The sequence below is a fragment of the Pseudorhodoplanes sinuspersici genome (genome assembly GCF_002119765.1).
GTDB classification, from domain to species: Bacteria; Pseudomonadota; Alphaproteobacteria; order Rhizobiales; family Xanthobacteraceae; genus Pseudorhodoplanes; species Pseudorhodoplanes sinuspersici.
Window position 1 is genome coordinate 5,038,625 of sequence record NZ_CP021112.1, and the last position, 53,327, is coordinate 5,091,951.

The window sequence follows — 53,327 nt, forward strand, 5'->3', positions numbered from 1 at the left end:
CGGCCCTGGACCCCGCCCGTGGCAGGCACAGTGACGCACTGCGATTTCTTAAATTTGTAAGCGCTCATGCGCTTTCCCCCGATGAACGGATGAATTCTCAAACGCGGGACGCAACAGAACGCTACAAACACAAGAAATTCGCTGGCCCCGGCTGTTAACCGGGGCCAGATTCGCTCAACATCTCCGGTGCCAACTCGGAAGATGAGGAACAAAGATGCTGAATGGCCTGCTCGACAAGTGCGAGATCGTGATTGTCTGCCCGCAGTGCAGCGAGCAACTCGTCAAGTCCATCGGATGGCTTCGCAACCAGGGTCAGTTCGCCTGCGATTGCGGCGCCGCGTTCGATACGAATCAGCTTGCGGCCGATATCAGGAAGGTTGAGAAGTCGGTCGAGGATTTCGGGACGAAGGTCGGCAAGCTTCGGCATTAAGCTCAAAAGCTCAGCACACGCCGCGCTGATCTGTTCACTATTCAAGCGAATGTGGGTGACAAGCGTCGCCATTATAGGATCTCCTCGAGCTGGAGACCGTCGTCGCAGGCCTCGCTCACACCGAGCGCTTCGACCGGCCTGAACCGTGATGACCGGAAGAAACCGGACTGCGATGGCGCTTTGGCGCCGATCACGCGAACACCATAGGCGCCGAACTCATCGACGAAATCGTTCAGCGCGGTGATGATGTATTCGCGACCGAGCACGAGCCCGGTCGGATCGTCACCATGCATTGGCGCCGCATCGATACACTCGGCAGGAAATCCGATGCGGAGCGTCATGCGAGGCTCCTCCGGAAACCTGCCGGCGGCGTCAGTCCGCTATCCAGGGAGCGATCTTTAAGGCCATCGCCTCGCAGGCCCGCGCGCCGCTGACTCCGCATGAGATCAATAGTCGGGCGATGGAAGTCCGGATCGGTTTGAACCAGGAGGCTTTCGAGCCGTTCGATCCTGATCCTGAGTTCCGATAGTTCATTGCGCGCTGCCTCTCGTCGTTTTTTCTCTAACGCAGACGCAACACACTCGACTTCCTCATCCGAAACTGTTCGGGCCTTGCCATACCAAAGGTCAAAGGTCCGCCAATAAGCGAGGCCGGCCCGGCGCGCAGCACGCTGAATAACGACTGCGATCTTTTCACCGCGGTCGACAGGCTCGGAAAGTTCACGGAGAGCTGTAGCAATATCGGTCATTTGCGACCTCCCATCATTTTTGGGAGGCCCCACCGATATTGGGAGAGCGCTCCCAATGCGTTCGATGCATGGTTTTCACATGAACGCACGGACACAACAAAACGCCTTGGTGAATTCTGATCTGCGGACGGCCGCCTCCAAGGTCCGCGGAGCGCGCGGGCAATCATCGAGTCCCGTGTGGATTGCCCGCGCGCAGCAATTGAAGAGCCGGTCAGATGGCCGGTAAAATGGAAGTGAGCCACTGTCGGCCCCCATTCAACGCGTTGTGCAACGCGACCTGTGGGCTCGCCACAGGTTGGACGGCCAGGGTTAAGCCTGGCTGCGTTGAACTGCGGAGGCACGAGCCATGCGCAAGCGTGGCCCGGGACCAAAGCACCAGCATGTTCGCAAGTATGCGCGCTGGGTCGATGGAAAGCGCAAGCGAGTGGGCGACCACAAGCGCGGCGCAGATCCTGAACCGGTTCGCAAGAAGAGCGAAGATCAACTGGACTTTGGTTTCTGAAGGGTCTCACACACCCGACAGACCGACAGTGGCTCACCAACTCAACGCAACCAAACACTGACAACGCCAGCGCATCCGCGCATGACGAAGGAGAACGATTGAATGGCGAAGAAAGCGAAGTCGAAGAACACGAACGGAGCGCATGTCTGCCGTTTGCGCGTGCTGCGCGGACGCAAAGCACCGCACGGTCCGAACGGTTCGCGAATAAAGATTGAATTGGATTTGGATCAGCGATCTTCGCTTGGCGTCGCTGCACAAATCCTTCGGCTGTCGCGCTGATCTCCGCTACAACCTTTGCGATTTTGTTGCGGAACGTTGATGCACCGCAATTACAACCGCGCTGTTCGTGGATCACCAAATGATTGAAAAACGCCACCGGTAAATGGGTTAATGAAAATCTTTTTGTCGCCTTATTGCGTATTGCCAGTTGTGATCGGTAGCATTCTCCCTTCGAGGACCACTCAAATTTGGGGGAAATGCTGGAATGGGAATGGTTGTGAAGTTTCCGCGTCATACCCGCACCTCTGCGGGCTCAGGACGCAAGAAAGCGTCCATCGGGACAACGCCGCCCGAGAACTCACTCAAGCGTTTGGCCAAACCAAGAGAGGCTTCCTTACGACCAGCAAAAATATTGCGAAGATGCGATTCCGAGCAGCCACCAGCGGTCGCCATATCGGCAACCGTTTTGCCGTTTTCATCCGCCCAGCGAAGCATGGGATGCGATTCAGTCATGCCGCAAACTATTTCCACTAGAAATGATTTGCGTCAACCTGAAATATTTCTGTTGGAAATAGTTCGTCAGAACAGAGGCTTAGTACCATGCCTCATGGGGAAAACGACAGACGACGAGAACCGTGAAATCTTTTTGGGTGGATGGCTAAAGCTGTTCGGCCTGAAAACCGTGCGGGCAGCCGAGATCGCTGGATGCTCCCAATCGTACATTTCGAATATTTCCGGCGGCCGCCGCAGCGACGTTAATGCTTTGTATTTGCTGCGGCTTTCTGATCGGCTTGGCGTAACCGTAAATGACTTCTTTGTCCCCCCTCCGTCGGAATCCGACCCGACATCGTTCATCGATATCTCTGCGAAGGCGCGAGAATCAGTCATCAAACGGTGGCAGCAAATAAGAGAACACGAGTCGGAGAAGCCAGCTAAAAAACGTGCTGGCGCAAGACGATAGTTTCTGACAGAAATAATTTGTTGACCTAATATAATTTCTGTGAGAAATAGTCTCGGACAGTTTTCCGAGGCTATTTCGAAAATGCTTTCAACCGCCGCTATTTACGCCCGCGTTTCCCGTGAAAGCAGCGCCCCGGCGGCAGAGCCGCTCTTCGTCAGTGGCGCGATCCGGATTCCGGACTCGTTGGTGTTACACCCAGGGCCTGAGACAGAGCTGTCACCAGACTTCGTAAGTTTGGGATCGTGGCCTGCAACGGAAGAAGAGCGCCGCCTGGCAGCTCAAACGTCAATCGCGCCAGCCCTCGATCTGGAAATAGGTCCATCGAGCACTTGTCGAACGATATTGAGCTGGTCAGCGCCAGAGGCTTCCCCGTCTTCTCTACGGCCAAGCTTTGCGCGGCGATGGCTGCAAGCAATAGTCGCAAGACTTCGACTGTGGGGAGCGTGATATGCACGTCCTCACCGCCCCGCTTCAGGACAATGACAATTCGTTTTCCGTCGGCGCTTGTGTCGCCGGCATAGACCTCGTCGAAATTCAGTACATCCGCCATGGGATCACGCTAGCGCCTGGTCTTGGGCGCTGCGGTCGCCGACGCAGCTGCGATGGCGGCCACGGCAATAAGCTCCTTCATTCCACACTCCCCGCTCGTGCAATCTCGACACTATACCGCCTTTCAGAGGAGCGCGTGAATCCCATGTTCACGTCAGCAATGGTCCGCAGACTACATGTCTGCTCGTGGGGGCGCCGATGAGCGCCCAAGCCCTCATCCTGGTGTCCGCAGGCGCCCTTGCCGCCGCCTTCCTCAAGATTGCCTTCGACGGCTGGCGCCAGCAGCGCCAAGCGCGGGCCGATCTGGCCTGGTTCTTTGACGGCGGAAGCTTCGACGTCCCGCCGAGCGTGCGAGGCCGGCCATGACCCAGCATCTCCTCTATTCGGTTTATCTCAGCGCGATCTTCTTTTTGGGCCTTCGTGCGGGGATGATCTATCGCGCCGAACGCGCACAGTTTCTGGCGACCTCAGTATTGCGTACCGGGTCGCCCCATCAGCGGCAGGCATGGGAGCGAACCTCCCAGGCGGACCTGCCTGCCGCTGCAATCTTTTCATCAGCAGCGGAGGGACCTCATGACCCAGTAAGTCGGAACGGAACCAACCGGGAGCCGGCAGCCTGTTTCACACCAACCCAATTTGAAGAACTGCACGACTTGGCCGCGCGCAAATGCGCGGCCGCTTCCCGCGAGGACTGACGTTATGAGCGAGACGGTGACACTTGAACGCCCCAGGCCAATCACGCTCACGCATGCGATGAAAATCGCTGCCGCGGAGAAGATGGCCGATCAGTTGATCAAGGGCCATTTGCTAGAGGAAATCGAACGCGCCGACGCCGTGCGGAGCATCGCGAACCACGGCACCCTCTATGGGGACGGTTACCGGCTGATGAAGAACCTTGAAGATTATGATGGCTGGGAAGGCGACTTCCGCATGGCCGAAGAATTCGAAGCCTTCTCGCTCTTCGCGCAAGACGAAATGAAGGCCGCAGAGAAGGCATGGTTTGAAGAAACCCAGCCGCAGCCGAAGCTGAAAAAAGGTGACCGCATTCAGCTGCGGCGGGGCGAGACCGGCGTCATTGACGGCATTTATGAGTATGGCGTTGCGCAATACACCGTCGCGATTGATGGCGACCCGCAAGCGCTGCCACCGACCAATTCAAGACGCATTGTCCGCTTCGAAGACGCGGTTCTTTGCCTTGCTGATGGGGAGAATGCGTGATGGACGACATTACATTGGCCGACGACGCCAAGGCGGAAAATCAGAAGCAACAGCTTGTCGCCCGCATCAAGCGATCGAGCAAGTATTACGGTCAGACAGCGCCGGGTGAATGGTTCGATGTCAAGGTCGTCGGCTGGGATCGCGCCTATCCACTGCGCGGCAACCACAACAACTATCGCATGTCCGACGTCGCCTTCGGCATCCGCGACAATGACGGCCTCATCGTCGAGCTTAAATCATGACCAGCAAGAAACCCGAACGCCTCGGCGACGCTCCAATTGAAGAGCGATTCCGCGAGCTCATGGTGGGCGCCGCGAAAGGTCTTGATGATGTATTCAATGGAGAAGACCGCAGCCAGGACCACAAGGTCGGCTTCGTGCTGCTGGTCTTTCCTTTCGACAGCACGGACGGCCGCTGCAACTACATCTCGAATGGCGCCGATCGCAAAGACATCGTCGTGATGATGAAGGAGCAGATCAAGCGGTTCGAAGGTCAGCCCGAGATGAAGGGGACCGCATGATGGGCACTGAAAAGAGAGCGTTCTTTGACGTCATCCAGACCGCGTTGGATTTTCAGGATAGTCGTGAGACGAAATATCGCGCACCTGAATTCGAAACAGCCAGGCCATTGCTTCCGCGAGACTGGCCGACTTATGGCGAACTGCGGGAGATCGGTAGCCTTGTCGCCGCGCTTCAGCGCATTGCCAAGCTTCGCTACGCCGAGCACACAAACGAGCCCTTCGATGAGGCGCTCGATATCGCCGATCAGACCTTGGCGAAGATCGGAAAGCCGATCGTTCGGCCGTACGACGCTCAATTCAATATCAGTGACGATGGCATCGTCACCGCCACCGCCGCATGGAAGCGGGACAACGAAGCCACGATCTGCCGATTGCTGCTGACCAGCGTCCGCGTCTCGGATCAGGACGTCTTCAAGTGGCGTGACGATCAGGTCCGCGAGGCCGATTGTTGGGCGCTTGCCGTGCATTTCAGCGCCTCCGACAACGACGACATCAAGGTCCCGCCGAAACCGACGTTTCTACCGGACTACGAGCCCTTCACGGCGATCATTCCGGAGGGAGCGTGATGACGCATTCAGGAGGCAAGCACCATACGAATGTTGGTGATCGCGGGCAGCGATACGAGGTGCGCGCGACGGGCTATCCGACGGACGGAAAAAACGTCGTCGGCTGGGCAGAGAATTACGATGATGCCGACAAGCTTGCGGGAGGCATCCGGAAGGCGCCAGGCTGCACCGCAACAGAGATTTGGGACAGGCAGGAGAACAGGCGGGCCATTCGGCCTTTACGTGCAACATACAATCCGGACGCCCCTTACGTTGTCGACCGTCACGATGAAGAGGATGGCGGAATCCACTATGAGATTTTCGACAAGCGTCCGGACACCTATCGCCGCCTGTGCACGATCTCCGACGAATTCAGTCTCTCGCGCGGTCAAGCGAAGAAAGATGCCGAGATGATCGTGCGCGCGCTCAACGGCATGCATGCATCGGTCGACGCCGCGATTGATTTGATCCGTGAAGATTATTGCTGGCTGATCGGGAAAGGAAGGCTTCGGAGCGAGGAGCCGTTGTACGGCATCCAGATCCTGCAGCCTGGCACCAACAAGGTGCTCGCTGAAGCGGAGCATGAAGAAATTGTTGAGTGTATTCGCGCTGCGGTTGCCAAGGCTGATGCGGCGCAATCCGCTAATGGGGAGTGAGCACATGTTTCACACCTATGGTGAAATCGCCGCCGCGCATCCCACAGGCAAGACACGGGTCCGAGTCGGGTGGTTTGGCCGGCTCATCCTGCAGGTGCAAATCAAGCATCCAAACCCGAATTATCCGAAGCCGCCGCGGCCTGGCCCATACGACCCGTGGGCGAACGGCGCCTATTACTTTTGGCGTGATGCCACGCTTGCCGACCTGCAGTGCGTGGGCTTCGAGGGCCATCCGAGGGCTGTAGCATGACTATCATCCACCTTTGCTGCATCTGCGGCGATGACGCCGAGGATAAGCCGAACGATGCCGGCGACTTCCTGTGTATGGACCACATGGAGGACTGGCGGCAAAGCCTCAAGGAAATGTGCGAATTCAACGAGACGAAGCCGATCGAGACTGACGAGCACGGCCGCAACGTTGCCGCCATGCGCCGCGCGAGGGCGCTGTGATGGGCGCCCTGCTCAAGCCCAAGGAAGCAGCCAAAGAACTGGGGGTGTGCCTCCAGGTGCTGCTTCACCACGTCCAGCATGACGGTCTACCCTACATCCTTGTCGGCTCGGGCCGACAGCGCAAGGCCCGGCGGTTCGATCCGGCCGACCTTGCGGCCTTCAAGGAGGAACGGAAAAGGATAGCGGCATGTCCGTCTACAAACGAAAATCAGATGGGAAGTGGGTCTACGACTTCTGGCGCAAGGGTGTTCGATTTTGCAAGCCGATTGAAAATTGTGGGTCGAAGCGCGCCGCCGAAGTCGTCGAGCGAGAAAAGAAAGCTGAGACGGCCCAGCAACTCGCGGCCACCCGTGAAAGCCGCCCCGGCGCCATGACCCTCTCCGTCGCCTTCGACCGGTTTTGGTCCGAGGTCGGCGACCATTACACCGGCACCTATCGCAAAACGGTCTGGACGTCGCTGGCCTGGCTGCTGGAAGAGCTTGGCTCCAGCACCATGATCCGCAACGTCGGCCCCTCCAAGATATCCGACGCGATCGCGCGGCGGCGCGGCCAGGACGTGAAGCCGGCAACGGTGAACCGCACCGTCACCGAGATCCTGCGGCGCATTTTCATCCGCGCCAAGAAGCGGTGGCAGCAGGATGTGCAGGACATCGACTGGGCCGACATGATGCTCGACGAGCCGAAAGAGCGCGTCCGCGAGCTTCGGGACCACGAAGAGGCGGCCGTCTTCAAGAACATGCGGAAGGACTACCTGCCGATCTTTGCCTTCTATCTGGCTTACGGCGTCCGCCTGAGTGAGGCCGTCGGCCTGCGCTGGCGCGACATCGACTGGACAGCCAAGACGATTTCCATCCTTGGCAAAGGCGACAAGGTACGGGTCATTCCCCTCACCTCCGAAGGCATCGCCATCCTTGCGCCGCTGCAAGGCCACCATGCCGAATTCGTCTTCACCTATGTCGGCGACCGCACCCGAAAGAACCCACGATCCGGCAAGACGATTGCCAAAGGGCAGCGATACCCGATGACCGTATCCGGGGTGAAATCCACGTGGCGGCGCTACGGCGGCTCAGAGGCGGGCCTGGTGGATTTCAGGCTGCATGACATCCGCCACACCACGGCAACGCGCCTGCTGCGTGAAACAGGCAATCTGCGGCTGGTGCAAAAACTGCTCGGGCATGAGGAGATCAGCACCACCACCAAGTATGCTCACGCGAGCGATGAAGACCTGCGCGCCGGACTGGAATCCGTCAAAAAGTCCCGCTCCAATTCCCAGAAGCGGAAATTTAAGGTCGCAAAATGATCGGCGCGCCAACATCTTACGACAAAGCCGCCAAGGTGCTTTGGGAGCAGAGGGTCGCAGGTTCGAATCCTGCTGCCCCGACCAACACCTCTTCTAAAAATTGCAGAATGCCCCTCCCCAGCCTCAGCGCTGAGAGGATTGTTGCGAGCGCTTGAGGTTATCAATGGCGGCCTTGACCAAAGTTGCGCTGGTGTCATTCAGCACGGCGATGTCGTCGACCGCATATTGAAGATAGGCAATAAGCATCTTCCGATTGGGTGAGGGTCGAGACGCAGTCTTCTTTTTCGAGTTCTTCTGGCGTCTCATACTGCTTCCTGCCAATTTTCAACGATACTGAGGGCCGACTTGGAGAGCCCTTTCCAGGTGAGTGAAGAGTAGGTGACCGACCGTTGCCGGCAGGTCTCCCGCCAAGCCGCGTCAGTGACGTCGATCGAAACGCCGATGCAACTCATTCCGTTGATGTCGACTGGCACACCGAGCGGTCTCGGATTCCAACCCATGGCCATGAACCGCGGAAGCCACCAGGTCTCCATGACAATCGTGAACTTCCTCAGCCCCACAATCAGCGCAAATTCCATCGTGCCGGCCATGATGATGGATTCGACTTTCGGCTCTACATGGCTTCCGCGACGATCACGCACAACAAAGACACGAGAGAGTTCGCAAGTATCCGGCTGACGAATGATGGGGCGGAGCGACAGTTGCGGGAAGAGATCGCTCATTAAGGTCGGCCCGGTTGTGGACACCAAACGATGTGAACCGACGACCCTGCTGCCTTCAAGCGCCATGAGATAAATGGTGTCCCGCCGATCGAACTGATCAATTTCGCGGCCGTCCGGGCGCGCGAGCTCAGTCCATCCCCGTTCCTCGACATAAATCTCGTGACGAATACGAAAATAATCCTCCAGCACATCCGTGTAGATATGCCGGTTTGCGGCACAAATGACATGCAATTCGACCATCGGTGTCCCCTTGACCGCGCTCCAGGCGGCGTAAGGGGACGATGCCGCTTCGTCGGCACCTGCCGTATTGTCAGAACTGACAATTGATCGATTCTAGGACGTTTTCGAGCGCAGTGAGGACAGGTTCGCGTGAAGAAAACGCGTCAAAAAAAGCTCACGTCAAACAACGACTAGAGAGTGATTTCGCCGGCGCGCAGCGCATTGACGATCGTTGAGGTGCGGTTCACCGCATTCAGCTTGCGCGCAGCGCTCTGCATATGCGCATGAGCCGTGCGTTCGCTGATATTGAGGATCATGCCGATCTCCCAATCGGTTTTTCCGGCTTTGGCCCACAACAAGACCTCTCGTTCACGCACGGTTAACACGCGATTTTCCGGCAGAAGCGGTGGGCGAAGCAGACTGCGTACGCGATGATGCGTATAAAGCGCCATCAGATGTAAGGCGGGGCGCGTACCACGATCGAGGTCGGGGCGCTCGCCCGCAAAGCTGACTGCGGCACCCGATCCATCGCCATAGTGGATCGGCACGCAAAACCCCTTCACCATTCCGAAATCGCAGGCCCGCTCCATAACGTCTTTCGCCGGTTTATCGTCGTTGGCAAAAGGTGCGTCGCACCAGTCGAATGGCTCTACGGTGCGCAGACAGTGGCGCTCGACCGGATCGTGTTTTGCGAGATTTTCCTTCAGATACAGTTCGGACCAGCCGCGGGGCCAACCGTCAGCAATCATGCGGTTGGAAAAAGTGGTTTGCGCGTCGGGAAGTCCGCACATGACATACGCACGGAATCCCGCCTGTCCGACGGCTTGGGAAAAGAGCCTCAGCGCTTCAGAACTGGTTTGCGCGAATTCGACCGCCTCGACGAATTCAAGCGCACGAATACCCCAATGGTTGCTGCCACGCATGCGTCACCAGTCCGTCCCGGCAACATGTTATAGAATATTTTACTGTAGGATGTAAAACAGAAGTCTTACAACCGGATTGCGCGCTGGCCTCTGAATGCCTAATCCCTAATGCGCGTCAAAATACCGGAGATTCCCTGGTCGGTTTTGCAAGCTGTGGGGTTTGGCGAGAACATCAGCAATATTTGGCGGACAATCCGCATCCAAAAACGCACATAGCTCAGCAATTTGGCCACCGCTTTCGGCAAGCTGCGCGTGATCGGTTTGAAACAGTTTCATGACTGGCGCCGCTCTTACGGCACGATCAAAATTCTCCATTTGTTGTCGGGCAACAGTGGGATCTCTTTCAGGCCACCCTCCGGATTGAAGAATAAGGTCGATGTCACGCGTCAGCAGAATAATCGCGTATCATCAAATACCTGCTCGATAAATTGCAGGCATCCATAGAGATTGGTCTCGCGCAACCATCGAATTTCCTTGAATCCGATCGCTGAATACTTTTCCGGATTTTCTCGAGCAAGAATCTGCTTGGTGGCAATAGAAGGAACGTCTTCCAAAAAACATCTGCCTCAAACCCCTGCGCCAAACCAGCGATGCTGCGGCGTCTCCGAGCCCCTTCCTGCCATTTTCTTAGCTTCGCACAATGCGTCATACGCACGATACAGACTGGATAAGAACGCCATATTCTCACCCCGCACCAAGACACCGGATGTGGCGTTCAAAACACCCTGAAGTAGCGTCGAACCAGAACGCCCAACGGCCAACACCACAAGAACATCCTGGTCCAACGGATCATGGATTCATTGCCTCGAAGCTTATTCTCCCCACGAATTTCTTTTGAATATCGGAACCACCGCCACGATGCAGTCAAGCTGCGACGACCATGTTTTTCGGCTGACCAGTATTCAAACTGGCTCAGATGCGCCTCACGTCAGCACGCTTCGGACGCTTACGACGCAATTGATCGGGGCTGCATGGAGCAAGATTGCGGTCCGTGCCCGCCAATCTCCCAGACGACCAGACCACGCACTCGAAGAACTGGGCATGGTTATGCGGCCGCTATCGCCCTCTTCCTTTTTGCCTTGCGCAGTCTACGCTTTTCCTCATCGTCCCGAAAAGATCGGATGGGCAACGCGATCACCCGGCGCAATGCCGAGCTTCTTGGCGGTGCCACCAATCACTTCAAGCACACCGCGCACGGGCCCCCCTGACGGGATCGTGCGCTCCGACAGCGGCGTGGTGTTTTCGGCGATCCGCCGAATGCGGCCATCGGCGTTGATGAACAACATATCGAGCGGGATATACGTGTTGCGCATCCACATCGACACGTCCTGGTCCTGCTTGAAGTCGAACAACATGCCCTGCCCTTCGGGCAGCTCCTTGCGGAACATCAGACCCTTCTGACGATCGGCATCGTTGGCGGCAAGTTCGACGCTGAAGACATGCACGCCATTCTTGGTCACGATTTCGAGCGTGCCTTTTTCAGCCGCCGATGCAGAAAAACTGCCCAAAGCAAACGCAAGAAAGGCGGCCACCGCTACCAGGTGCCACCTCGTCACATCCAACTTCAAAAAGACATTACGCAGCACCGTACGCCTCTCGCTGACACTGAGCATCATTGTCCCGAAAGCCGGTATCCCACTTTTCGGGATCAGACTCTAGTGCGACGCGGGCCCGTGCGGTCCACCATCCGGCTGCACTTCGGCAGCCATCAACCCCTTCGGGCCCGGCCCAAAACGCACCAGCACGGTCTGGCCGGGGCGGAGCTCGGTCATGCCATAGCGGCGAAGCGTTTCCATGTGGACGAAGATGTCCGGCGTGCCTTCACCACGGCTGAGAAAACCAAACCCGCGGAGCCGATTGAACCACTTGACCATGGCACGCTCAAGGCCGGAGGTCGGCGTCACGGTCACATGGGTGCGCGGCGGCGGCATCTGCGCGGGGTGGATCGCGGTTGACTCATCCATCGAGAGAATGCGGAACACCTGCATTCCCTTTGAACGATGTGTCGCCTCGCAGACCACACGGGCACCTTCGTAAGCGGTCTGATACCCGTCACGGCGCAAGCATGTGACGTGGATCAGCACATCCGCTGAACCGTCATCCGGTACGATGAAGCCGAAGCCCTTCGACACATCGAACCATTTGATTGTACCGGAAATTTCAATCAGGTCGGTGGCGGTTTCGTCCGCGACCCCTGCACTACGATCTTGCCGCAGATCGTATCCCATACCGGACACTTTTGGCCCCATTTCGTTCGACGCCATGATCCGCGCCGCCGTTCCCTTGTAACCACCCGGTTTGGACGGTTGAACGAATCTCTCCCCATCAAGACTAACACTGGCCCGCATTTGGCAAAGAGGAAAATTCGCACACGTCAACGAATCCGAAACGTCCTGTGCAAAAGTTTTCTTGACGAATCAGTGCGAGATGAGCGGCGACAATGCATCGCCGATATCCTGACGGATCACGAGATCAGCGATGGAATCGAATTCGGTCGCCTCGCGATTGACGATGACAAGTCGGGCGCCGCTCTTCTTGGCCTGTAACGGAAAGCCGGCCGCAGGCCACACCACGAGCGACGAACCAATGGCGATAAACAGATCGCAATCGCCAGTCCATTCCTGCGCCTTTTGCATCGCGTTTTCGGGCATCGACTGACCGAACGATACGGTCGCGGTCTTAATATAGCCGCCACAGTCGCAATCGGGCGCACGCCCTTTCAGTTCGTCGAATTGTGATCTGACGAATGCGAGCTCGTAGCGCCGGTTGCAGTCCAGGCAGGTGGCAAATGTGGTGTTGCCGTGCAATTCGACGACATCATCCGGCGCGATGCCGGAGACTTGATGCAGATTGTCAATGTTCTGGGTGATCACCCCGGGTGATTTGCCACGGCGATAGAGCGCTGCAAGTGCGAGATGACCACGCGTCGGTTTCGCCTGTGCAAAATAGTCCTCCATGGCGAAACGCCGCCGCCATGCTTCGTCGCGCATCTCGCGGCTCGCCATGAACTGATCGAACGGGATCGGCTGCGTCTTGGTCCACAGTCCGCCGGGCGAACGAAAATCAGGAATGCCGCTTTCGGTCGAAATGCCGGCTCCCGTGAACGGCACGACCCGTTCCGACTCCTCGATCAATTCAACCAACCGCGCGGTCGCGGTTGTCAGATCGGGCGCAATCATCCGCATCTCCACTCAACCGATACGCCAGCGGATCGACAACGATCAGGGAAGAATGGCAACCAATGGCAGAAAAGCAACCGGGGCCATTGCGGCCCCGTGCGTTATCTTTGATCAGGCGGCCTTCGCGGCGGTGTCCTTGAGATCCTTCAAGGGCTGCTTGAGCAGCTTCGGGGCCGGCGCTGCCTTGCGGGGCTTGCCATAGATCGCGAGTCGCGCAAGCTCCGCTTCAAGTTCCTGCTGGCGGGCTTCCACTTTCTCGGCGAGCTTGGCGGCGGCATCGTCACGCAGCTTCGCGAGTTCCTCGATCGACATTGCGTCCAGATCAACTTTCTGCATGGACCTCTCCCGTGTTGCCTGTTCCGGGGTATCGCCAGTGCTATCGCTGTGCAAGCCGCGGCGGTCCGCTATCCACATGCAGCGCGCAGCGAGAGAGATCTGATTGAAAGAAAAAGGCCCGGGATCGCCCCGGGCCTTTTGCATCGCATATCCGATACATCGATATCGTCAATTGCAAACCCACACCTTGCGAATGACCGCGCGTCCATATTGGTCGATGACGCGCTGACGTTGTTTAAAACATCCCGCGCCGTAAGCATAAGGAGCATAACCATAGGCTCCATAGGCCCCCGCTCCGAGAGCCAAGCCGCCGAGTGCCGCTGCGCCCCAGCCCCAGCCGGGACCCCAACCGTGACGTCCCCAACCGCCATGATGCCAACCGCCGCCGCGCCAGGCTGGGCCAGGACCGCCATGCCAACCGCCATGGCCGCCACCGTGCCAGCCGCCACCGCCGCGACCGCCTCGGGCCTCTGCGCTGCCGGCCAAGACGAGAATGGAGAGTGCTGCGATCGCAGCTATTTTCAACTTCATGACGCTACCTCCTGTTGCCTGGAAGATTATTCCGTCAGAAAGTGCGTATATTTCCTTGGCGGATTGCCAGCACATTGAATGAAAAGCCGAATGCAACCGCGGGATTTCGATCCAAAGACTTTGATTTTCCGCCGCAACCCACACATAAGGGGCGATGGCAAAACCCAGAGTCACATTCAAAATGCAGCGTATCGCCGAGAATGATTGGCAGATCATCGCCGAATATCCCGGTGCCGAACCCCGTTTCATCAAAGGGCTGACCAGCAAGGCCGACGTTGATGACTGGCTCAACGGCGAACGGCGCATTGCCTGGCTGCGCTCACAGGGCTACGCCAAGTAATTACATAAGTGATCATCATGAGCCGGCGGGACTGCAATCCACTCTTTGGTGCTGCGCTCGGCGCAACTCGCTGCTCGCCAGCGCCAACGGCTTAAGCCGCCGAATCGGTTCTCTGATGTTCTCAGCGGAGTACGGACTATGCGTTACCTTCACACCATGTTGCGCGTGCGCGATATCGACGTCGCCCTCGACTTCTATTGCAATAAGCTCGGCCTGAAAGAAGCATTCCGGCGCGACGATGAGAAAGGCCGCTTCACACTGGTCTTTCTGATGGCGCCGGGTGATGAAAAGCTGGTCGAGGAATCGCGCAAGCTCGGCCGCCCCGGCAGTCTCGTCGAACTCACCCACAACTGGGATGGTGAGGATTACGGCGAGGCCCGGCATTTCGGTCATCTCGCCTACGAGGTGGACGACATCTACGCAACCTGCGCGGCGTTGATGAAGGCCGGTGTCACCATCAATCGCCCTCCGCGCGATGGCCAGATGGCCTTCATCCGCTCGCCAGACAAGCATTCGATCGAACTGCTGCAGAAAGGGGCTGCCCTGCCCCCACAGGAACCCTGGGTCTCGATGCCCAATACCGGCCACTGGTAGGCCGCAAACCTGTTGCCTCCCGGCCAAACCGTCTCTATACAACGCCCGGTCTTGCACGGCCGGTCAGCGCCCATCGTCTAGCGGTCTAGGACGTCGCCCTTTCACGGCGAAAACAGGGGTTCGATTCCCCTTGGGCGCGCCACTGGCGCATACCCGGCTCCGAGGCTTGTCCGGTTCAAGGATTGGCCGATTTGAAGGCGGAAGGCCCGCCATTCGGCGGGCCTTGCCATTTCAAGGTTAACATTTCCGGCCGGCGAGAGGCTCTGACGCGATAGGGTCAGGCCGCTGAATTGAGGCGAACCTTGGCCCCCGGCCGGGCGTTATTTTTGATGATATTCGATTTACCAGGCGTGCTTCTCTGGGCGGCTGCCGCAATCGTTCTGATCGGAGCAATGATCGTGCTCATTCCGATTCTGACGAGCCGCAGCAATGAGCCGAGAAATCCGGCCGATATCGAGAGCTGATTTCTCCTCAGCCGTTACAGCACTCAACATCCACATCCCGCCCCGGCTGGCTCACCGATCCGGTGGATGCCGCATTCGGTGCGGCTGCTGTTGCGCCAGCGGCCTGCGCGTGTGTCTTCGCCGGCAACGGTCCGGCTGGTGCAAGGCATGCAGCCGACCGATGAGAAGCCCATCTTCTCCAGGGGATGGCGTGGCGCGCCGGACGAGGCAAAGACCTCATCCAACGCGGCTTTGGTCAGCGCCGCCAGCGGATTGAACTTCAGCAGACGCCCATCCGTTTCCACGTAAGTAATGTTGGCACGCGCACCGCCATGAAAGCGCTTGCGGCCGTTGATCCATCCGTCGAACGCTCCCAGCGCATCCGACAACGGGCGCACCTTGCGAATATGACAGCAGCTATCGGTATCGTTCAGCCAAAGATCGCGCGCCGGATCGCGGCGCTCGATCAATTCGATCTGCGGCTTCAGCGAACGGACATCCTTCAAGCCGAAATACCGGACAAGTTCGTCGCGATAGGTGAGCGTCTCGTCGAACAGCCAACCAGTATCGAGGAACAACACGGGCAGCGAACGGTCGACATCCGCCACATATTTCAACAGCACCGCGGATTCCGTCCCGAACGACGACACCACCGCCAGCCGGCCGCTGGCGATGGATCGGGCCGCAGTCGCGATCACATCGGCCGGCGATGCCGATGAAAGTGTCCGGTTCAGCCGGGCGGCGCTGGCTGGCAGTGTCTCGGGTTCGGTCACGGCATATCTTCGTTGTGAGGGGGACGTCTCTTTAGGAGGTGAATTCGTTAACCGCGTTATGTCGCGCGGGAGCAGGTTTGATCCGCCGCCACAGCGTACCGCGCTCGCCGTCGGCGGCCGGCTGGTAGAACACGCTGTAACGGTGAATCGCATCGATGAAGGCTTGGGCGTCTCCGGGCTTTTTCACCTCAAAGGCATCGAAGCCGGAGCGGTGCAAAAACAGGAATTGATCGCGCAGAACATCGCCGGTCGCGCGCAACTCACCGCGAAAGCGGTAACGCTCTCGCAACAGGCGAGCCTGGGTGTAAGCGCGGCCGTCGCGGAAGGTTGGAAACACCAAAGCCACCAGCGACAGCTTGTCCAGCCAGGGCGCCAGTTCGCCGATGTCGCGATCGTTCCGCCAGATCACGCCGGTCTGCCCTGAGCGCCCGGCGAGGTCCTGCGCGTCGGCGAGAAAACGCGCTGCCGGCAACAGCACTGCGCCCTGCTCTGGCACCGGCGCATCGTCGAGAGCGCGCAAGTAAGGATCGTCGATCTCGGCGGCGTTCTTAATGAGTGGCATAGACCCGCTCCTTGAAAGGCTCAATGCCGACCCGCTTGACGGTGTCGATGAATAATTCGTCCGGACGTACGCGCAATTCGATATAGGCAGCAACGACGTCCTCGATCACATCGGCCACCTGCTCGTAAGGTACGGCGGGTCCGAGCAAGCTACCCAGTTCGGCGTGCTCGTCGGCGCGCCCGCCCAGCGTGATCTGGTAGAATTCCTGACCGTTCTTCTCGACGCCGAGAATGCCGATATGCCCGACATGGTGGTGTCCGCAGGCATTGATGCAGCCAGAGATATTGATGTGCAGCCGGCCGATATTGTGCGCGGACTCGAGACTGCGAAACCGCCGCGTCAGTTCCTGCGCCACCGGAATGGATCGCGTATTAGCGAGGCTGCAATAATCGAGACCGGGACATGCGATGATGTCGGACACCAGGCCGACATTCGGCGTGGCAACGCCAATAGCGTCGAGCACCGTCCATAAGGCGGGCAGATCGCGCTGCGCGACATGCGGCAGCACCAGATTCTGCTCATGGCCGACACGGATTTCGCCAAACGAATAGCGTTCCGCGAGATCGGCGATCCGATCCATCTGATCGGCGGTGGCGTCTCCGGGCGGTGCCCCTTCTGGCTTGAGCGACAGGGTTACGATTGCATAGCCCGGCACCTTGTGCGGAGCGACACTGTTGCGGAACCAGGTGTCGAAACGCCGATCGGACGCCCTCGCCGTCTGTAAGGACGCAGGCTCATCCGTCAGGGTCTCATAATCGGGATAGGTGAACCGCGATGCGATATCGGCAACCACAGCTTCATCCAGCGCCAGAGCGCCGTCCTTGATCGCCCGCCATTCCTCCTCGACTTCGGCGGCGAACTTTTCCGCGCCGAGTTCGTGCACAAGGATCTTGATGCGCGCCTTGTAAATATTGTCACGGCGTCCGTACTGATTGTAGACGCGCAGAACGGCCTCGATGTAACTCAACAGATCGCGCTTGTGCAGGAACGGCTTGATCGTCTTCCCGACGAAAGGCGTGCGCCCGAGTCCGCCACCGACGACCACCTCAAAGCCCGTCTCGCCCGCTCCGTTCCGGTGCATCCGCAAGCCGATATCATGCACACGGATGGCGGCACGGTCATGATCGGCCGCCGTCACCGCGATCTTGAACTTGCGCGGCAGGAACGAGAATTCCGGATGCATGGTCGAATGCTGCCGGAGAATTTCGGCATAGATGCGCGGATCCTCGATCTCGTCGCGGGCAACGCCCGCCCATTGGTCGCTGGTGATATTGCGGATGCAATTGCCGCTCGTCTGCATCGCATGCAGGCCGGTTTCGGCCAGCGCCGCCAGCGTCTCCGGCATCTCTTCGAGCTTGATCCAGTTGAACTGAATGTTCTGGCGCGTGGTGAAATGGCCGTAGCCGCGGTCATAGCGGCGGGCGATATGCGCCAGCGTGCGCAATTGCGGCGACGACAACGTGCCGTACGGAACGGCAATCCGCAGCATGTAAGCATGCAACTGCAAATAGACGCCGTTCATCAGCCGCAGCGGCTTGAACTCCTCCTCTGTCAATTGACCTGACAATCGCCGCGCCACCTGATCGCGGAATTCCGCGACCCGTTCGGCCACCAGCGTGCGATCGAAATCGTCGTAATGGTACATGGCTAGCGCGCCTCTGAACCAGGCAATGCGAAGGTCGGACCCGCCACGCGGATGCGTTCACGCAAGTTGCCGGGTTTGATGCTGCCCGCTTCCACGATCACCGGCGCCACATAGGCACTGACCGCATCGATGTCGCTGGCATTGGCCTCGCTGAGCAGTTGCGTGGCGCGGTCGGCCAGCGTCGTCACCTCGGCGTCGTTCAGTTGCGTCGACCAGCCGCCATCCATCGTCAGATAGACCACGGCACCGTCGCCAAGCCGGTTGCCGGTGATGACAACCGGTCCCTTGATTTTGAGCTTTTGCTGTTGTGGCGCAGTCATTCAGCGGCCTCCAGCAATTCGACCGCCTCTTTCCACACCTGCGAATGTGCAACCACGTCGCCGACAACAATCAGCGCCGGTCCATCGCCGACCGAGGCCGCGAGCATCGGCAATTGCGACAGCGTGCCGGTGATGCTGCGGGAATCAGGCCGGGTGCCGCGCGCCAGTACCGCAACCGGCGTGTTAGGATCGCGACCCGCCGCGATCAGGCCACTTTTGACAGCCGATGCAGCGGTGAGGCCCATATAGATCGCCACCGTCGTTGTTCGATCGGCCAAGCCTGACCAGTCGATGTTGTCAGCCCCCTCCGCCGTATTGGCTGTCACGATCGACAAGCGCGTCGCCTCCTTGCGGAGCGTCAGCGGCAGACCGGCTTCGGCGGCGCAGCCGAGCGCCGCCGTGATGCCGGGCACGATCGTCACCGCGATGCCGGCGGCTTCGAGCACTTCACGCTCTTCGCCACCGCGTCCGAAGATAAAGGGATCGCCGCCCTTCAGCCGCACCACATTCAAACCGGCTTTCGCCGCTTCGATCAGGCGGCGGTTGATCTCGGATTGGCCAATGCCAGGATGGCCTTTGCGCTTGCCGACGAAGACCTGCTCGGCATCGCGACGAATGCGGCCGAGAATCGCAGGCGACACCAGATCGTCGTAGAAGACGATGTCAGATGACTGCAGCGCATGAAGCGCTTTCAGGGTCAGCAAGTCCGGATCGCCCGGCCCGGCGCCGACGATAGAGACGTGCCCCTGTGCGGGCCGGTCCGTTCCTGCTCTGTCAATCTCGATGATCAGCGCGGCCTCGGCCTTGGCTGTCCTTCCTGCAAGGAATTGTGCGCCAATCGGCCCGTCAATGACGCGCTCCCAAAACCGCCGCGTGGAGAAGCCGCGATGGCGAAGCGCCGCAAGTCTCTCCCGATAACGCCCCATCATGGAGGCGAACTCACCGATCCGCTCCGGCAAGATCTCTTCGATCTTCTCGCGCAGGCGGCGCGCCAGAACCGGCGATGCGCCGCCCGTGCCAACGGCAACAACGACATCGCCGCGATCGACAATGGCGGGAAAGATGAAGGTGGACAGATCCGGCCGATCGACAATGTTGACCGGAAGATTCATCGATCGTGCCCGCGATGCGAGTCGCTCGTCGATCTCTTTTCCAGCGGATGCGACGAGGGCGACAGCACCGAGGAAATCTTCATCGGCAGGCAAACCGATTTTCGTCTCGGCGCCATCTGCGCCTTCGATGTCATCGCCCGACAGCACATGCCAGCGAATGTCCGCACCTGCGGCTTGCAGAATCCGCAGCTTGGCGAGGGCCTGCGGTCCTGAGCCGACCAGGATCACGGGGCCTGTTGTGAGATCGAAAAACAGCGGCAGGAAACGCATGTTCGCTTGGCCTTAAACGCTTGTCATCATTCCGCAATATGGCATTTGCGCTGTAAAATGTTCTGCCGAATGCATGCATGACCGTGGAAGATGCTCATCGCCTTCGCGCAAAATACAAATGTTCTATTCTGATTGAGGACTGTTGCAGGACGCAGCGGCAATTCGGGATCTCTGTTCAGAGGTCCGGGCATTCCTCATGGTGAATACCGCTCAAGTGAAAAGCCCCGGAGGAACCGGGGCGTTTCACATTCATGAAGACCGAAATTTATTGGTTGGGGCTCGATGGCCGTGTCGTTGTTGGGGGCGGCGTTGTCGTCCCCTGCCCCGTCGTCGTGGCTGGCGGGTTCTGGGCCGTCTGATCGCCACTGCGGTCGATAAAGCTGAGTGCAACAAGCAGCACCACGATGGCGGCGATGCCGCCGATGATCCAGTTCCAGTTGAAATCGCGGGCTGAGTTGTATCTCGCATCGCTCGGGTCGGGCCGGTTAGGGTCCATGCGGTTGGGATTGTAGTCGGACATGATGGTCTCCTTGGTGGATCTCCTTAATGGATATCCCTGGCTCAGGAGCGGGCTGGCCGGACGCGCCCACTGGGAGACAACCGTGCAATTCTGTCTTTGTTCCGGTGCATTCCGCGGAGATTTCAGCTTCAACTTCTGTTCGAAGCCGTTTAGATCACGCAGGAAATCGGTGGAGCGCGGCTTGCGAATTCTGGTGGCCGGATTGTTCTTGGCGTTCGCCGTTGGCACGGCCGCTGCAGAGACTTGGCCGGCGCCTCAAACCACGATGTTCAAGCCGGATTGGGAAGCTGCTCGTGCGGCTGTTCCTGCACTGCCGCGGAAGGCGGAATCCACTGACCGTTTGGCCGAGCTAACCCAAATCGTCTCGGGCGTTTTTCCCGCGCTGGCCAATAGTCCTGTTCCCGTGCTGCTGCCCTTCCCCGTCGCCGACTATGCACGCGATCATGCAGCCGGCAGCTCCACTGATGGTGACTATTCGGAATTCAAACCGACCAAATTCTTTCTTGCCGGGCCGACCGGCTATGACGCGGCGTTTTCCGTTCGCACGCGTGACGTTGCGGACTTCGCCGACATCAACTTCAGGGATCCCGTCGTCGTGCAGATTTCCGGCTTCAACATGCTGTACGATTTGCCACCCGCCAAGGGCGTAATCGTGCAGAAACCCGGCGAAATCGAAAGGGATTCTCCCGGAATCAGGCGGCAAATCCTCGAAAGCACGCTGCGTTACAGCTTTGAGCGGTTCGGTGTGCCGTATGTCATCTCGATCCAGTGCTTCGATGGTCCACAGCGGCGCAACCGGCTGTCCTGCCGCAACGCCGATCGCATCGCCGGCCGTTTCCTTCGCGCATTACAACTCGTCGGCGGGAATCCCGACGCAGAGACGGACGCGCCCGCACCTGCCGTGATCCGCCCCGAGCAAAGTTCCAGCGTCTTCACCTATCATCGCGTCGGCGCATTGTTGCCTGGCACCGCGATGCGATCCAATACCGGTGATGCCGACAAGACGGTCTATGCGAGGATTCGCTTTCCGACGGCAGCTACCCCTGCCTATGTGAATTCGCAATCCTTCATGCATGGCGGCGACTGCAACCAGACCGGCCGGCGCCGCGTCTCACCGGGCTATCGCTGCCGCATTAATTCCAAGCCGCTGTTTCGCGATGAAAGCGCGCCGGAGAACTATTCCTATCCGTGGCGCGATAATTTTTGTGAAAACCGGCACTTCTTTGTCGGGCAATGCGCGGCGGGGCTTGGTCATCAGGGACAAGATATCCGCCCGGCATCCTGTGCGACAAAAGACACAAACAAGACCCGCTGCCAGCCGTATCGGCATGGCGTCGTGGCGGCGCGCGACGGCATGATCCTGCGCGAAGCCTGGAATGACTCCTTCTTCCTTGTGGTCAATGCGCCGGGCGAGCGCATTCGCTTTCGTCATCTGCACATGCATCCGCGCAAGCTCGACGACGACGGCATTGTCAGCGGCCATTTGGTCAAGGAAGGCGAGCCGCTCGGCATGATCGGCAATTACAATCGCCGCCCCGGATGGACGACAACACATCTGCATTTCGAGGTGCTGGTGCCGACACGCGACGGCTGGGTGCGTGTGAATCCCTATATGACACTGGTGGCTGCCTACGAGCAACTTATTCGCGCACGCGGCACCGAAATCAACGAGCCTCCATCGGACACGCCGGCAGACACGTCGATTGAAGGCGCGAGCGAAGCGATCGCCGCATCTGCCGCAGCACCCATAACTGCCAAGGACACGAACACCGCCAGATCAAAAACCAAAGCTGCACCGCGCACGAAGGTGAAGACAAAAAGCCACAAGGTTCGCAGCAAGGCACCACGCCGGATCGCGCATCCCGGCAAGATGCGGACCAAAAAGCGCCGTTAACCATCGGCGCAGCCCGATTGCAGCCAAGGTTGTCGTCGATAGGATACGCGCATGATTGACGCCTTCGATTCGCCCCTCACACGGCGCCGCATTCTGGAAACCGCAATTCTGTCGGCGGCCGCAGCCGGTTTGCCTGCGTCGTCGTTTGCGCAAACATCGTCGCAACGCTTTGAACAATGGGTTGTCGATTTTCGTCCACGCGCTCTTGCTCGCGGCATTTCCGGCGCGACCTATGACAGTGTCATGAATGGCCTGAAGCCGGACATGGGCGTGTTCGCGCTGCAGAGCGCACAACCGGAATTCAAGGAACAGCTCTGGCAGTATCTCAACCGTCGCGTTTCCGAATGGCGCATCGTTACCGGACGCGAACGCGCCAGAGAGTATGCGCCACTCTTCAACAAGCTCGAACAGGATTTCGGTGTTTCGCGCGGCATCCTGCTTGGCCTGTGGGGCATGGAGACGGCCTATGGCGATCCGGTCGTGCATCAGAACCACATGCGTCCGGTATTTCCATGTCTTGCTGCACTGGCCTGGGGCGAACCGCGCCGCCGCAAATATTGGGAAACCGAACTGATCAACGCGTTGAAGATCGTCGAACGCGGCTGGAGCAATCCGCGCGAGATGCGCGGCTCCTGGGCCGGTGCGATGGGACATACGCAATGGATGCCGGAAGTCTGGCTTAATATCGGCGCCGACTATGACGGCGATGGCCGCGCCAACCCGTTCGGCAAGCCGAACGATGCGCTGGCCGGGACCTGTCGTTATCTCCTGCAGCGCGGAGGCTATCAGCGCGGCGAGCCTTGGGGCTGCGAAGTGCGCGGCCAACCTTCGGGAAGCTCCCGCACCTACGCAGCCTGGCAGAAGGCCGGCGTCGTGCGCGCCGATGGCAAGCCCTACACCCTGCCGCACGCAAAGGCCAAAGGCTGGGTGCCGGTGCCGGGCGGCCCCTCCTTCCTGATCGGTGCCAATTTCAATGCGGTGAAGAGCTACAATCCCTCCATGAATTACGCTCTGGCGATCTGCCATCTCGGCGATCGCGTCACCGGCGGCGAGCCTTTTGTGCAGAGCTTTCCCGGCAGCGAACGCGCGCCAACCCTCGCCGAGGTGCAGGAAATCCAGAAGCGTCTGACGGCTCTTGGCTTCGATACCGCCGGCACAGACGGCCGTGTCGGTCTTGAGACCATGCGTGCCGTTCGCAACTTCCAGCGCAAGGCACAGATGGAGCCGGCAGACGGCTATGCCGGCGTCAAGCTGCTGGCGCGCTTGCGGCAGGCTTCCTGATTTTCAAGAGCCATCCTTCTACAGCGCATTATAACGCACGCAGCGACGACGGCAGTCGCGGCGAGATCAGATCGGCCTGACGCGACGTGATCCATTCGGTCAGGAAATCGACGAATAGTTTCACCTTGTGCGGCACTTCCGGCGCGCGCGGAAAAACAGCGACCAGCGGACGCGCGGCCACCTTGTAGCGCGGCAAGATCAGCACGAGGCGCCCGGCGGCAAGATCGTCCTGCACCACATAGCGCGGCAGCAATGCTATCCCGAGGCCTGCCAAGGCGGCCTTGCGCAGCGCCAGCGCGCTGTTGGACGTGAATGTGCCGCCAATTTTTGCGAACACGCGTCCGCGTGGACCTTCGAAAGGCCATTGGCGATCATTCGGCAAGGCCGTTTCGTGCAGCAGGCAGGACCGTGTGGAGAGATCGGACGGCGTCGATGGCTTGCCTTCACGCACAAGCAGCGCTGGCGCAGCGCACACAACCCAATCCATCGCCGCGATCGGCTGCTCGATCAAGGAGGCGTGCCGCGCCGGGGAGAATTGCAGCACAAGATCAAAGCCGCGCTTGCCGAAATCAGTGATCTTGAATGCGACATTTTCCAATACGAGTTGCACATGCAGCCGCGGATTCTCGCGTGCAAACGCGATGATCGCGTCGGAAAGATGCAATGCACCAAAGGATTTGGGCGCAGCAATGCGCAGCGTACCAGTCGGCTCGCTCGGAGCCTGCAGGATCGCCCGTTCCTGCCCTTCGATTTCCCGGAACAGCCGCTCGCAGAAATCGAGATACGAGCGTCCCTCGTCGGTCAGGCTCAGCGACCGTGTGGTGCGATTCAACAGCCTCACGCCGAGCCGCGCCTCGAGGCTGCCGACATGACGCGAGACCAATGCGCGCGACAGACCGAGTTGCTCCGCCGCAACGGTAAAGCTGCCGGACCGCGCGACGCGGACGAAAGTCTCCATACTGCGGAAACGGTCCATCGCAATTGTTCACTCATATGCAACAATGACGTTCGCATTTAGCGGCTTCTCATAGCGAATGTCAAAATGCTAGGCTGGCTGCCAATAACACCAGCCGGCTTGAAGCCAGCGACAAATAAAATAGCGGGATGGACGCCTTGAACGGATACGCGCGACACGCGCATTGGACATTTACATGAATAAACAGACGACACCGCAGTCGATGGCTGCTCAGGTGGAAACGCCTATTCCCGCGGGCGTGAATGCACCTGGCTTCGGCAGCGACGTTGTGGCGGAGACGTTGCGCGAACTCGACATCCCCTACGTCGCCCTCAATCCGGGCGCCAGCTATCGCGGACTGCACGATTCCCTCGTCAATTATCTCGGCAATGAAAAGCCGCAGATGCTGCTGTGTCTGCACGAGGAAAGCGCCGTCGCCATTGCACAGGGCTATGCGAAAGTGACTGGTCGCGCCATGGGCGCGATTGTGCATTCCAATGTCGGTCTGATGCACGCGACCATGGCGATCTTCAATGCGTGGTGCGATCGCATGCCGATCGTCATTCTCGGTGCGACCGGTCCGGTGGATGCTGCCAAGCGCCGCCCCTGGATCGACTGGATCCACACGGCGCGCGATCAGGGTGCGCTGGTGCGCGGCTATGTCAAATGGGACGACCAGCCTGCGTCCCCTGCTGCCGCGCGTGAGGCGCTGATCCGCGCATCGGTGCTGGCGAATGCTGCGCCGCAGGGCCCTGTCTATATCAATCTCGATGCCGAGATGCAGGAAGCCAGGCTGCCCGAGCCGCTGCCGCCGATCGATATCGCCCGCTACCAGCCGCGCATTTCGAGCGCACCTGACCCGGATATGGTGAAGGAAGCGGCGGCGCGTCTGCGCGATGCCAAGAGTCCCGTCATCATGGCTGGCCGTGCATCCCGCAGCATTGATGCGTGGAATGCCCGCGTCGCGCTGGCTGAAGCGCTGAACGCCAAGGTGCTGACCGACATCAAGATCGGCGCGTCCTTCCCCACCGATCATCCTTTGCATGTCGGAGCGCCCGGCAATCTTTTGCCGGATAACGACGGTCTTGCGGCATTGAGCGAAGCCGACGTCGTGCTCAGCTTCGACTGGATCGACCTCGGCGGTGCATTGAAGGCGGCGAAGTCGGATGCGTTCGTGATCTCCGCAACGCTCGATCACCATCTCCACAATGGCTGGAGCATGGATCATCAATCGCTGCCGCCGACGGACATGCTGATCTCGGCCGATCCCGATGCTGTGGCGATCGCGCTGTCGAAGGACATCGGCGCGCCCGCAAAGCCGGTCACGCTGCCGGCTGCGCCGCGCGCCATGACCCGGCCTGCTGCGAGTGAAAAGCTTACCGTCGAACACCTCGCCTATGCAGTACGCGAAGCTGTTGGCGCCAGAGACGTGGCGCTCACGCATCTGCCATTGTCGTGGAATGGTGCCTGGTGGCCTTTCCGCCATCCGCTCGATTATCTCGGTTCGGATGCCGGCGGCGGCATCGGCGGCGGACCCGGCATTTCGGTTGGCGCCGCACTGGCGTTGAAGGGATCTGGCCGGCTTCCTGTCGCGATCTGTGGCGATGGTGACTATCTCATGGGTGTCACCGCGCTCTGGACAGCGGCGCATTACCGCATTCCCCTGCTGATGGTGGTGGCCAACAATCGCTCCTTCTTCAATGACGAGTTGCATCAGGAGCGGGTCGCGCGGATGCGCAACCGCCCCGTCGAAAATCGCTGGATCGGCCAGCGCATTTCCGACCCCGATATCGATCTCGCATCGATGGCGCGTGCACAGGGCGCTCAAGGCTTCGGACCGGTGCATGGTGAAAAGGACCTGGCAGCAGCACTGCAATCGGCCATCGCTGCTGTCGAAGATGGTCATGTCGCGGTCGTCGATGTCCGGGTCGAACCGGGCTATGCTCCGGCCATGACAGCCATAATGACAAGAAAAGCCGACTGAGAGGGAACGATGTCCGTTACACCGATGACCGCTGCACGTCCCGCGGCTGCGACAAATGCCGATGGCATTCTTGTGGTCAAGGAGGTGACCAAGCGTTTCCCGACGCCGGACGGCACCGTTCTTGCCGTCGATGACGTATCGCTGTCGGTCCGTCAGGGCGAATTCCTGTCGGTGATCGGCCCATCTGGTTGCGGTAAGTCGACGTTGTTCAACGTCGTTGGCGGCCTGCTCACCGAATACGAAGGTAATGTCACGGTCAGCGGCGAACGCATCAAGGGACCGCATGCGTCCGTCGGTATGGTGTTTCAGGAAGAATCCACATTCCCCTGGCGCACGGTGATCGAGAATGTGGCCTTTCCGCTCGAGATCGAAGGCATGAGCAAGACGCAGCGCCACGAGAAGGCGCGGCATTTCATCAACATGGTCGGACTTGGCGGCTTCGAGAACCGCTATCCGAATGAATTGTCGGGCGGCATGCGTCAACGCGTCTCGCTCGCCCGTACCCTCGCATCCGAGCCAAAAATTCTTTTGATGGATGAGCCGTTCGCGGCGCTCGATGAACAAACGCGCCTTCTGCTCGGCGACAAGGTGCTGCAGATTCAGCAGGAGCTGAAGCAGACCACGATGCTCATCACCCACAACATCACCGAAGCGGTGCAGCTGTCCGATCGCATCATGGTGATGACCTACCGGCCCGGAAAGATTAAGCGCGTGGTCGATATCGATCTGCCGCGCCCTCGCACGTCCGAAGTCGTCGGCAGCGACGCCTTCGGCCATTACGTCGCGCAGATCTGGGCGGACCTGCGCGAAGAGGCGAGCCGTGGCATGAGCGATGATGAATCGCGGGCCCGCGCCACCGGAACGCGCCGCAAATGAGCACAGCGGCTTTCACACGCTCGCGCTTTGCGCCGGCACTGCTCGGTTTCGGCACGCTGGTCGCCTTCGTCGTATTGATGCAGGCGTTGATCTATTTTGGCGTGCTGAACCAGTTCATTGTGCCCTATCCGACCGACATCGCGCGCGCCTTCGAACGCGTGATCGTCGAAGAGCATGTCTTCGAACGCTTCCTGCTGACGCTGCAGGAATGCGTGTCCGCTGCCTTGCTGCTGGCCGTGTTCGGTATTTCCATCGGCACGATCCTGTACAAGGTCGATATCCTGCGCCGTGCCACGGAAACATGGGTCGCCGCTGCGGCGGCCGCACCGACCGTGCTGATGTATCCGCTGTTCCTCGTGATCTTCGGCCGCTCGGCCTGGACCATCATCATGATGGGCTTTGTCGCTGGTTTGCCGGCGGTGATCCTGAAGACGATCGAAGGCCTGTCGGGCACCAAGACCGTGCTGATGAATGTCGGCCGCAGCTTCAAGCTGACACCCTGGCAACTGTTCTGGAAGATCCAGTTTCCCTCGGCGCTGCCGACGATCTTCACCGGCTTCAAGCTTGGGTTGATCTTCGCGCTCATTAACGTGGTGGGCGTCGAATTCCTGATCAACTTCGGTGGGCTGGGCCAGCTCATCAACGACCTCGCCGAACGCTACGACCTCGCCGGCACCTATGCCGCGATCTGCTTCGTGATCCTGGTCAGCGTTCTTTTCTTCATTGTTGTGGAACGGATTGAGCGATGGCTGACGCGGGCCGCCTGAGACAAGCAGTGATCACGTCGCCGGTGCTGAGCCCGGTGACACTGGTCCGTATCGCGATCATCGCCGCCATTCTTGTTGGCTGGGAGGTGCTGGCGCAATCGGGCCTCCTTTATCGCGACGTCGTTCCGTCGCTGCTGGCCATCGGCAAAGCCATTTATGAGTTGCTGTCCGATCCGCAATATTACTGGAATCTCGGTGTGACCGCGGCCGAAGTCGGTGGCGCGCTCGCCATCGGCGGTATCAGCGCCGTTGTCGTCGGTCTCGTTCTTGGCGGCAACAAATTCCTGAGCCGCGCCTACGAGCCCTATCTCTATTATCTCGGCCCGACGCCCAAGATCATCTTCTTCCCGATCATGATCATGTGGTTCGGGGTCGGCCCGGCCTCCAAGGTGGCGCTCGGCACCCTCTCCTGCTTCTTCCCGATCGCGCTATCGGTTGCGGCCGGTATGCGGCAGATCGATCCGGTGCTGATCCGGGTCGGCCAAAGCTTCCGCGCCAATGCCTGGCAAATGGCAACGAAGGTGTATCTGCCGGCGATGCGTCACCCGATCATCAACGGCATCCGGCTGGGGCTCGGCGTCGCGCTGATCGGCACATTGCTGGCCGAGACCAAGCTGTCGAACAAGGGCATCGGCTTCCTGATCATCCAGGCTTACAGCTTGTTCGACATGCCGCGCATGTACGCGATGCTGATCGTTCTGTTTGTTATCGCGATCGGCGCCAACGCCATTATCGGACGCCTGGGCGGTCTCGACTCAATCAAACGATTTTAAAGAAACAAAACGGAGGATTTCGCGATGCGGACAATGACAGCGCTGCTTTATGCAGCGGCGTTCGCCGCGGCTGCGCTCGCGCAAACGGCGAGTGCAATGGCGCAAGACAAGTTGAAGCTTGCGATCGGTCAGCGCGGCAACTGGGACACCGCTATTTCGCACATCGGCGAGAAGGCCGGCATTTTCAAGAAGCACGGCATCGAACTCGAGATGACCTACACCTCCGGCAGCGGCGAGACGCTGCAGCCGGTGATTTCCAATAGCGTTGATATCGGATTAGCCATCGGCACCATGGGCGCGATCAGCGCGTATGGCAAAGGCGCGCCGGTTCGCGTCATCGGTGCGGAAGCGACGGGTGCTGCAGACTATTGGTACGCCAAGACGGATTCGGGCATCAAGACGCTGAAGGATACTAACGGCAAGACGATCGCCTTCTCCTCGCGCGGCTCTTCCACCAATTCGATCGTTCTCGCCTTCATCAACGAATTCAAACTGACAGCAAAGCCGCAGGCGACCGGCTCGCCGCCCTCGACGCTGACGGCTGTGATGACGGGCCAGGTCGATGTCGGCTGGGCCGCTCCTCCGTTCGGCCTGAAGGAGATGGACGAGGGAAAGATCAATCTCGTCGCCAAGGCAACGGATGCCAAAATCGTTGCCGGCCAGACCATCCGCGTCATCGCGGTCAATGCCGACACGCTGGCGAAAAAGCGCGATGCGCTGATCCGTTACCTGCAGGCCTATCGCGAAACGATCGATTACATGTATTCGAACGACCAGGCGATTAAGGATTATGCCGAATTCGCCAAGATCGACGAAAAGATGGCGCGACGCGTCCGCGACGATTTCTTCCCGCGCAGCATTGTCGAACCTGACCAGATCAAGGGCCTGGACACGCTATTGCCGGAAGCGGTGACGCTGAAATTCATCGACAAGGAATTGACGAAGGAACAGCTCACTGAATTGTTCCAGGTACCGCTGAAGAAGTAGCCGCTTCGTGATTCCGGGGCGCGACCGCAGGTCGCGAACCCGCAATCCAGTTTTTAAAAAGAGCCGGGAATGTCCAAGCTGAATCTTTCTATCGCGATTGGCGATTATGACCGCAACCGCCCGTTGATCGACGGCGCCGTGCAAATGGATGGTGTCGATCCCGTCTTCATGACCTTGTCGCCGGAGGAGATTTTCTTCCGCGCATTCCGCAATGCCGATTTCGACATCTGCGAATTGTCGCTGTCGAGTTCGACGGTGAAGATTGCGGACGGCAATTTCCCCTATGTCGGTATTCCAGCTTTTCTGTCGCGTTGCTTTCGCCACACCTCGCTTTATGTGCGCACCGACCGCATCAAGAAGCCGGAAGACCTGAAGGGCAAGCGCATCGGCCTGCCGGAATATCAGTTGACCGCTGTCGTCTGGGCGCGTGCATTGCTGGAAGATGAATTTGGCGTCAAACCGTCGGACGTGACGTGGGTACGTGGCGGTATTGCCGAGCCAGGACGGCCCGAGAAGATCAAGCTGAATCTACCGAAGAACGTGACGCTGGAAAACGCGCCGGACGGCAAAACGATTTCCGGCATGCTGGCGTCGGGCGAAATCGATGCTTTCATGGCGCCGCGCGCGCCGGCCCTGCCGCCGGATACACCGAATGTCGGCTGGCTGTTTCCCGATCCGGTTGAGGCGGCGAAGGATTATTACCGGCGCACCAAGATCTTCCCGATCATGCACATCGTCGGCGTGCGGCGCGAACTCGCGGAGAAGCATCCGTGGCTGCCGGCAGCGGCGCTGAAGGCGTTCGAGCAGTCGAAGGCCAAGGCAGTTGCGCATCTCAGCGAACCGTCGGCAACCAAGGTGACTCTGCCATTCGCCGAAGAGCGGGTAATGGAAGCCAAGGAGCTGATGGGCGAGGATTACTGGTCCTATGGTGTGCCGGCCAACCGGCATGTGCTGGAGACGTTCTTCCGCCACCACCATTCGCAGGGACTGTCGTCGAAGCTGGTGACGGTGGAGGACCTATTCCATCCGTCGACGCTGGAGAGCGTGAAGATCTGATCGGTCATTCCCGGGCGCTCGCAGCGCGGGCAAGTTTTCGCCCAGCGTCAACCGTGCGGTGAACCTGGTATCCATCGTCACCAAGCCAATTTATAGCACCGGCGTCTTAGCCAATACGGTCTGCCGGCGCTACATCGATTAGGCGCATCTGCACGCGCTCGTTGCCCTGCCAACGGTCGACCGACAATTGTCCGGCGGCATGAATTGCCTGTCCCCGTCCCTCGATCAGCGCGCGGCCAAGATCGGTATTCGCCGCGCGGAACGCGATGCCGTTCATGAAGGCCCCATCGGGCGCACGCAACCGCGCACGAATGTGGTGCTGGCCAACGACATCGGCGAAAGCAATAGTATGTGCCGGCAGCACAAAGACCGGATCGGGATTGCCGGCGCCGAAAGGCCCTGCTCGCATCACCGATGCGCAGAATTCAAGATTGGCTGCAGCGGCACTCAACGCGCCATCGATCAGCAGCGCGTCGTCGCGCCGCGCCTGTTCCACGGCTCCGGCGAGCGAGGATTCAAGATAGGCGCGAAACTCGGCCAGCCGTTCTTTGCGGAGCGTGACGCCTGCGGCCATCGCATGGCCTCCCCCCTTCACCAGCAAGCCGTCGGCGACCGCCTGACGGACTGCGCGACCGAGATCGACACCGGCAATCGAGCGGCCCGAACCCGTCCCGGTCCCGCCGGGCTCGAGCGCGATCGCAAAAGCCGGCCGCCCGAATTTCTCTTTCAGCCGCGCAGCCACAAGACCAACAATGCCCGGATGCCACCCTGTGGACGCTGTGACGACAACAGCGCCTTTCTCCTCAAGGCCAAGCGCAGCCAGCGCTTCGGCTTCGGCTTCCACGAGCATGTGCTGCTCCATCGCCTGCCGTTCGCGATTGAGACGATCGAGTTCGGCGGCGATGCGGCCTGCTTCGGTCGGATCTTCTTCCAGCAGAAGATTGGCGCCGAGATCGGCGCGGCCAATGCGGCCACCTGCGTTGATGCGCGGTCCAAGCAGGAATCCGAGGTGATACGGCTCCGGCGGCCCATCAAGTCTCGCCGCGTCCATCAGTGCTGTCAGACCGACATTTTCCCGCCGGCGCAGCGACACCAACCCTTTTGAGACGAACGCACGATTCAGCCCCTTCAGCGGCACGACATCAGCGATGGTGCCGAGCGCCACGAGATCGAGTGCCGACAACAGATCGGGTTCGCGCCGCGCGTCATTGAAGAAGCTGCGGCGTCGCAATTCGCGGTTCACGGCCACAAGCGTCATGAATACGAGGCCGACAGCCGCAAGATGGCCAAGTCCCGACAGATCGTCGAGCCGGTTCGGGTTCACCAGCGCTAAAGCTTGCGGCAATATTTCATCGCATTGATGATGGTCGATGACCACGACATCGAGGCCAAGCTTGTTCGCTTCGGCCAAAGGCTCGATTGACGTGGTGCCGCAATCGACGGTGATCAGCAACGTCGCACCGCGATGGGCGAGCGAACGGATCGCATCGACATTCGGGCCGTAGCCTTCGAACAAACGATCCGGAATATGAATGACAGGCGACAAACCACAATGCCGAAGGTAGCGCGCCATCAACGCCGACGAAGTCGCACCATCGACATCGTAATCGCCGAAGATCGCAACATTTTCGCCGCGCTGGATAGCATCAGCGATCCGCGCCGCCGCCTGAGGCATTGCCGTCAATGTATCGGGATCCGGCATCAGGCGTTTCACCGCCGGATCGAGATAGCTCTCTGCATCGGCGGCTTCGATGTCGCGCCCAGCGAGAATACGTGACAGCATCTCCGGCACACCGTGACGCTGCGCGATCGCCAGTGCCCGCGCACTGCCCCGCGCGTCGAGCCGGTCCCGCCATGCGCGGCCCCGCGCCGATGTCTCGACGCCGAGAAAGAAGCGCTGCTGCGCCTCCGGCACGGCCAAGGCTGTGGTTGGAACGGACATCGGCAATAATTCGTTGCTTACAGCTTATTCTGCCAAGTTGAAACACAAACCGCTCGTCCCCGCGAAGGCGGGGCCCAGAGGTGCTGGGTTCCCGCTTTCGCGGGAATGAGCGGAGAGAGTGTCAGATTCTAGAAGAGCTTGCGATATTGGATGAAACCGGAGCGAGCCGCCAGTTTATCATAGAGTGCGCGGGCGGTGTGATTGTCTTCCTTGGTCAGCCAGTAGACGCGGCTTGCGCCTTTCTGCCGTGCGGCCTGTTCCACGGCTTCGATCAGCGCACGCCCGGCGCCGAGGCCCCGCGCTTCCTCGGACACATACAAGTCCTGGAGATAGCAGTAATCGGCGATGGTCCAGCTGGAACGATGGAACAGGTAATGCACGATGCCGATCAGCCGCTCCTTATGGAACGCGCCCTGCACGAACATCGGCTCGTTGTCGTCATGCAGCCGCATCCACAGCACATCGGTCGTGTCGGGCGAGACCGATGACTCATAGAATGTGAGATAGGCCTGCCAGAACGGCTCCCAAGCCTCCCGCTCGTTCAGCCGCAGTGGTCGGATCACAAGATCACGCGGTGCGTCAGGCGGCGGCTTGCGCATGGATGCGAAGGAGTTCGGGAATTGTCGCCGGGTCTCTTCGGCCGAAGCCGCATTCGGTGCCGATGGCAAAATCGCGGGCGAATTTCTCGGCCGCAGCAAGACGCTTGCGCGTGCCTTCGATGCCATCGGTGTAGTGCACGAGTCCAAGGCACAATTGCGTTTCCGGTCGCAGTTTCAATTTCCTCAGCGGCTCGAAATAAGCGTCGTCGGAGCGATCGCGCGGCACCGGCATGTGAATCAATTCAACGGTACGGGTTGCGCCCGCCGACAAGCGGTTTGCCAGTTCGACCATATCGCCCATATCGGTGGGTTCGACGACATGGCGATGGCCTGCATCGCCGTAGCAGAAGTGATACAATAGATCGATATCCCTCGGCACATGGTTGCCAAGGTCGAGCAGAATGCGGCTGAACGTATCCTGCATCTCCTCTTTGGTGCGGCCATAGGTCGATACATCCCCACGCTCCAGCCGCGCAAACACCGCCGACGCAACGTCGAGCTGGATCGCAAGCTGATCGTGCGGGATCGCCGCCGCGAGCTTGTCGATCTCGCGTTTCACTGCGGCGTTGTAGAGAGGATCGATCGCGGCATGCAGATCCTCCTCGACAAACAGCCAGATCACCGAATGCGCCGGAACGAGATCGACCTGGAATTTCGTGTCCGCCGCAATCTTCCCCTGCTCTTTCAGCGCCGCAAAAGTGCGATACGATTCAATCGCGACATCGGCATAGAACAAATTGTTGAATTGGGCATCGTGCAGCGACACATCCGGTTTCAGCCGATAACGCCGTGACAGACCGCTGGTGGCGTGAAGCCGGAAATCCTTGTCCGAGCGCTCGAATGCCGGATGTTCTGCAAACAATTTTTCCTGCCAGAAGACCCAGTTGATCCGATCGCCGGTCTCGCCGTCCGGAATGCGTTTCACCCGCGGGCCGAGAGCGGCGCTGACCGTTTCGAAGACCTCGCGCGCATTGGCAAGAGGGACACTGCCGACGAGATAGACGTCACGAGACATCGTTTTCCTCCTGCGGTCGATCAGCGTTATTATCGGAGGCGATTATCGCGCGGAGTTTTCAATCTGCAAGGTGGCGCAGGCACCAACCCGCCATGCGATACGAAATTTAACGATTGCCTTGAGTGTGGCGCTGTCGGCACCGCGTGGGATCTGCCCACGATGCACCAACAGCGTATCCCATCGCCGCGATGGGAAGAACGTCCGCGCTCAATCCAGATGGAATTTATCGAGCTGGCGATGCTCGGCGCGAATGTAACGCACAGTGCCGGTCACCGAACGCATCACCACCGTCTCGGTTTCGATGATGTTCTTGCCGAATTTCACACCGGTCAGCATCGCGCCCGTTGTGACGCCGGTGGCGGCGAACAAGCAGTCGCCCTTCACCATGTCCTCGATCTCGTATTTCTTCTTCGGGTCCTTGATCCCCATCTTCAGCGTGCGTTCGCGCAGCGCTTCGGAATCGATCACGAGACGGCATTGCATCTGGCCGCCGATGCAGCGGAGCGCGGCCGCGGCAAGAACTCCTTCCGGCGCACCGCCGATGCCGAGATAGATATCGATGCCGGTCTTCGGTTCGGCGCAGTGAATGACACCCGCAACGTCACCGTCGGAAATCAGACTGACCGCCGCGCCGGTCTTGCGCACAGCGCTGATGATGTCAGCATGCCGCGGCCGGTCAAGCAGGATTGCGGTGATCTCGGATGGCTTCACGCCCTTGGCCTTGGCGAGATTGATGATGTTCTCATCGGCCGGCGCATCGAGATCGATGGTCCCTTTCGGGTAGCCAGGACCGATGGCGATCTTGTCCATGTAGCAGTCCGGCGCATGCAGCAGCGTGCCGGCATCGGCCATCGCCAGCGTTGCTATCGCGCCCGGCATGTTTTTGGCGCAAAGCGTGGTCCCTTCCAGCGGATCGACAGCGATATCGACCTTGAATCCGCCGCTCTTGGTACCAACCTGCTCGCCGATGAACAGCATCGGCGCTTCATCGAGCTCGCCCTCGCCGATAACCACCGTTCCATCAATCGGCAGCTTGTTCAGTTCGCGGCGCATCGCGTCGACGGCAGCCTGATCCGACGCCTTGTCCTTACCGTGACCGCGCAATCGCGCGGCCGATACCGCAGCGCGCTCGGTGACGCGCACGATTTCGAGCGAGAGCACCCGCTCGAGCATCTGATGCGGTTGCACGGTAATCGTCGACGCCATCTTGGTTCCCTTCCCGGCCGGGCCTCCGGCCGTCATTCCGGCAAAAGGTTCTATCGGTTTTTTTCGATCCGGATCAATTGCGGTTCGCCTGAAATCACCTGATCCGCCTTCACGGCCGCGAGAGCGCGCCGCACGGCATCTTCCGTTGTCGCATAAGTAATAAGAATGACAGGAACAGGACCGCTCACGGCCCTGGCGTCTTTACCGCCTTCTGTCCCAAGGTGGCGCTGCACAATGGATTCGAGCGAAATCTGCTGTTCCGCCAAACGCGTGGCAATGGCGGCCGCCGTTCCCGGCTTATCCACAGCCAGGAGGCGAATGTAATAGCCGCCCTCGTGCATCTGCATCGGCGCCTTGCCGGCGACGGTCAGGCTGTCAGTAGCGCACCCAAACGGCGAAACATGGGCACCGCGGGCAATGTCGCCGATATCGGCAACCACCGCTGAAGCGGTCGCAAGCCCGCCAGCCCCCGGCCCGACCAGGGTGATCGGTGCAATGCCATCGGCGTCGAGAGTCACAGCATTGGTGACTCCCATCACCTGCGCGATGGCGGAATCCTTCGGCACCATGGTCGGGTGCACGCGCTGCTCGATGCCGGTGTCGGTCTTCACCGCAACACCAAGCAGTTTGATGCGATAGCCGAGTTCGTCCGCCGCCATCAGATCGGCCGAGTCGATCGACGAGATGCCTTCGACATAGATCGAGTCGGCGTCGACTTTGGTTCCGAATGCAATCGAAGCCAAAATCGAAAGCTTCTGCGCCGTATCGAAGCCTTCAATATCGAAGGTCGGATCGGCCTCGGCGTAACCGAGACGCTGCGCATCTTTCAGACATTCGGCAAAAGACAGCTTCTCCTGCTCCATCCGCGTCAAGATGTAATTGCAGGTGCCATTCAGGATACCGTAGACGCGGGCGAATGAATTGCCAGCGAAGCCTTCCCGCAGCGCCTTGATGATGGGGATACCGCCGGCAACCGCGGCTTCGAAATTCAGGCCAACATTGTTGGCTTCGGCCAGTTGCGCGAGCGCAAAGCCGTGTCGCGCGAGCAGCGCCTTGTTAGCGGTCACCACCGGCTTCTTCGCCGACAACGCCGCTTCAACTGCAGCCTTTGCCGGATCGCCATCGCCTCCCATCAACTCGACAAAGACATCGATGCCCGGATCACGCGCCAGCATGACCGGATCGTCGACCCAGCGGATGCCGGACAGATCGACACCGCGATCCTTCCCCTTCGTACGCGCCGTCACGGCGACGATTTCAATCGGGCGACCGCAACGCGCGGCCAATTGATCCTTGCCTTCGGCAACCAGCCGAATGACCGAAGCGCCGACTGTGCCTAAGCCGGCAAGACCCACCTTGAGGGGCGCGACCATGTTCAAACTCAAAAAGGAAAGTGCGGCTAGTGGAGTGGATTTGACATTCGCTACCCTGTTAACCGCAGACTTGCAAAGCGAATGCCAAAAACAGGAGGCGAACGTTAAAATCGGACCACTAGCGCCGGGTGGCGAGAGGAACGACGTTGTGGAGTTTGTCGATCCCTGACTCCAGGAAACGACGAATGTTGCGCGCGGCCTGCCGGATGCGCTGCTCGTTCTCGACCAGCGCGATACGAACATACTCGTCGCCATGCTCACCAAAGCCGATGCCGGGCGCGACAGCTACGTCAGCCTTCTCGACAAGAAGCTTGGAGAACTCGATCGAGCCCATGCCGCGGAACGCCTCCGGCAATTTGGCCCAGGCGAACATCGACGCTGATGGCGACGGTATCTGCCAGCCAGCGCGGCCAAAGCTGTCCACCAGCACGTCGCGGCGCTTGCGATAGATTTCGCGCATCTCACGAATGCAATCGTCGGGCCCATTCAAAGCGGCGGTCGCCGCGACCTGCACCGGTGTGAAAGCACCGTAATCGAGATAGGACTTCACGCGGCCAAGCGCTGCGATAATGCGGTCGTTGCCGACGGCAAACCCCATGCGCCAGCCGGGCATCGAGAAGGTCTTCGACATTGAGGTGAATTCGACTGTCACATCCATGGCGCCTGGCACCTGCAATACCGACGGCGGCGGATTGTTATCGAAATACACCTCGGCATAAGCGAGATCCGACAGGATGAAGATCTCGTGCTTCTTCGCGAAGGCAACGAGGTCCCGGTAGAAGTCCAGGCTCGCGACGCACGCCGTTGGGTTTGCCGGATAGCAGGCAATGACGGCGATCGGCTTCGGGATCGAATGGACCAGCGCCCGCTCAAGTGCGTGGAAAAATTCCGGATTGGGTTCGGCCGGAACGGAGCGAATCACTCCGCCCGCCATCAGGAAGCCGAAGGCATGGATCGGGTAGCTCGGATTGGGAACCAGCACGACATCGCCCGGCGCGGTAATCGCCTGCGCCACATTGGCGAAGCCTTCCTTCGAGCCCAGTGTGGCGACGACCTGCGTATCCGGGTTGAGCTTCACGCCGAAGCGGCGTTCGTAATAGGCGGCTTGGGCGCGGCGCAGTCCGGCGATGCCCTTGGAGGCGGAATAACGATCCGTGCGCGGCTTGCCGAGAGTTTCCTTCAGCTTTTCGATCACATGGGCGGGCGCCGGCAAGTCCGGATTGCCCATGCCGAGATCGACGATGTCGGCCCCGGCGTTCCGGGCGACGGCCTTGGCCCGATTCACCTGCTCGAAAACGTAAGGTGGCAGACGACGAACCCGATAAAATTCTTCCATGGCGCTAAGCTTTCTTCAGGCCCGCGGGGCTCCGTGTCCCGGCATCAGGACTGTCATCGGCCGGCCCGGCGAACAGGATGCTTTTATCATGGGTTCCGGCTCGCGCCAGCAGTCTCCGGAGCCGGCGGCAAATTACCTCTGCTGAAGAGACCGGTCGGCTGGCTGGGGGATCTCCGGCCCTTCTTTTTATCCTTGGGCTTGTTTTTGGCCTCTTCCATTTTCTTGGCCTCCTCCTGAGCCCGCTTTTTGTCCCTGGCGATGTTCTTTTCCTGATTGGGCTGCCGATTCCGGGTCGCGATCAAGTCATCGTGGAGTCGCTTTTGCTGCTCTGCATCAAGAAGAGCGCCGCGATCTGGCGGCATGTCATGCACGGCCGGGTAAGCAGGCGCTTCGGCGGGGCGCGGTGGCGCGCCTTCCGGCAATCCGCCAACGGCGTGAGGGATGCTGTCAATCTGGGCAGTCGAGCAGCCCTGCAGCAACACCAAGGCTGCGAGCGCCGCCAACGTTTTTGGACGGCCCAGCCGGGACAATCTGCTCGATGGGCGTTGCAGCATGTTTGTGATTGAGTGAGTCAGGTATTTTGCGCGCGTAACGGGCTAATATGACCAAAGCAAGGATGTGAAAACGGCTGGTTAACGGCGGAAGGCTCCCCGACGTCGAATGGCCGTCACCTTGCAGGGCAAGTATCTGGCAGAAGGAAACTGCCGACGCCATGTGGCGTTGGGGATTGAATGGGCGGAAGATGAACAAGCTGCCGGACAAGCCGGTCGTATCTGACACGGGAAGCGTCGATATCGAACGCTTTGCGCACAATATCGCGCGCTTTGTCGAACAGGGCGGCAAGGCGTTGGCCGCATATCTGAAGCCGCGCGAGGGCGGAACCGCCAAAATCGAGGTCCCCGATCAACTCGGTGACGCCATCAGGACGCTCAGCCAGGTGGTGGAATATTGGGTGTCAGATCCCGAGCGTACCGTCGAAGTTCAAACCAAACTCGGCACGGCCTATCTCGAACTTTGGGAGAATACCGCAAGGCGCATGGCCGGTGAGGACGTACCACCGACGACCGTTGCTGATCCCAAAGACAAGCGGTTCAGTGATCCGGAATGGACCACAAACCAGTTCTTCCTGTTCCTGCAACAGCTCTATCTGCTCACGGTGCGCTGGAGCGAGCGGCTGGTCACCGATGCCAAATCGCTTGATCCGCATACACGGCAGAAGGCGGAATTCTATGTCCGGCAGATTGCCAACGCGCTGTCGCCATCGAACTTCATCCTGACCAATCCTGAACTGCTGCGCGAGACGCTGTCATCGAACGCGGACAATCTTGTCCGCGGCATGGCGATGCTGGCCGAGGACATCGATCCCTTTGGCAATTTCAAGATCCGGCAATCGGACCCGACGATGTTCGAGGTCGGCCGTAATCTGGCGCTCACGCCCGGCAAGGTGATTTTCCAAAACGAGCTGATGCAGCTCATTCAGTATTCGCCCTCGACCGAAACGGTGCTGAAGACGCCGCTTCTGATCGTGCCGCCCTGGATCAACAAGTTCTATGTGCTCGATCTGACGCCGGACAAATCCTACATCAAGTGGTGTGTCGATCAGGGCCTCACAGTCTTTGTCATCTCCTGGGTCAATCCGGATGAGCGGCTCGCGGAGAAAGGCTTCGCCGAATACATGCGCGAGGGCCCGCTGACAGCGCTGGATATTATTGAACAAGTTACCGGCGAGACGGACGTCCACACGGCCGGCTATTGCGTTGGCGGTACGCTGCTTGCGGTGACCCTCGCCTATATGGCCGCAACCAGCGACAAGCGGATCAAGTCGGCAACCTTCTTTGCGGCACAGGTCGATTTCACCCATGCCGGCGACCTGAAAGTGTTCGTCGACGAAGAGCAGTTGAATGCGCTGGAAAAACGCATGCAGGATCTGGGCTATCTCGAAGGCCAACAGATGGCGACGGCGTTCAATCTCTTACGCTCGAACGACCTGATCTGGCCTTATGTCGTGAACAATTACCTGCGCGGCAAGGCGCCCTTCCCGTTCGACCTGCTGTACTGGAATTCGGACGCTACGCGCATGCCGGCGGCCAATCATTCCTTCTACCTGCGCAATTGTTATCTCAACAATGCACTGACTGCAGGCCGGATGACGGTGGCAAATGTGTTGCTTGATCTGAAGAAGGTGAAAGTGCCGGTCTACAATCTCGCAACCCGCGAGGATCATATCGCCCCGGCGAAATCGGTTCTGCTCGGATCGAAATATTTTGGTGGACCGGTCCGTTTCGTGCTTTCCGGTTCAGGACACATCGCCGGCGTGGTCAATCCGGTCGCCAAGGGCAAGTATCAATACTGGACCGGGCCCAAGCCTTCCGGCAGCAATGTCGATACATGGCTCAAGAAGGCCACCGAGCATCCCGGATCCTGGTGGCCGGACTGGCTCGACTGGATCAAGAAACAGGGCGACGAACGGGTCTGGGCGCGCCAACCAGGCGGCGGCAAACTCACGCCGATCGAAGATGCACCAGGAAGCTACGTGAAAGTGCGCTCGTAACGTAACGGTCCTCGTCGGTACTCCCGAAGACTGCCTCCGAGCGGCTCCGCCGGTCTGGGATAGGGCTTTCGTCCCGTTACACTGGCGCGATATGATGTGATCCGCTGAGGGAATCGCAACGGGAGGCGACTGTGTCCAAGGAATTGTTCTGGCTGACGATGACCTGCATCCTGACCGGGCTCTTGTGGGTTCCCTACATGCTGGATCGCATGAAGGTCCGCGGCTTCATGGGCACGATGGCCAATCCGTCTCCGAAGGACACGCCGCAATCGCCCTGGGCGCAGCGGCTGTATTTCGCCCACACCAACGCGGTCGACAATCTTGTGGTGTTCGCGCCCTTGGTCTTGATCCTCGACACACTTGGCCGCTCCACCAGTGCGACCGTGATTGCCTGTGCGGTCTATTTCTGGGCGCGGCTGGCGCATGCGATCGTCTATGCGTTCGGTCTGCCGATCTTCCGCACCCTCGCCTTCCTTGTCGGATTCGCGGCGCAGGCCGTGCTTGTGGTCGCGATCTTCCGGGCCGGCTGACGACACGCCACTGTCGCTAAAAATAACGGCCGTCGCCATTGCGACGGCCGTTTGTCTTTATTGAGCCGCCATTTACGACGTAATCTTGACCGGTATCTTCAGATAATGAACGCCGTTCGACTCGGCGGGTGGAAATTTGCCGGCGCGGATGTTCACCTGGATCGATGGCAACAGCAGCAACGGCGCCGCCAGCGTCGCATCGCGACGTTCGCGCATGGCGACGAATTCATCCTCGGTGATGTTTTCGCTCGCATGGACGTTGCGAGCCCGTTCTTCGCCGACCGTGGTTTCCCAAGCGTAATTGTCGCGGCCCGGCGCCTTGTAGTCATGGCACATGAACAGTCGGGTCTGCGGCGGTAATGACAGCAGCCGGCGGATCGACCGATACAGCGTGCGGGCATCTCCTCCCGGAAAATCCGCCCGTGCGGTGCCGTAATCGGGCATGAACAGCGTATCGCCAACGAACACCGCATCGCCGATCTTGTAAGATACGCAAGCGGGTGTGTGGCCTGGCGTATGGATAGCCTCGACGGTGAGATTCCCGATCGCCAGCGTCTCACCATCTGCCAAAAGCCGATCGAATTCGCTGCCATCGCCGGAAACATCCGTCGCATTGAAAACAGGGCGGAAGATGCGCTGCACATCACGGATATGTTCGCCGATCGCCACTTTGGCACCGGTCTTGGTCTTGATATAGGGCGCGCCCGATAAGTGATCGGCATGCGCGTGCGTTTCGAGAACCCACGCGATCGTGACTCCGGCATCCGCAGCATATTTTAAAATGGCGTCCGCCGAGCGGATATCGGCCTTGCCGCTGCGGTGTTCAAAATCGAGCACCGGATCAATGACTGCGCCTAGGCGCGTCGCCGGATCGGACACCAGATAACTGACCGTGTTGGTTGGTTCGTCGAAGAACGCCTTGATGGCGGGTTGGACGGACATCGTGGCTCTCCCATTCATTTGGGGCCGGTTCTGACCCCTTGACTATTATATTATCACATTCTAATTTAGCAATATATGAAATATGGATGATGCGAATGGCCCTACCGGCAGCGATGGAAAAGTTGGAACAGCGAGCGGGCGATGCTGCGCAATTGCTGAAATTGCTGGCCAACGAGACACGGTTACTCATCCTTTGCCACCTTGTCTCGGAACGAGAGATGTCGGCTGGCGCCATTGTTTCCGCCATCGGTCTCGGCCAATCCGCCATATCGCAGCATCTGGCCAAGTTGCGTGACGACAATCTGGTTGCGACACGGCGCGACGCGCAGACCATCTATTACCGGGTCGCCGACAAAAACGTGGCCCGGATCATCGCCCTGCTCAAGGACATCTATTGCCGCGACGCGTGAAGACTTAACGCCGCTTGTAAATGTCAAAGAGGATCAAACGATGACCAGCCAAAAAACACCGATGTCGCCTATCTCACCCGAACGCGCAGCCGCGTTGATGCGCGCCGGTGCCGTTCTCGTCGACATCCGCGAACGCGATGAGCATGCACGCGAAAAGATCGGCGGTGCCCGTCACCATGCCGTTTCGATGCTCGACCGGGAACACCCCGCGCGCCCCGGTGACTCGGTATTGATTTTCCACTGCAGGTCCGGTGCCCGCACCCGTCAGCATGCTGGGCACATTGCCACTGCCTGTCCCGCCGGCATTGAAACTTACATTCTCGATGGCGGGATCGATGCATGGAAAAAAGCAGGTCTGCCGGTCGTGCTGGATCGCAGCCAACCGATCTCGATCATGCGACAGGTCCAGATCGTCGCCGGTAGCCTTGTCCTACTGGGAGTCATCCTGGGTGTTGCGGTGTCGCCCGGCTTTTATGCGCTCTCCGGTTTTGTCGGCGCCGGCCTGGCTTTCGCAGGCATCTCGGGATTTTGCGGCATGGCGCGGGTCTTGGAGCTGATGCCGTGGAACCGTACCTCGCAAGCATGAGGCATCTGTGATGCTGCTGACGCTCCAGAATGTGGCGGCCATCGCGTCCGGCGGCGTTGTCGGCTTGTCGCTCGGCCTGATCGGCGGCGGCGGTTCTATCCTCGCCGTCCCGCTGCTACTCTATGTCGTCGGCGTGCCATCCGTGCATGTCGCGATCGGAACCAGCGCCGTTGCGGTCGCCGCGAGCGCAGCTATCAGCCTGTTCGGTCACGCCCGCACGGGCCATGTGCGCTGGCCCTGCGCCATCACATTCGCGCTTTCGGGGATTGTCGGCGCCGCTGCGGGCGCGCAGCTCGGCAAAATGATGGACGGTGCGAAATTGCTGATCTTGTTCGGGTTGCTGATGATCGTCATCGGCGGTCTGATGGTGCGGCCCAGAAAAGCCGCGAACGATCTCGGCCTGCGCCTCAACCGTTCGACCGTGCCGCAACTGCTGCCGCTCTTGATCGCGGCGGGATTTGGCGTCGGTCTGTTGTCGGGGTTTTTCGGCATCGGCGGCGGGTTCCTGATCGTCCCCGGCCTGATTGGCACGACCGCGATGCCGCTGATCGATGCCATCGGCTCCTCACTAGTGTCCGTGACCGCCTTCGGCCTCACCACGGCCGGCAGCTATGCCGCATCCGGCCTCGTCGACTGGCGACTGGCCGGTCTGTTTATCCTCGGCGGCGCGATCGGAGGCTTTGCCGGCCTGATCGCCGCGCACCGCCTCGCCGCGCAAAAGCGGACGCTGACCTACATCTTCGCCGCGGTCGTGATCGTCACCGGCGTCTATGTCACTGCAACGGCTTTGATGCGCTAACCTTACATATCAGGGAAACAGCGCAACCTGATCGATGCCCATGGTCTCAGGATACCCCAGCATCAGGTTCATGTTCTGGATCGCCTGCCCGGATGCCCCCTTCACAAGATTGTCGAGCGCCGAGATCACGATGGCGCGGCCGGGCACCCGGTCCTTGGCGACACCGATGAAGGTCCAGTTCGAGCCGCGCACGTGCCGTGTCTGCGGCGTTTCGCCGAACGGCAGAACGTGAACGAAGTCGGCCTTGTCGTAGAAGTTTAAAAGTATCTCATGAAGTTCTTCAGGTGTTTTCCCGCGCCGGCCTTGCACGTAGATGGTCGACAGGATGCCCCGGTTCATCGGCACGAGGTGCGGGGTGAAGCTGACGATCACCTCCTTGCCGGCGGCGGCCGAGAATTCCTGGTCGAGCTCGGCCATGTGCCGGTGGCCGCCAACGCCATAGGCGTGGAAGCCTTCGGAGACTTCGGAGAACAGCATCGCCTCCTTCGCCGACCGCCCCGCGCCGGTCATGCCGGACTTGGCATCGACGACGATGCCGTCGGTTTCGATCGCCTTGTTCTTCAAAAGCGGGATCAAGGGCAGTTGCGCGCAGGTGGTATAACAGCCGGGATTGGCGACCAGCTGCGCCTTCTTGATCTCGCGCTTGTGAATCTCGGCGAGGCCGTACACGGCTTCCTTCTGCAATTCCGGCGCGTGATGCTCATGGCCGTACCAGCGCGCATATGCGGATGTGTCGCTCAGCCGGAAATCGGCGGAGAGGTCGACCACCTTGGTGTCCGGTGCCTTGGCGAGGAGATCCTTCAGCACCTTCTGCGTTGTCGCATGCGGCAGCGCGCAGAAGACGAGATCGAGCCCGGCTGTGCTCCAGTCTTGTCCCTCAATGGATACGAGTGTCGGCAAGTCGAACGGCGAGAATTGCGGAAACACGCTGCGCATCGCCTGCCCCGCCCGGCGGTCGGCGGTCAGCATGGCAATCTCCGCGCGCGGGTGCCGCAGCAGCATCCGCACCAGCTCCGAGCCGGTATAGCCCGAGGCGCCCAATACGCCGATCTTCGCTTTCGTCGCCATGTCATAAACTCCGCGCGCAACAGCCTGACGGCTGCGGTATCTATTGTTCTGCAGCGAGTTTGGGAAGCGCGGAGAAAGAAAACGCCGCGGCTCCGAAGGCTCGCGGCGGGGATAACCGGACTTTTTTAAGACAAGCCCGTACCTGCCGCGAGGATGCGGCAACGGCGGCGGGAGATGGTGATCCGGTTGGTCATGTGGCGGTCATATAGGACCGCAGCGGGACAGGTCAAGCAAGTGACGTTACCTCATTGCTTGAGGAGCCTATTTTACGCCGGCGTGAAGCGATAACCACTGCCGCTCCTTTCGATATGCCCAACAGCCGGAAACGGAAGATGATAAGCGGTCGTCGGCATGCGTTCAGCGGCCAGCATGTCGTAGAGCTTGCGGCGCGTTGCGACGGCCATCGGCCCGTCCATATCGCCGCCGGCGAACCAGTTGGGATTGCGCACGAAGACGAGGCCGATGCCCGATGTCACATCGGCCTGCACCAGCAGCTTGCTGTCGCCCGACGCGATCACGAAGGATGTGTGACCCGGCGTATGTCCCGGCGTGCCGATCGCGGTAATTCCGGGCGCGATCTCTTTGCCCCATTCGTATTTCGCGAGGTTCTTGCCGACGATGGCGTTGAACACGCGACGCACATTGGCGTGCGCATTCTGCAGGTTCGAGCCATCCGCCGCCTTGTTCATATTGACGTCATCGAGCCAGTAATCCCATTCGTTCAGGGGCACCTTGATCGCGGCGTTGGGAAATGCCGACGCACCGTCCGCCAACACCAGGCCGCCGATGTGATCGCCATGGAAATGCGAGATGATCACCGTATCGATCTGCTTTGGGTCGACACCGGCCGCGACCAGATTGGCAGCCGTCCGTCCGGTCCCTGCTTCCAGCGTGCGCGGTCCGTTGCCGGTATCGATCAGTATCGTCCTGCTGCCATTCTTCACAAGAACGGGCTGGAACGACGTTGCGATTTCATCGCGAGGCAGCGACTCCGCCGCCAGCGCATCCTGAAATTGTTCGAGGCTGGCGCTGCGGCTGGGACTCGCGGTGAGCTTGCTACGGCGCGTGCCATCGGACAACACAATCACTTCAATATCGCCGACTTTGAGGGCGCGAAATCCCGGCTGCTCTTGCGTTTGCGCAAACGCCTTGTGACCCGAAAGGGCGATGGCCGCCGTGCCACCCAACACATGCCGGCGGGTCAACGATGTCATGCGTCCCTCCATTTGTCGCCGCTAAAACAACAAGGCCGCCCTGTGGGGGGCGGCCTTGCAATCTTTGATCTAAAGTGTCGGGCTCCACTGGATCATGTGTTCACGATACCCGGTCGGCGTCTTTTCGATATAGGCCGCCGACGGGAACGGATAGTGGAAGGCCTGCACCATCATCTTGTCCGCTGCCAGCATGTCATAGACCTTGCGGCGCGTGGCTTCCGCCATTTGCGGATCCTGATCGAACATCAGATGCCAGCCCGGATTGCGCGCGAACAGATACGGCACGTGCGTCACGTCGCCCTGCACGAAGATGCTCTTGTCGCCGGATGACACGATGTGCGAGTGATGACCGACTGAATGCCCGTTGGTGGCAACGCCAGTGATGCCAGAAACGATGTCCTTACCGGCTTCATAGGGCTCGACACGCTTGGCAACCTCAGGATTGGTGAAGATGCGGCGATTGTTCTTGAACAGACCGGTCATGCGCTCCGAGGTCTGCTTGTTCATCTCGCCATCGTCCATCCAGTATTTATACTCCTGACCGGGGACGCGGATGGCGGCATTCGGGAAGGCGAGCGTATTATCAGCCTTGAGGATGCCGTTCACGTGATCGCCATGGAAGTGCGAGATGATGACGGTGTCGACCTGTTTCGGATCGATGCCGGCAGCTGCCATGTTGGTCAGGAATTGACCGTTGGAGCCCTTGCTCTGGTTAAACCCGGCCTCGCCTGTTCCGGTGTCGATCACCACCAGGTTCTTGCCGGTATTCACGACAATCGGCGTATAGTTGTTGTTGAAAATCTCGGTGTCGTAGAAATTCGCCGCCAACGCCTTCTTCACTTCCGCGGTGTCGACATTGGCGACGAAGGTCGGCGGCAGCTTGAAGCGGGTCACGCCGTCGGCCACGACCGTTACTTCAAAGTCGCCGACCTTGTAGCGGTAGTAGCTTGCGGCCTGCTTGCCGGCCATCGGCGCCTGCGCGTGCGCCCGTGTCGACCAGGAAAACTCCCCCATCATAGCCGCCGCGGCTGCGGTCGCAGCTCCGGCCATCACGCTGCGGCGTGTTACGTCACTCATCTAAAAATCCTCCCTGAAAACTGGCAGTCCCCTCATACACCGGGTCGTCCACTGACCTCATTTTACCGAACGAAAAAGCACGGTGGAATGACAGGGGCCGCCCTCGGATGCGGGCAAAACACCGTGATGATCGATTTATTCCTTGGACCAAGCCGACAGCGCACTGAGCCAAACAAAATGTCACAGCTCAAGTGTGTTGTGCATCGCGACAGAGCTTCAGGACACGCCCGGCATGTTCGTGAAATAGTGGTCGATGTAATTGGTCTTGAGATAGCGATAGCCGAGCCGCGCAAACAGCGCCTTTAGTTCCTCAAAGCGGTCCGAATACAGCTCGATCTGCAGATAGCATTGGTTGTCGCGCAGCGTTCGCTCCATGCCGGCCAGCGCGTGAAATTCGGAGCCTTCGACATCCATCTTCACGAGAATGGTCTTGCCGCTGATGGCAAACTCATCGTCGAAACGGATCTGCTTCACCACATGGGTCGCAACGCCCGGCGCTTCTTCCGGCGGCTTGTCCGGATGGACGATCCAGGACTCGCCGCGATTGTGGACGCCCGCCTCCATCAGCGTCACCTCGCCGGCCTTGTCGCCGACGGCATCCGGCACGACCTGGATTCGATAATCCAGTCCATTAGCGGCGATGTTTGCTTTCAGGCGCGCGCGATTGCCGGGATCGGGCTCGAAGGCGATGATCTCGGCGCCAATACCGGCGACCGCCAGCATGATCGAATAGACGCCAGCATTCGCCCCGATATCGAGAAAATAATCGACGTCACGTGTCCGACAGATTGCCGCGAAGTCCTCAAGCTGGTCCGCCTCCCAGATGCCGTTGATCGCCAGCTCGCGATCGATCAGATCGGTCGTATCGACAAGAAAGCGCGCACCTTGCGCATTCACCGTATAGGGCACGCGCCCGAAGGTGCGCATCGCCCGATCATACCAGCCACGCAGCGTCCGCTCGAAAGAGCTGTTCGGATGGCGAAAGGTCTGCCCGCTGCGCATCGTCCGCCCTAGAACAGTTTCTTGAGATATTCGAACCCGATGTCACCAAACGCGAGCAGCACATAAGCCCACAGCATCGCCGACAGCACATTGGCAAGCTGGAATTTCCAGTAATCCATTTCCAGGATGCCGGCGATCAGTGGCACCGCAGCCCGAAGCGGGCCGAAAAAGCGGCCAACGAAGACGCCGGGAATGCCCCATCGCTCGATGAAAGCATGCCCCCGCGGCAGCAGGTCTGGGTATTTCGGCAGCGGCCAGATATGGGCGATGCGATCCTTGAAATGGAACCCGAACCAATACGATACCCAGTCTCCGCAGGCCGCGCCGGCAGCGGCGGCGAGCCAGATCGGCCAGAAAACGAGGCCGGACATGTTAATCAGGGCCCCGATGGCGACCAGAATTCCCCAAGCCGGGACCAACATCGAGATGAAGGCCAGGGACTCGGCAAACGCCAGCACGAAAACGATCGGTAAGGCCCACCAATGGTTCTGACGTACAAAATCGATAATGACCTGGGAGTGCTCTTGAATCATTTTGTGACAGTCGCGGCGGGAACTGTGGTCTAGCCGGGTCCTGCCTAATCTTCCAGCGCAAGCTAAAGGTAAAATAAAGCTCCTGCCGCGGACCTCCTCTCAAGGATTTGCCATCTCCATGGCATATTGCCCCCGCACCCCTGATTCGTTCTGAGTTCCAAAAAAGTCCGAAGATCCAAATGGCTAAGAAGACCGCAGCGGCCCGCACCGTGACCAAGGGCGCCAAAACCGACAAAAAGACCGCAGATATGTTCGGCGGCGCCTCCAAGGCGGCGGCCAAGGGCACTGCTTCAAAAACGTCCGCCTCGCGCGGCGGCAATGCCGAGAGCAACTATACCGCCCACCATATCGAGGTGCTGGAGGGGCTTGAGCCGGTCCGTCGCCGGCCCGGCATGTATATTGGTGGCACCGACGAGAAGGCGCTGCACCACCTGTTCGCGGAAGTCATCGACAACGCGATGGACGAAGCCGTCGCCGGCCACGCCACCTTCATCGAAGTACACCTCGGCGCCGACGGCTACATCACCGTCACCGATAACGGCCGCGGCATCCCGGTCGACCCGCATCCGAAATTCCCGAAGAAATCCGCGCTTGAAATCATCATGTGCACGCTGCACGCGGGCGGAAAATTCGACTCGCAGGTCTACGAGACCTCGGGCGGTCTGCACGGCGTCGGCGTGTCGGTTGTGAATGCGCTGTCCGTCGACATGGTTATCGAGGTCGCGCGCAGCCAGCAGCTCTATCGCATGACATTCTCGCGCGGCAAACCGAAGGGCGGGCTGGAAAAGCTCGGCCGCATCGCCAACAAGCGCGGCACCACTGTGCGCTTCAAGCCCGATCCGCAGATCTTCGGCGAAAAGGCAAAATTCGATCCCGCGCGCCTGTTCAAAATGACGCGTGCCAAGGCGTATCTGTTTGGCGGCGTCGAAATCCGCTGGTCGTGCGATGCCGCGCTGATCAAGGACGACACGCCGGCCGAAGCCGTGCTGCACTTCCCCGGCGGCCTGCAGGATTACCTCGCGGCCTCGATCGAGGGCGCGACCCGCGTGCATCCGGACATCTTCGCCGGCGGTTCGGAAAAAAAGAACGGCCACGGCTCGGCGGAATGGGCGATCGCTTTCGTCGCCGATGCCGATCCGTTCGTCTCGTCCTACTGTAACACGATCCCGACGCATGATGGCGGCACGCATGAAAGCGGCCTGCGCACTGCCCTGTTCAAAGGTTTGCGCGACCACGCCGCCCGTACCGGTCAGGAAAAGCGCGCGGCAGCGATTACCAGCGATGACGTGATGGCGGGTGCCTGCGCCATGGTATCGGTGTTCATCCGCGAGCCGGAATTCCAGGGCCAGACCAAGGATCGCCTTGCGACGCCTGAAGCGTCCCGCGTGGTCGAACAGGCGATACGCGATCCGTTCGATCACTGGCTGGCCGGCAATCCGTTACAGGCCAACAAGCTGCTCGACTTCGTGGTCGAGCGCGCAGAAGAGCGCCTTCGCCGCCGGCAGGAAAAGGAAGTCTCGCGCAAGAGCGCAGTGCGCAAACTGCGGCTTCCCGGAAAGCTGGCTGACTGCACCAACACCGCGGCTCAAGGCTCGGAGATCTTCATCGTCGAAGGAGACAGCGCCGGCGGCTCGGCCAAGCAGGCGCGCGACCGCGCATCACAAGCGGTGCTGCCCCTGCGCGGCAAGATCCTCAATGTTGCTTCAGCCGGCAAGGACAAGCTCGCGCAGAACCAGCAACTCGCCGATCTCATCCAGGCGCTCGGCTGCGGCTATGGCTCGCATTACCGTGAGCAGGAATTGCGCTACGACAAGGTGATCGTGATGACCGACGCTGACGTCGACGGCGCGCATATCGCATCACTGCTCATCACTTTCTTCTACCGGCAGATGCCGAAGCTGATCGACGACGGACATCTCTATCTCGCGGTCCCCCCGCTCTACCGCCTCTCGCATAGCGGCAAGACATTCTATGCCCGTGACGATAAGCACAAGGAAGAGCTGCTGAAGAAGGAGTTTCACGCCAATGCCAAGGTCGAGGTCGGCCGCTTCAAGGGCCTTGGCGAGATGATGGCGAACCAGCTCAAGGAAACGACCATGGACCCGAAGAAGCGTACGCTTCTGAAGGTGACGCTGGCCGAGGCAGAACGCGTGGACACGGCGAAATCGGTCGATCAGCTCATGGGCACGAAGCCGGAAGCCCGCTTCGCCTTCATTCAGGAAAAGGCCGAATTCGCCAGCGAAGAATTGCTGGACGTATAGGCTTGATTCACAATTGAAGCGCCTTGCTCCGCTCATTCCCGCATATGCGGGAATTCAGTGAGCTTGGCTCTGGGTCCTCGCTTTCGCGGGGACGAGCGGAAGAAAATCGATTCAGCGCGACGAGTCAGCTTCCCGTGTGTCGATGACGCGCTACTTCAGCCCGAACATGTGCGGCACGAACAGCGTGATCTGCGGGAACGCGATCAGGATCAGCAGCACGATCGAGAGCGGCACGCAGAATTGCCAGATCTCGCGATTGATCTCGCGCATCGGCACCTTTGTCAACGATGACATAATGAACAGGATCAAGCCGTAAGGCGGCGAGATAATCGCGATCATGAAATTGACGATCACCACAACGCCGAAGTGAACGAGATCGATGCCGAGCGCCTTCACCGTCGGTAACAGCACCGGCACGAACACCAGCAGCATCACCGCGCTATCGAGCACCGTACCGAGCACAAGGAACATCACGTTGACGAGCAAAAGGAATGCCAGCGGCGACAGGTTCAGCCCGGCAATCCATCGCGAGAGACTATCGCCAATGCCTTCATTGGTGATAGCGAAGTTGACGATGAACGAGCTGATCAGCAGCAACATCACGATCGCCGACTGCCGCGACGATTCCTGAAACGCTTCAACCAGCGTCTTGATAGAAAGGCTTCGATACCATAATCCGCCGATGATCATCGCCCAGAGCGCGGCGACGGCGGCAGCTTCCGTCGGCGTGAACACGCCCCCCCAGATGCCGCCCAGCAACACCGCCGGCAATGTGAGCGGCACAAACGCCTGCCCAAATGCCGTTGGCCATTGCCGCAGCGGTACCGGCTCCCCGCGCGGCAGCTTGCGACGCCTGGCAATCAACAGGATCAGGATCGAGATCGACACCGCCATCAGCAGGCCTGGTACGATGCCTGCCAGAAACAACGCGCCGATCGAAGCGCCTGAAATGAGTGCGTAAAGCACCATCGGGATCGACGGAGGGATCAGTGGCCCCAGCAGCGCCGCCGCCGATGCGACCGCAACGGCAAGACCGCCCGGATAGCCACCCTGCTTTCGCATCATGCGAATTGCCACCATGCCAGCCCCGGCGGCATCCGATGCCGCGCTGCCCGTCATCGACGACATGATCAGGTTGGTCACTACCGTCACGTGACCGTGGCCGCCCGGCAGCCGTCCGACGATCGTATTGGCAAACGTCCAGAGTCGCTCGGAAATGGTCGACGCGTTCATGATGTTCGCCGTGAGAATGAACAGCGGCACCGCGAGCAGCACGTTGAGCGTCAGCGTCGTATTCAGCGTCTGGTCGACAAGCAGGCCGATATCCTGCTTGCTGACCCACAGATAGACGATGCCGGCTGCAAACATCGATAGCACGATCGACAGCCGCAAAGCGGCCGCGACCACAAAAACGACCAGCAAGGCAATAAAGGACGTCGACATGTCAGCCAACCACATTCGGTGCCGCGGGTTCGGCATCGTCGGCGACATGTGCGCGCCAATTCGGTCCGGCAAAGCTCACGAATTTCGCAGCAAGCCTGACGATGACCATCGCAAAATAGATGATGAAACAGGCATAGACGATGTCCAGGCGCCATTCGAGCGCCGACGTCTGCTCACGCCACAGAAACATCACGTAATCGACGATGATTGGGAAAGCGACTGCGAACAGCAGCCCGAACAGAGCAGTTTGGAGAAGGCCCACCACACGCCGTCCGCCGGG

The 53,327-nt window shown here is 59.8% G+C and carries 66 protein-coding genes and 1 tRNA gene (2 of these 67 running past the window's edge); 30 read left to right on the forward strand and 37 right to left on the reverse strand.

Translation table 11 applies throughout. The features are described 5' to 3' along the window. The 4 genes from CAK95_RS24550 to CAK95_RS24565 form a co-directional block, all read right to left on the reverse strand. On the reverse strand, positions 1–68 hold the 5' portion of the coding sequence (locus CAK95_RS24550) for a hypothetical protein (RefSeq protein ID WP_086090302.1). The gene continues 151 nt to the left of window position 1, outside the view; the window shows 68 of its 219 coding nt (coding positions 1–68); it begins with the start codon at positions 66–68; the stop codon falls past the left edge of the window. An 86-nt stretch (positions 69–154) separates the two neighbouring features. Next, on the reverse strand, positions 155–502 hold the full coding sequence (locus tag CAK95_RS29390) for a hypothetical protein (protein WP_147413530.1): 348 nt from the start codon (positions 500–502) through the stop codon (positions 155–157). Further along, a complete protein-coding gene (locus CAK95_RS24560) occupies positions 502–771 on the reverse strand; it encodes a hypothetical protein (RefSeq protein ID WP_086090304.1) in 270 nt (89 codons plus the stop codon). Before CAK95_RS24560 ends, CAK95_RS29390 begins: the two co-directional genes overlap by 1 nt. Further along, positions 768–1,178 (reverse strand): hypothetical protein, encoded by a 411-nt coding sequence (locus CAK95_RS24565; RefSeq protein ID WP_086090305.1) that lies wholly within the window; start codon positions 1,176–1,178, stop codon positions 768–770. The genes CAK95_RS24560 and CAK95_RS24565 overlap by 4 nt, the downstream gene beginning before the upstream one ends. A gap of 346 nt (positions 1,179–1,524) precedes the next feature. Between CAK95_RS24565 and CAK95_RS29395 the strand changes: the two genes are divergently transcribed. Continuing rightward, complete coding sequence (locus CAK95_RS29395) at positions 1,525–1,680, forward strand: hypothetical protein (RefSeq protein WP_157699731.1); 156 nt, start codon at positions 1,525–1,527, stop codon at positions 1,678–1,680. A gap of 510 nt (positions 1,681–2,190) precedes the next feature. Here the strand turns inward: CAK95_RS29395 and CAK95_RS24570 are convergent. Beyond that, positions 2,191–2,412 carry a helix-turn-helix domain-containing protein gene (locus CAK95_RS24570; protein WP_086090306.1) on the reverse strand — a complete coding sequence of 74 codons (222 nt, stop codon included), beginning with the start codon at positions 2,410–2,412 and terminating at the stop codon, positions 2,191–2,193. On the opposite strand from CAK95_RS24570, the gene CAK95_RS24575 reads away from it, so the two are divergent. Continuing rightward, entirely contained in the window at positions 2,411–2,860 is a 450-nt protein-coding gene (locus tag CAK95_RS24575; RefSeq protein ID WP_147413532.1) for a helix-turn-helix domain-containing protein, read from the forward strand. The genes CAK95_RS24570 and CAK95_RS24575 overlap by 2 nt on opposite strands. Before the next feature lie 154 nt (positions 2,861–3,014). Here the strand turns inward: CAK95_RS24575 and CAK95_RS24580 are convergent, their stop codons facing one another. Continuing rightward, positions 3,015–3,410, reverse strand: coding sequence for a hypothetical protein (locus CAK95_RS24580; protein ID WP_086090308.1), 396 nt, complete (start codon positions 3,408–3,410; stop codon positions 3,015–3,017). A gap of 197 nt (positions 3,411–3,607) precedes the next feature. On the opposite strand from CAK95_RS24580, the gene CAK95_RS29400 reads away from it, so the two are divergent. The 10 genes from CAK95_RS29400 (at position 3,608) to CAK95_RS24625 (ending at position 8,098) form a co-directional block, all read left to right on the forward strand. Beyond that, entirely contained in the window at positions 3,608–3,775 is a 168-nt protein-coding gene (locus CAK95_RS29400; protein WP_157699732.1) for a hypothetical protein, read from the forward strand. Further along, positions 3,772–4,104 (forward strand): hypothetical protein, encoded by a 333-nt coding sequence (locus CAK95_RS24585; protein ID WP_086090309.1) that lies wholly within the window; start codon positions 3,772–3,774, stop codon positions 4,102–4,104. Before CAK95_RS29400 ends, CAK95_RS24585 begins: the two co-directional genes overlap by 4 nt. A gap of 4 nt (positions 4,105–4,108) precedes the next feature. Further along, positions 4,109–4,627: a hypothetical protein gene (locus CAK95_RS24590; protein ID WP_086090310.1), complete on the forward strand. Its 519-nt coding sequence runs from the start codon at positions 4,109–4,111 to the stop codon at positions 4,625–4,627. After that, positions 4,627–4,869 (forward strand): hypothetical protein, encoded by a 243-nt coding sequence (locus CAK95_RS24595; RefSeq protein ID WP_086090311.1) that lies wholly within the window; start codon positions 4,627–4,629, stop codon positions 4,867–4,869. The genes CAK95_RS24590 and CAK95_RS24595 overlap by 1 nt, the downstream gene beginning before the upstream one ends. Beyond that, positions 4,866–5,147, forward strand: a complete 282-nt coding sequence (locus CAK95_RS24600; protein WP_086090312.1) for a hypothetical protein — start codon at positions 4,866–4,868, stop codon at positions 5,145–5,147. Before CAK95_RS24595 ends, CAK95_RS24600 begins: the two co-directional genes overlap by 4 nt. Continuing rightward, a complete protein-coding gene (locus CAK95_RS24605) occupies positions 5,144–5,713 on the forward strand; it encodes a hypothetical protein (protein WP_157699733.1) in 570 nt (189 codons plus the stop codon). Before CAK95_RS24600 ends, CAK95_RS24605 begins: the two co-directional genes overlap by 4 nt. Further along, positions 5,713–6,348, forward strand: a complete 636-nt coding sequence (locus CAK95_RS24610; protein WP_086090314.1) for a hypothetical protein — start codon at positions 5,713–5,715, stop codon at positions 6,346–6,348. Before CAK95_RS24605 ends, CAK95_RS24610 begins: the two co-directional genes overlap by 1 nt. A gap of 4 nt (positions 6,349–6,352) precedes the next feature. After that, positions 6,353–6,598, forward strand: coding sequence for a hypothetical protein (locus CAK95_RS24615; RefSeq protein WP_086090315.1), 246 nt, complete (start codon positions 6,353–6,355; stop codon positions 6,596–6,598). Next, positions 6,595–6,798 carry a hypothetical protein gene (locus CAK95_RS24620; RefSeq protein WP_086090316.1) on the forward strand — a complete coding sequence of 68 codons (204 nt, stop codon included), beginning with the start codon at positions 6,595–6,597 and terminating at the stop codon, positions 6,796–6,798. Before CAK95_RS24615 ends, CAK95_RS24620 begins: the two co-directional genes overlap by 4 nt. 187 nt (positions 6,799–6,985) lie before the next feature. After that, a complete protein-coding gene (locus CAK95_RS24625; protein ID WP_086090317.1) occupies positions 6,986–8,098 on the forward strand; it encodes a tyrosine-type recombinase/integrase in 1,113 nt (370 codons plus the stop codon). A 123-nt stretch (positions 8,099–8,221) separates the two neighbouring features. On the opposite strand, the gene CAK95_RS24630 is transcribed toward CAK95_RS24625, so the two are convergent. The 9 genes from CAK95_RS24630 to CAK95_RS24665 all read right to left on the reverse strand — a co-directional run bounded on the left by CAK95_RS24630 (position 8,222) and on the right by CAK95_RS24665 (position 14,008). Next, on the reverse strand, positions 8,222–8,404 hold the full coding sequence (locus tag CAK95_RS24630) for a hypothetical protein (RefSeq protein ID WP_086090318.1): 183 nt from the start codon (positions 8,402–8,404) through the stop codon (positions 8,222–8,224). After that, positions 8,401–9,060, reverse strand: coding sequence for an acyl-homoserine-lactone synthase (locus tag CAK95_RS24635; protein WP_086090319.1), 660 nt, complete (start codon positions 9,058–9,060; stop codon positions 8,401–8,403). The genes CAK95_RS24630 and CAK95_RS24635 overlap by 4 nt, the downstream gene beginning before the upstream one ends. Before the next feature lie 170 nt (positions 9,061–9,230). Beyond that, on the reverse strand, positions 9,231–9,962 hold the full coding sequence (locus CAK95_RS24640; protein ID WP_086090320.1) for a helix-turn-helix transcriptional regulator: 732 nt from the start codon (positions 9,960–9,962) through the stop codon (positions 9,231–9,233). Positions 9,963–10,067: 105 nt separating this feature from the next. Next, on the reverse strand, positions 10,068–10,238 hold the full coding sequence (locus CAK95_RS29410; RefSeq protein WP_157699735.1) for a hypothetical protein: 171 nt from the start codon (positions 10,236–10,238) through the stop codon (positions 10,068–10,070). An 824-nt stretch (positions 10,239–11,062) separates the two neighbouring features. After that, positions 11,063–11,518: a DUF192 domain-containing protein gene (locus tag CAK95_RS24645; RefSeq protein ID WP_425349634.1), complete on the reverse strand. Its 456-nt coding sequence runs from the start codon at positions 11,516–11,518 to the stop codon at positions 11,063–11,065. Between the two features lie 99 nt (positions 11,519–11,617). Continuing rightward, complete coding sequence (locus tag CAK95_RS24650; RefSeq protein ID WP_086090321.1) at positions 11,618–12,226, reverse strand: cold-shock protein; 609 nt, start codon at positions 12,224–12,226, stop codon at positions 11,618–11,620. A 153-nt stretch (positions 12,227–12,379) separates the two neighbouring features. Next, a complete protein-coding gene (locus CAK95_RS24655; protein ID WP_086090322.1) occupies positions 12,380–13,141 on the reverse strand; it encodes an SIR2 family NAD-dependent protein deacylase in 762 nt (253 codons plus the stop codon). A 111-nt stretch (positions 13,142–13,252) separates the two neighbouring features. Next, complete coding sequence (locus tag CAK95_RS24660; RefSeq protein ID WP_086090323.1) at positions 13,253–13,477, reverse strand: hypothetical protein; 225 nt, start codon at positions 13,475–13,477, stop codon at positions 13,253–13,255. Positions 13,478–13,645: 168 nt separating this feature from the next. Further along, on the reverse strand, positions 13,646–14,008 hold the full coding sequence (locus CAK95_RS24665) for a hypothetical protein (protein ID WP_086090324.1): 363 nt from the start codon (positions 14,006–14,008) through the stop codon (positions 13,646–13,648). A 154-nt stretch (positions 14,009–14,162) separates the two neighbouring features. Between CAK95_RS24665 and CAK95_RS24670 the strand changes: the two genes are divergently transcribed. From CAK95_RS24670 to CAK95_RS30245, 4 genes are all read left to right on the forward strand, one after another. After that, positions 14,163–14,348 carry a hypothetical protein gene (locus CAK95_RS24670; protein WP_086090325.1) on the forward strand — a complete coding sequence of 62 codons (186 nt, stop codon included), beginning with the start codon at positions 14,163–14,165 and terminating at the stop codon, positions 14,346–14,348. A 138-nt stretch (positions 14,349–14,486) separates the two neighbouring features. Next, the gene (locus tag CAK95_RS24675) at positions 14,487–14,942 is read left to right on the forward strand and encodes a VOC family protein (protein WP_086090326.1); all 456 of its coding nucleotides are present in this window, start codon (positions 14,487–14,489) and stop codon (positions 14,940–14,942) included. Between the two features lie 66 nt (positions 14,943–15,008). After that, positions 15,009–15,084, forward strand: a tRNA-Glu gene (locus CAK95_RS24680). A gap of 187 nt (positions 15,085–15,271) precedes the next feature. Further along, positions 15,272–15,406, forward strand: coding sequence for a hypothetical protein (locus tag CAK95_RS30245; protein WP_280949834.1), 135 nt, complete (start codon positions 15,272–15,274; stop codon positions 15,404–15,406). A 23-nt stretch (positions 15,407–15,429) separates the two neighbouring features. Here CAK95_RS30245 and CAK95_RS24685 read toward each other — a convergent pair whose 3' ends face one another. The 6 genes from CAK95_RS24685 to CAK95_RS24710 all read right to left on the reverse strand — a co-directional run bounded on the left by CAK95_RS24685 (position 15,430) and on the right by CAK95_RS24710 (position 20,587). Beyond that, positions 15,430–16,158, reverse strand: a complete 729-nt coding sequence (locus CAK95_RS24685) for a phosphoadenylyl-sulfate reductase (RefSeq protein WP_183044227.1) — start codon at positions 16,156–16,158, stop codon at positions 15,430–15,432. A 31-nt stretch (positions 16,159–16,189) separates the two neighbouring features. After that, positions 16,190–16,720: a DUF934 domain-containing protein gene (locus CAK95_RS24690; protein ID WP_086090328.1), complete on the reverse strand. Its 531-nt coding sequence runs from the start codon at positions 16,718–16,720 to the stop codon at positions 16,190–16,192. Continuing rightward, positions 16,707–18,365 carry a nitrite/sulfite reductase gene (locus tag CAK95_RS24695; protein ID WP_086090329.1) on the reverse strand — a complete coding sequence of 553 codons (1,659 nt, stop codon included), beginning with the start codon at positions 18,363–18,365 and terminating at the stop codon, positions 16,707–16,709. Before CAK95_RS24695 ends, CAK95_RS24690 begins: the two co-directional genes overlap by 14 nt. Before the next feature lie 2 nt (positions 18,366–18,367). Beyond that, the gene (locus CAK95_RS24700) at positions 18,368–18,685 is read right to left on the reverse strand and encodes a DUF2849 domain-containing protein (protein ID WP_086090330.1); all 318 of its coding nucleotides are present in this window, start codon (positions 18,683–18,685) and stop codon (positions 18,368–18,370) included. Continuing rightward, on the reverse strand, positions 18,682–20,067 hold the full coding sequence (gene cysG, locus CAK95_RS24705; protein ID WP_086090331.1) for a siroheme synthase CysG: 1,386 nt from the start codon (positions 20,065–20,067) through the stop codon (positions 18,682–18,684). Before cysG ends, CAK95_RS24700 begins: the two co-directional genes overlap by 4 nt. Positions 20,068–20,332: 265 nt before the next feature. Next, positions 20,333–20,587 carry a hypothetical protein gene (locus tag CAK95_RS24710; protein WP_086090332.1) on the reverse strand — a complete coding sequence of 85 codons (255 nt, stop codon included), beginning with the start codon at positions 20,585–20,587 and terminating at the stop codon, positions 20,333–20,335. 181 nt (positions 20,588–20,768) lie between these two features. On the opposite strand from CAK95_RS24710, the gene CAK95_RS24715 reads away from it, so the two are divergent. Together CAK95_RS24715 and CAK95_RS24720 are read left to right on the forward strand one after the other, a co-directional pair. Continuing rightward, positions 20,769–22,481, forward strand: coding sequence for a M23 family metallopeptidase (locus CAK95_RS24715; RefSeq protein ID WP_157699736.1), 1,713 nt, complete (start codon positions 20,769–20,771; stop codon positions 22,479–22,481). Between the two features lie 51 nt (positions 22,482–22,532). Next, on the forward strand, positions 22,533–23,762 hold the full coding sequence (locus CAK95_RS24720) for a lytic murein transglycosylase (RefSeq protein WP_425349635.1): 1,230 nt from the start codon (positions 22,533–22,535) through the stop codon (positions 23,760–23,762). 28 nt (positions 23,763–23,790) lie between these two features. Here CAK95_RS24720 and CAK95_RS24725 read toward each other — a convergent pair whose 3' ends face one another. Further along, on the reverse strand, positions 23,791–24,738 hold the full coding sequence (locus CAK95_RS24725) for a LysR family transcriptional regulator (protein ID WP_086090334.1): 948 nt from the start codon (positions 24,736–24,738) through the stop codon (positions 23,791–23,793). Between the two features lie 175 nt (positions 24,739–24,913). Between CAK95_RS24725 and CAK95_RS24730 the strand changes: the two genes are divergently transcribed. The 6 genes from CAK95_RS24730 to CAK95_RS24755 all read left to right on the forward strand — a co-directional run bounded on the left by CAK95_RS24730 (position 24,914) and on the right by CAK95_RS24755 (position 31,160). Further along, the gene (locus CAK95_RS24730; RefSeq protein ID WP_086090335.1) at positions 24,914–26,701 is read left to right on the forward strand and encodes a thiamine pyrophosphate-binding protein; all 1,788 of its coding nucleotides are present in this window, start codon (positions 24,914–24,916) and stop codon (positions 26,699–26,701) included. Positions 26,702–26,710: 9 nt separating this feature from the next. Next, the gene (locus CAK95_RS24735) at positions 26,711–27,577 is read left to right on the forward strand and encodes an ABC transporter ATP-binding protein (protein WP_086090336.1); all 867 of its coding nucleotides are present in this window, start codon (positions 26,711–26,713) and stop codon (positions 27,575–27,577) included. Next, positions 27,574–28,344: an ABC transporter permease gene (locus tag CAK95_RS24740; RefSeq protein WP_086090337.1), complete on the forward strand. Its 771-nt coding sequence runs from the start codon at positions 27,574–27,576 to the stop codon at positions 28,342–28,344. The genes CAK95_RS24735 and CAK95_RS24740 overlap by 4 nt, the downstream gene beginning before the upstream one ends. Further along, on the forward strand, positions 28,323–29,117 hold the full coding sequence (locus CAK95_RS24745; protein WP_086090338.1) for an ABC transporter permease: 795 nt from the start codon (positions 28,323–28,325) through the stop codon (positions 29,115–29,117). The genes CAK95_RS24740 and CAK95_RS24745 overlap by 22 nt, the downstream gene beginning before the upstream one ends. A gap of 24 nt (positions 29,118–29,141) precedes the next feature. Continuing rightward, positions 29,142–30,104, forward strand: coding sequence for an ABC transporter substrate-binding protein (locus CAK95_RS24750; RefSeq protein WP_086090339.1), 963 nt, complete (start codon positions 29,142–29,144; stop codon positions 30,102–30,104). Between the two features lie 69 nt (positions 30,105–30,173). Continuing rightward, on the forward strand, positions 30,174–31,160 hold the full coding sequence (locus CAK95_RS24755) for an ABC transporter substrate-binding protein (RefSeq protein ID WP_086090340.1): 987 nt from the start codon (positions 30,174–30,176) through the stop codon (positions 31,158–31,160). Positions 31,161–31,266: 106 nt separating this feature from the next. Here the strand turns inward: CAK95_RS24755 and recJ are convergent, their stop codons facing one another. The 7 genes from recJ to CAK95_RS24790 all read right to left on the reverse strand — a co-directional run bounded on the left by recJ (position 31,267) and on the right by CAK95_RS24790 (position 39,185). Continuing rightward, positions 31,267–33,102, reverse strand: a complete 1,836-nt coding sequence (recJ, locus tag CAK95_RS24760; protein ID WP_086090341.1) for a single-stranded-DNA-specific exonuclease RecJ — start codon at positions 33,100–33,102, stop codon at positions 31,267–31,269. 128 nt (positions 33,103–33,230) lie between these two features. After that, entirely contained in the window at positions 33,231–33,701 is a 471-nt protein-coding gene (locus CAK95_RS24765; RefSeq protein ID WP_086090342.1) for a GNAT family N-acetyltransferase, read from the reverse strand. Then, positions 33,682–34,716 carry a hypothetical protein gene (locus tag CAK95_RS24770; RefSeq protein WP_086090343.1) on the reverse strand — a complete coding sequence of 345 codons (1,035 nt, stop codon included), beginning with the start codon at positions 34,714–34,716 and terminating at the stop codon, positions 33,682–33,684. Before CAK95_RS24770 ends, CAK95_RS24765 begins: the two co-directional genes overlap by 20 nt. Before the next feature lie 207 nt (positions 34,717–34,923). Continuing rightward, a complete protein-coding gene (gene glpX, locus CAK95_RS24775) occupies positions 34,924–35,922 on the reverse strand; it encodes a class II fructose-bisphosphatase (RefSeq protein WP_086091639.1) in 999 nt (332 codons plus the stop codon). 50 nt (positions 35,923–35,972) lie between these two features. Then, positions 35,973–37,295, reverse strand: a complete 1,323-nt coding sequence (locus CAK95_RS24780; protein WP_086090344.1) for a homoserine dehydrogenase — start codon at positions 37,293–37,295, stop codon at positions 35,973–35,975. Positions 37,296–37,413: 118 nt separating this feature from the next. Further along, a complete protein-coding gene (locus tag CAK95_RS24785; RefSeq protein ID WP_086090345.1) occupies positions 37,414–38,631 on the reverse strand; it encodes an LL-diaminopimelate aminotransferase in 1,218 nt (405 codons plus the stop codon). Positions 38,632–38,717: 86 nt separating this feature from the next. Further along, complete coding sequence (locus CAK95_RS24790) at positions 38,718–39,185, reverse strand: hypothetical protein (protein ID WP_086090346.1); 468 nt, start codon at positions 39,183–39,185, stop codon at positions 38,718–38,720. Positions 39,186–39,373: 188 nt separating this feature from the next. Between CAK95_RS24790 and CAK95_RS24795 the strand changes: the two genes are divergently transcribed. Next, the gene (locus CAK95_RS24795; protein ID WP_086091640.1) at positions 39,374–41,182 is read left to right on the forward strand and encodes a PHA/PHB synthase family protein; all 1,809 of its coding nucleotides are present in this window, start codon (positions 39,374–39,376) and stop codon (positions 41,180–41,182) included. Between the two features lie 131 nt (positions 41,183–41,313). Then, the gene (locus CAK95_RS24800) at positions 41,314–41,712 is read left to right on the forward strand and encodes an MAPEG family protein (protein WP_086090347.1); all 399 of its coding nucleotides are present in this window, start codon (positions 41,314–41,316) and stop codon (positions 41,710–41,712) included. A 72-nt stretch (positions 41,713–41,784) separates the two neighbouring features. Here CAK95_RS24800 and CAK95_RS24805 read toward each other — a convergent pair whose 3' ends face one another. Further along, positions 41,785–42,654: an MBL fold metallo-hydrolase gene (locus CAK95_RS24805; protein ID WP_086090348.1), complete on the reverse strand. Its 870-nt coding sequence runs from the start codon at positions 42,652–42,654 to the stop codon at positions 41,785–41,787. 89 nt (positions 42,655–42,743) lie between these two features. On the opposite strand from CAK95_RS24805, the gene CAK95_RS24810 reads away from it, so the two are divergent. From CAK95_RS24810 to CAK95_RS24820, 3 genes are all read left to right on the forward strand, one after another. After that, positions 42,744–43,064 (forward strand): ArsR/SmtB family transcription factor, encoded by a 321-nt coding sequence (locus CAK95_RS24810; protein WP_086091641.1) that lies wholly within the window; start codon positions 42,744–42,746, stop codon positions 43,062–43,064. Positions 43,065–43,125: 61 nt separating this feature from the next. Further along, positions 43,126–43,650: a rhodanese family protein gene (locus CAK95_RS24815; protein WP_086090349.1), complete on the forward strand. Its 525-nt coding sequence runs from the start codon at positions 43,126–43,128 to the stop codon at positions 43,648–43,650. A gap of 10 nt (positions 43,651–43,660) precedes the next feature. Beyond that, positions 43,661–44,449, forward strand: coding sequence for a sulfite exporter TauE/SafE family protein (locus CAK95_RS24820; protein ID WP_086090350.1), 789 nt, complete (start codon positions 43,661–43,663; stop codon positions 44,447–44,449). Positions 44,450–44,458: 9 nt separating this feature from the next. Here CAK95_RS24820 and argC read toward each other — a convergent pair whose 3' ends face one another. From argC to CAK95_RS24845, 5 genes are all read right to left on the reverse strand, one after another. Then, a complete protein-coding gene (argC, locus tag CAK95_RS24825) occupies positions 44,459–45,517 on the reverse strand; it encodes an N-acetyl-gamma-glutamyl-phosphate reductase (protein ID WP_086090351.1) in 1,059 nt (352 codons plus the stop codon). Between the two features lie 266 nt (positions 45,518–45,783). Continuing rightward, positions 45,784–46,731: an MBL fold metallo-hydrolase gene (locus CAK95_RS24830; protein ID WP_157699737.1), complete on the reverse strand. Its 948-nt coding sequence runs from the start codon at positions 46,729–46,731 to the stop codon at positions 45,784–45,786. Between the two features lie 69 nt (positions 46,732–46,800). Next, positions 46,801–47,808, reverse strand: coding sequence for an MBL fold metallo-hydrolase (locus tag CAK95_RS24835; protein ID WP_086090353.1), 1,008 nt, complete (start codon positions 47,806–47,808; stop codon positions 46,801–46,803). Positions 47,809–48,024: 216 nt separating this feature from the next. After that, positions 48,025–48,810 carry an FkbM family methyltransferase gene (locus CAK95_RS24840; protein WP_086090354.1) on the reverse strand — a complete coding sequence of 262 codons (786 nt, stop codon included), beginning with the start codon at positions 48,808–48,810 and terminating at the stop codon, positions 48,025–48,027. Positions 48,811–48,818: 8 nt separating this feature from the next. After that, on the reverse strand, positions 48,819–49,343 hold the full coding sequence (locus tag CAK95_RS24845) for a DedA family protein (RefSeq protein ID WP_425349636.1): 525 nt from the start codon (positions 49,341–49,343) through the stop codon (positions 48,819–48,821). Positions 49,344–49,591: 248 nt separating this feature from the next. Between CAK95_RS24845 and parE the strand changes: the two genes are divergently transcribed. After that, positions 49,592–51,604, forward strand: a complete 2,013-nt coding sequence (gene parE / locus CAK95_RS24850) for a DNA topoisomerase IV subunit B (protein WP_086091643.1) — start codon at positions 49,592–49,594, stop codon at positions 51,602–51,604. Between the two features lie 150 nt (positions 51,605–51,754). Here the strand turns inward: parE and CAK95_RS24855 are convergent, their stop codons facing one another. After that, on the reverse strand, positions 51,755–53,047 hold the full coding sequence (locus CAK95_RS24855) for a TRAP transporter large permease (protein ID WP_086090355.1): 1,293 nt from the start codon (positions 53,045–53,047) through the stop codon (positions 51,755–51,757). A 1-nt stretch (position 53,048) separates the two neighbouring features. After that, positions 53,049–53,327, reverse strand: the 3' portion of a protein-coding gene (locus CAK95_RS24860; protein WP_157699738.1) for a TRAP transporter small permease. 252 nt of this gene lie beyond the right edge of the window; only the last 279 of its 531 coding nucleotides appear in the window; its start codon lies beyond the right edge, outside the window; it ends in the stop codon at positions 53,049–53,051.

Bases quoted from the DNA above. Each gene is read 5' to 3' on its own strand.
- CAK95_RS29390 (WP_147413530.1), bottom strand. From the start codon at position 502: ATGGCGACGCTTGTCACCCACATTCGCTTGAATAGTGAACAGATCAGC.
- CAK95_RS24560 (WP_086090304.1), bottom strand. From the start codon at position 771: ATGACGCTCCGCATCGGATTTCCTGCCGAGTGTATCGATGCGGCGCCA.
- CAK95_RS24565 (WP_086090305.1), bottom strand. From the start codon at position 1,178: ATGACCGATATTGCTACAGCTCTCCGTGAACTTTCCGAGCCTGTCGAC.
- CAK95_RS29395 (WP_157699731.1), top strand. From the start codon at position 1,525: ATGCGCAAGCGTGGCCCGGGACCAAAGCACCAGCATGTTCGCAAGTAT.
- CAK95_RS24575 (WP_147413532.1), top strand. From the start codon at position 2,411: ATGCCGCAAACTATTTCCACTAGAAATGATTTGCGTCAACCTGAAATA.
- CAK95_RS24570 (WP_086090306.1), bottom strand. From the start codon at position 2,412: ATGACTGAATCGCATCCCATGCTTCGCTGGGCGGATGAAAACGGCAAA.
- CAK95_RS24580 (WP_086090308.1), bottom strand. From the start codon at position 3,410: ATGGCGGATGTACTGAATTTCGACGAGGTCTATGCCGGCGACACAAGC.
- CAK95_RS29400 (WP_157699732.1), top strand. From the start codon at position 3,608: ATGAGCGCCCAAGCCCTCATCCTGGTGTCCGCAGGCGCCCTTGCCGCC.
- CAK95_RS24585 (WP_086090309.1), top strand. From the start codon at position 3,772: ATGACCCAGCATCTCCTCTATTCGGTTTATCTCAGCGCGATCTTCTTT.
- CAK95_RS24590 (WP_086090310.1), top strand. From the start codon at position 4,109: ATGAGCGAGACGGTGACACTTGAACGCCCCAGGCCAATCACGCTCACG.
- CAK95_RS24595 (WP_086090311.1), top strand. From the start codon at position 4,627: ATGGACGACATTACATTGGCCGACGACGCCAAGGCGGAAAATCAGAAG.
- CAK95_RS24600 (WP_086090312.1), top strand. From the start codon at position 4,866: ATGACCAGCAAGAAACCCGAACGCCTCGGCGACGCTCCAATTGAAGAG.
- CAK95_RS24605 (WP_157699733.1), top strand. From the start codon at position 5,144: ATGATGGGCACTGAAAAGAGAGCGTTCTTTGACGTCATCCAGACCGCG.
- CAK95_RS24610 (WP_086090314.1), top strand. From the start codon at position 5,713: ATGACGCATTCAGGAGGCAAGCACCATACGAATGTTGGTGATCGCGGG.
- CAK95_RS24615 (WP_086090315.1), top strand. From the start codon at position 6,353: ATGTTTCACACCTATGGTGAAATCGCCGCCGCGCATCCCACAGGCAAG.
- CAK95_RS24620 (WP_086090316.1), top strand. From the start codon at position 6,595: ATGACTATCATCCACCTTTGCTGCATCTGCGGCGATGACGCCGAGGAT.
- CAK95_RS24625 (WP_086090317.1), top strand. From the start codon at position 6,986: ATGTCCGTCTACAAACGAAAATCAGATGGGAAGTGGGTCTACGACTTC.
- CAK95_RS24630 (WP_086090318.1), bottom strand. From the start codon at position 8,404: ATGAGACGCCAGAAGAACTCGAAAAAGAAGACTGCGTCTCGACCCTCA.
- CAK95_RS24635 (WP_086090319.1), bottom strand. From the start codon at position 9,060: ATGGTCGAATTGCATGTCATTTGTGCCGCAAACCGGCATATCTACACG.
- CAK95_RS24640 (WP_086090320.1), bottom strand. From the start codon at position 9,962: ATGCGTGGCAGCAACCATTGGGGTATTCGTGCGCTTGAATTCGTCGAG.
- CAK95_RS29410 (WP_157699735.1), bottom strand. From the start codon at position 10,238: ATGAAACTGTTTCAAACCGATCACGCGCAGCTTGCCGAAAGCGGTGGC.
- CAK95_RS24650 (WP_086090321.1), bottom strand. From the start codon at position 12,226: ATGGCGTCGAACGAAATGGGGCCAAAAGTGTCCGGTATGGGATACGAT.
- CAK95_RS24655 (WP_086090322.1), bottom strand. From the start codon at position 13,141: ATGATTGCGCCCGATCTGACAACCGCGACCGCGCGGTTGGTTGAATTG.
- CAK95_RS24660 (WP_086090323.1), bottom strand. From the start codon at position 13,477: ATGCAGAAAGTTGATCTGGACGCAATGTCGATCGAGGAACTCGCGAAG.
- CAK95_RS24665 (WP_086090324.1), bottom strand. From the start codon at position 14,008: ATGAAGTTGAAAATAGCTGCGATCGCAGCACTCTCCATTCTCGTCTTG.
- CAK95_RS24670 (WP_086090325.1), top strand. From the start codon at position 14,163: ATGGCAAAACCCAGAGTCACATTCAAAATGCAGCGTATCGCCGAGAAT.
- CAK95_RS24675 (WP_086090326.1), top strand. From the start codon at position 14,487: ATGCGTTACCTTCACACCATGTTGCGCGTGCGCGATATCGACGTCGCC.
- CAK95_RS30245 (WP_280949834.1), top strand. From the start codon at position 15,272: ATGATATTCGATTTACCAGGCGTGCTTCTCTGGGCGGCTGCCGCAATC.
- CAK95_RS24690 (WP_086090328.1), bottom strand. From the start codon at position 16,720: ATGCCACTCATTAAGAACGCCGCCGAGATCGACGATCCTTACTTGCGC.
- CAK95_RS24695 (WP_086090329.1), bottom strand. From the start codon at position 18,365: ATGTACCATTACGACGATTTCGATCGCACGCTGGTGGCCGAACGGGTC.
- CAK95_RS24700 (WP_086090330.1), bottom strand. From the start codon at position 18,685: ATGACTGCGCCACAACAGCAAAAGCTCAAAATCAAGGGACCGGTTGTC.
- cysG (WP_086090331.1), bottom strand. From the start codon at position 20,067: ATGCGTTTCCTGCCGCTGTTTTTCGATCTCACAACAGGCCCCGTGATC.
- CAK95_RS24710 (WP_086090332.1), bottom strand. From the start codon at position 20,587: ATGTCCGACTACAATCCCAACCGCATGGACCCTAACCGGCCCGACCCG.
- CAK95_RS24720 (WP_425349635.1), top strand. From the start codon at position 22,533: ATGATTGACGCCTTCGATTCGCCCCTCACACGGCGCCGCATTCTGGAA.
- CAK95_RS24725 (WP_086090334.1), bottom strand. From the start codon at position 24,738: ATGGACCGTTTCCGCAGTATGGAGACTTTCGTCCGCGTCGCGCGGTCC.
- CAK95_RS24730 (WP_086090335.1), top strand. From the start codon at position 24,914: ATGAATAAACAGACGACACCGCAGTCGATGGCTGCTCAGGTGGAAACG.
- CAK95_RS24735 (WP_086090336.1), top strand. From the start codon at position 26,711: ATGTCCGTTACACCGATGACCGCTGCACGTCCCGCGGCTGCGACAAAT.
- CAK95_RS24740 (WP_086090337.1), top strand. From the start codon at position 27,574: ATGAGCACAGCGGCTTTCACACGCTCGCGCTTTGCGCCGGCACTGCTC.
- CAK95_RS24745 (WP_086090338.1), top strand. From the start codon at position 28,323: ATGGCTGACGCGGGCCGCCTGAGACAAGCAGTGATCACGTCGCCGGTG.
- CAK95_RS24750 (WP_086090339.1), top strand. From the start codon at position 29,142: ATGCGGACAATGACAGCGCTGCTTTATGCAGCGGCGTTCGCCGCGGCT.
- CAK95_RS24755 (WP_086090340.1), top strand. From the start codon at position 30,174: ATGTCCAAGCTGAATCTTTCTATCGCGATTGGCGATTATGACCGCAAC.
- recJ (WP_086090341.1), bottom strand. From the start codon at position 33,102: ATGTCCGTTCCAACCACAGCCTTGGCCGTGCCGGAGGCGCAGCAGCGC.
- CAK95_RS24765 (WP_086090342.1), bottom strand. From the start codon at position 33,701: ATGCGCAAGCCGCCGCCTGACGCACCGCGTGATCTTGTGATCCGACCA.
- CAK95_RS24770 (WP_086090343.1), bottom strand. From the start codon at position 34,716: ATGTCTCGTGACGTCTATCTCGTCGGCAGTGTCCCTCTTGCCAATGCG.
- glpX (WP_086091639.1), bottom strand. From the start codon at position 35,922: ATGGCGTCGACGATTACCGTGCAACCGCATCAGATGCTCGAGCGGGTG.
- CAK95_RS24780 (WP_086090344.1), bottom strand. From the start codon at position 37,295: ATGGTCGCGCCCCTCAAGGTGGGTCTTGCCGGCTTAGGCACAGTCGGC.
- CAK95_RS24785 (WP_086090345.1), bottom strand. From the start codon at position 38,631: ATGGAAGAATTTTATCGGGTTCGTCGTCTGCCACCTTACGTTTTCGAG.
- CAK95_RS24790 (WP_086090346.1), bottom strand. From the start codon at position 39,185: ATGCTGCAACGCCCATCGAGCAGATTGTCCCGGCTGGGCCGTCCAAAA.
- CAK95_RS24795 (WP_086091640.1), top strand. From the start codon at position 39,374: ATGAACAAGCTGCCGGACAAGCCGGTCGTATCTGACACGGGAAGCGTC.
- CAK95_RS24805 (WP_086090348.1), bottom strand. From the start codon at position 42,654: ATGTCCGTCCAACCCGCCATCAAGGCGTTCTTCGACGAACCAACCAAC.
- CAK95_RS24810 (WP_086091641.1), top strand. From the start codon at position 42,744: ATGCGAATGGCCCTACCGGCAGCGATGGAAAAGTTGGAACAGCGAGCG.
- CAK95_RS24815 (WP_086090349.1), top strand. From the start codon at position 43,126: ATGTCGCCTATCTCACCCGAACGCGCAGCCGCGTTGATGCGCGCCGGT.
- CAK95_RS24820 (WP_086090350.1), top strand. From the start codon at position 43,661: ATGCTGCTGACGCTCCAGAATGTGGCGGCCATCGCGTCCGGCGGCGTT.
- argC (WP_086090351.1), bottom strand. From the start codon at position 45,517: ATGGCGACGAAAGCGAAGATCGGCGTATTGGGCGCCTCGGGCTATACC.
- CAK95_RS24830 (WP_157699737.1), bottom strand. From the start codon at position 46,731: ATGACATCGTTGACCCGCCGGCATGTGTTGGGTGGCACGGCGGCCATC.
- CAK95_RS24835 (WP_086090353.1), bottom strand. From the start codon at position 47,808: ATGAGTGACGTAACACGCCGCAGCGTGATGGCCGGAGCTGCGACCGCA.
- CAK95_RS24840 (WP_086090354.1), bottom strand. From the start codon at position 48,810: ATGCGCAGCGGGCAGACCTTTCGCCATCCGAACAGCTCTTTCGAGCGG.
- CAK95_RS24845 (WP_425349636.1), bottom strand. From the start codon at position 49,343: ATGATTCAAGAGCACTCCCAGGTCATTATCGATTTTGTACGTCAGAAC.
- parE (WP_086091643.1), top strand. From the start codon at position 49,592: ATGTTCGGCGGCGCCTCCAAGGCGGCGGCCAAGGGCACTGCTTCAAAA.
- CAK95_RS24855 (WP_086090355.1), bottom strand. From the start codon at position 53,047: ATGTCGACGTCCTTTATTGCCTTGCTGGTCGTTTTTGTGGTCGCGGCC.